Raw genomic sequence first — 55,725 nt, forward strand, 5'->3', positions numbered from 1 at the left:
GGTCCGGAAGCGCCACAGGACGGGGGCGACGGCCCGGGCGGTGGAGGGCGCGGAGGTGACCTCGCGGCGCGTCACGGCGCGCGCGGCGCGCTGCCCCCGGATCGCCGGGGCGTATCCCTTGCGGACCTTCTCCCCTATCTTCTTCGCCGCGGCGGCCTGCGCCTTGGCCGCGGTCGGGAAGGTGGAGCGCTGGGTCTGTCCGTCCGCGCCGATGCGTCCGTAGCGGACCGACACCGTCGTGTCGTCGACGGTCACTTCGTAGAACTTGTGGGCACCGCCGCCGTCCTGGGACAGCTCCAGATAGGTCGTCGTCATGGGGAAGACGTTAGGGGCACCCACTGACAACGGCCCCCGGAGGCCGGCCTTGCCGGCGTGCGCCACCGGGCCCGCGGTCGGGCCCGGCGGCTTCGCCGCCACCGTCGTCACGTTCGGCAGGGCCGAACACGGTCGGCGCGCGGTGACCCGCGCGTCACCCGGCGGGCTGCCCCGTCACGGTGGCGGGCCGGTTCTCCTTGATCGTGATCCTGCCCTTGCGGAGCGTGGCCAGGCGGGGCGCGCGGCGGGCGACGGCACTGTCGTGGGTGACCATCACGAACGTCAGCCCGTGCTCCTTCCACAGCCCTTCGAGCAGGTCGACTATCTCGTCGCGCATGGACTCGTCGAGGTTGCCGGTGGGTTCGTCGGCGAGCAGGACCTTGGGCCGCTTCACGAGCGCGCGGGCGATCGCGACGCGCTGCTGCTGCCCGCCCGAGAGCTCGGAGGGCAGGTGTCCGAGCCGCTCGCCGAGCCCCACCGACTCCAGGGCCTCGGCGGCCCGGGCGCGCCGCTCGGCGGTCCTGACGCCCAGCGGGACGAGCGCGGTCTCCACGTTTTCCTGGGCGGTGAGGGTGGGGATGAGGTTGAAGCTCTGGAAGACGAAGCCGATGTTCGCCCCGCGCACGGCCGTCAGGCGGCGTTCGGAGAGCCCGGCCAGGTCGGTGCCGTCGAGCAGCACCCGGCCGGCGGTGGGGCGGTCCAGGCCGCCGAGCATCTGGAGGAGCGTCGACTTGCCGCCTCCGGTGGGGCCCTGGATGACCAGGCGGTCCCCCTGCTCCAGGGTGAGGTCGATCCCGGCGAGGGCGTCGACTCTCGCCTGTCCCCGCCGGTACTGCTTGGTGACGCCGATGAGTTCGTACATGGTGCGACTCCTGTGGTGCGTGAGGGGTGGGGGCGATCCGGCGGTTCGGGGCGGCCGGACTCGCCCCGGGGCGGTCGGCTACTCGACGCGGCGCAGCGCGTCGGCGGGGCGCAGCCGGGAGGCGCGCCAGGCGCCGAACGCGCCCGCGACGAGGCCGCCGCCGAGGGCGAGGACGACGGCGAGGCCCACGGTGGTGACGCTCACCGGGGCGGTGAGGGCGATGTCCACGGTCTTCCCGACGGCGGTACGGGCTCCGCCGCCCGGTCCGCCGAAGCCCATGCCGCCGCCCCGCCCGCCGAACCCGCCGGTGCTCGCGCCGAGTTCGGCAGTGAGGGTGGGGCTGACGGCGGTGACGGCGTACGCGCCGGCGAGGCCGATCGCGATGCCGAGGGCGCCGCCGATGACACCGTTGACGAGGGCCTCGCCGACGACCTGGCGGGTGACCCGGCCGCTCTTCCAGCCGAGCGCCTTGAGGGTGCCGAACTCGCGGACGCGGCGGCCGACGGCGGACGAGGTGAGCAGGCCGGCGACGAGGACGGCGGCGATCAGCACGGCGTACGAGAGCCAGGTGCCGACGTCGGAGGCGAGGCCGGCGGCCGTGTCGAGGGAGCCGGAGACGGTCTGGGCGAGGTCGGCCGAGGTGGTGACGGTGGTGCCGGAGACGTTCTTCTGGATGGCGGTCTTGACGGCGTCGATCCGCGTCGAGTCCTCGGCCTTCACGTAGATCGTGGTGATCTTGGCGGCGGACTCGGAGAGCGTCTGGGCCTGCTTGAGCGGCAGGTAGACCTGGGCCGCGGACTGGCCGCTGTCGGCGGTCGCGATGCCGATGACCGCGAACTTCACTCCCTTGACGGTGAGGGAGCCGCCGACGGCGAGGTTCTCCTGCTGGGCGTAGGCGCTGTCGAGGACGACGGACTTCGCGTCGGTCTCGGTGGTCGTGAAGGTACGTCCCTGGGAGATCGTGGACGTGGTGAGGGGGCCGAGGTCGGGGGCGGTGACGTCGGTGCCGTAGAGCGTGAAGGAGTCGACGTCGAAGGCCGCGCCGCCGCCGGTGACGGTGTCGCCGGGTCCGGAGCCGCCGGACCCTCCGCCGGGGCCGCCCGGCTGGGCCTGCTGTCCCTGGCCGCGCTGGATCTGGCCGCGCCTGAACTCGCCGTCGATCTTCAGGTTGACCAGGCTCAGGCCGCCGACGGCGCGGTCGACGCCGGGCTGCTGCGCGACGGTGGCGACGGTGGTGTCCGCGAGGGTCTGGAAGCCCTGCACCATGAGCCGGTCGCTGCTCTGCGCCGCCCCGTCCTCCTTGCCCTGGAACTCGAACCGGGGCCGCTGCGCCTGCCCGCCGCTCTCGGGCCGTTCCTGGGCCTTCGTCACCGTCAGGTCGGTGCCGAGGCCGTACAGCGACTCCAGGACCTTGCCCTGGGCCCGGCTCATGCCGGAGGAGACGGAGTTGACGACGATGACCAGCGCGATGCCGAGCGCGAGCCCGGAGGCGACGACGAGCGCCGCCTTTCTGCGGCGGCGCAGTTCGCGCCGGAGGTAGGTGAAGAACATGAGCGCGAAGCTAGGGGCGCCGGGTGATGACGGGATAAGGCCCGCGTGAGAGCCGGATGAGAGCGGAGCCCCGGATTCCCGCAACGGCCCCGTGGAGCCCGGTCCGTGGAGAGTGGGTGTCATGGACGGACGGGCGCATGCCGCCGCGTGGAGAGCCCGGTCCGTGGAGAGTGGGCGTCATGGACGGACGGGCGCATGCCGCCGCGTGGAGAGCCCGGTCCGTGGGAGGGTCGGCTTCATGGACGGACGGACGCATGTCGCGCGGAGGGGTCACGTCACCGCGCTGCTCGACGCCACGGGGACGTTCTTCGCACCGGCCCGGACGGCGTTCCCCGGTGCGGTCGCGGCGGACTGGGAACGGGCCGCGGCGCTGGACCCCGGGGCGTTCGGGCCGGAGGGGAGCTGGCGCCTGGACTTCCGGTGCTTCGCCGTCGCCGACCCCGACGGCGGGGGCTGGACCCTCGTCGACGCCGGCGTCGGCCCCGCCGAGGGTCCCGGGGCGCCCTGGTGTCCCGTACCCGGCCGGCTGCCCGAACTCCTGGCGGAAGCCGGGATCGACCGGGAGGACGTGCACACCGTGGTGCTGACGCATCTGCACGAGGACCACACCGGCTGGGCGACCGGAGCGGACCGGCAGCCGTTCTTCCCGCGTGCGCGGTACGTCGTGCAGCGGGCCGAGACCGCCGCCCTGGACCGCGACGACCCGGTGTGGTCATGGGTGGTGGAGCCCCTGCGGGCCGCCGGGCGGCTGGACGAGGTCGACGGGGAGCGGCGCCTGCGGCGCGGGCTGACCCTGGTGCCCACGCCCGGACACACGCCGGGCCATCAGTCCGTCCTGGTCGAGGGGCCGGACGGCGGGGAGGTGCTGGTCACGGGCGATCTGCTCGTCCACGCCGTGCAGCTCGCGAACCGGGCCGTGGCGTACTCCCACGAGCGGGATCCCGCCGCCGCCCGTCTCTCCCGCGAGGAGTGGCTCGACCGTGCCGCGGTCCGCGGAGCGGTGCTGGCGACGGCCCACCTGACCGCCCCCTTCGTACGGGTGCCGGCGGCGGGTGGGGATCAGGCGTCCGTCGGCGGGGCGTAGGCCAGCGGGTCGGCGAGGACGTCGTGGAGGACGAGGGCGGCCGCGCCGCGTGACGCGTCGGTGGCGGCGGAGGCCGGGCGCAGCCTGCCGGACTCCGGGGTCCAGAGGCCGGAGACGACCCGTGCCGAGAGCTCCTGCGCGAGGGCGGGGGCGAGCCAGGGCAGCAGACGGGTGAAGATGCCGCCGAGGACGACCGCCTCGGGGTCGAGGAGGTTCACCGCGCCCGAGAGGGCCCGTCCGAGCATGCGGCCCGCGTCGCCGAGGGCCGCGAGGGCGCGCGGCTCGTCGGCCCGGGCGCGCCGGACGAGGTCGGGGACGCCGCTCGCCCCGGCCGCGGCGAGCAGCGCCGCCTGTCCCGCGTACTGCTCCAGGCAGCCCCGGGAGCCGCAGCGGCAGCGGGGGCCGTCGGCGTCGACGACGAGGTGCCCGATCTCGCCCGCGAACCCGTGCGCGCCGCGCAGGAGTTCGCCGTGGACGACGATGGCGCCGCCGACGCCGATCTCCCCCGTCAGGTGCAGGAAGGTGCGGACGTCGCCGAGGGTGCCGGACCACAGCTCGGCGAGGGCCGCCATGTTGGCCTCGTTGTCGGAGGTGAGGGGCAGGCCCGCGGCGTCGGGGCGCAGGGCGGTGAGGGCCTCGCCGAAGAGGCGTTCCGCCTCGACCTCGTTCCAGCCGAGGTTGGGCGCCTGCCGGACCGTGCCGCCGGAGACGAGCCCGGGCAGTGCGAGGCCGGCCCCCGCCGGGGCGAGTCCCAGCCCGTCGGCCGTGCCGAGGGCCTCGGCGGCGATCGCGGCGGCGCGGGAGAGGACCACGGGGGCGGCGGCGCGGTTGTCGAGGCGCTCGGTGCGCCGGACGCGGTCGGTACCGGTGAGGTCGACCAGGCAGACGGTGACGTAGTCGACGTTGATCTCGACGCCGAGTCCGGCCGCCCCGGTGCCGGCCGGTTTGAGCACCGTTCCGGGCCGGCCCGCCTGGCCGCTGAACGTCTTGCCCGACTCGACGAGGAACCCGAGGTCGAGGAGCTGCTCGACGAGGGAGGAGACGGCCGGCCGGGTGAGCCCGACGCGGGCCGCGACGGCCGCGCGGGTCGTCTCGCCGGCCTCGTGGACGGTCCGCAGGACGAGGCTCAGGTTGTGCCGGCGCACTCCCGACTTGTCGGCCTTGGGTTCCGTGGGCTGGTTCATGGTGAGCGAGAGCCTAGTCGCCCCTTTCGCCCTCGTGAAAACAGTTCGGTCACCGAACTCTCGTGGGATACGCTCCGGCCATGACGCTTCCGCGTGACTACCGCGGCCAGACCTGTGCCCTCGCCCGCTCGATGGAGGTCGTCGGCGAGCGCTGGACGCTGCTGATCCTGCGCGACGCCTTCTACGGCGTCCGCCGGTTCGGCGAGTTCGCCGCCCATCTCGGCGTCCCCAGGGCCGTCCTCACCGACCGGCTCACCACCCTCACCGAGGCCGGCGTCCTGGAGCGCCGCCCCGAGCAGGGCACCGGCCGCCGCGAGGTGTACGCGCTCACGCCCAAGGGCGTCGCCCTCTGGCCGGCCGTCCGGGCCCTGAGCCTCTGGGGCGAGGAGTTCCACCCCGCCGACGGCGGCCCGCGCCGCGTCTTCCGGCACAGCGACGACGAGGCGCCGCTCTCCCCCGACGGCCGCTGCACCGGCTGCGGCGACGCCGTCCCCGTCACGGACGTCCTGGTAACCCCCGGCCCCGGACTCGACCCGCCCGGGCCCGGCGCGGACCCCGTCACGACGGCGCTCGCCCGTCCCCACCGCCTGCTCCGTCCCCTGATCACGCCCACCGCGCCCTCGCGGCGCCCCACGAGAGGTCCACAGTCATGAAGATCCTGGTCGTCGGCGCCGGTGCCACCGGTGGATACTTCGGCGCCCTGCTCGCCCGCGCCGGAGAGGACGTCACCTTCCTCGTCCGCCCGGCCCGCGCCGCCGCCCTCCGCGCCCGCGGGCTCCGGGTCGTGGGGCGTGACGAGGAATGGGTCCTGACCCCCCGTCTGGTCACCGCCGACGCGCTGGACGGCCCCTACGACCTGGTCCTCCTCTCGGTGAAGTCCACCGGGCTCGACCGCGCGATCGAGGACGTGGCCCCGGCAGTGGGACCGGACACCGCCGTCCTGCCCCTCCTCAACGGCCTCGCGCACCTCGCCCCGCTCAACGCCCGTTTCGGCGAGACCGCCGTCCTCGGCGGCGTCGCCAAGGTCGTCACCACCCTCGACGACGCCGGCGACATCCGCCGCCTGGCACCCCTGGCCCACCTCGCCCTCGGCGAGCAGGACGGCACCCTCTCCCCGCGCGTCGAGAAGATCCGCGCCGTCCTCGAAGGCGCCGGCATCGACGCGCCGGTGCCCGAGCGGATCGTCACGGCCATGTGGCACAAGTGGGTCTTCATCACCACCTTCGGCGCTCTGACCGGCCTCATGCGCGGCACGGTCGGCGACGTGTACGACACACCCGGCGGCCCCTCCCTGGGCCCCGCGCTCCTCGACGAGGCGGCCGCGGTCGCCGGGGCGGCCGGCCACCCCGTACCGGACTCCGAGCGGGCCGCCACCCTCGCCGTCGTCTCGGCCTCCGGCTCGCCCATGGTCCCCTCGCTCTACCGCGATCTGGTCGCCGGCCGCCCCACCGAGGTGGAGCACCTCTTCGGCGACCTGACGGAGCGCGCACGCGCCCTCGGCGTGGCGACCCCGCTCCTCGACCTGGCGACGCTGCACCTGCGCGTGCACCAGAGGCGGGTGGCGGCCGGGGAGTGAGGAGGGGCGGGGGCGCCCGGGGCGAAGGCGGTGCGGGGTGTCCGGGCCATGCCCCGGCCTCTGCCCTCCGCTCCCGTCAGTCGATGGACAGCGGTGCCTCCGGGGCGAGTTCGGCCGCGATGCGCCGGGCTACGACCTCGGCCGTGTTCCCGTCGGGTGTCGTCGCCGTCTTCGTGGTGGAGACGGCGAGGGCGAGGCGCCTCGACGGCAGGTACGCCTGGATCGCCGCGTACCCGGAGAACGAGGGGTTCTGGAGCACCCAGCCGTTCACGACGATGACGCCGAGACCGAAGTGCTTGGCCTCGGTCTGCTTCAGGCAGATCGCGGCGGGACAGGTGGCGGTGGCGCCCCCGAGGCCGACGGTGCCCGGGTCGAGCAGGGTCTCGTAGGAGCGCCGCGAGAGGAGTTCGCCGCTCCCGACGGCCTCCGCGGAACGGGCGAGGTCACAGATGTGCGTGGTGATCACGGCACCCGGCGCGGTGGTCCACGACGGGTTCCAGAACGTCGACTCCTCGTAGAGGCCGCGGTCGGAGGTGAAGGCGTGCAGGACCGGGCGCGGGATGTCCGGCGTGAAGTTGTTCCGCGTGTCGCGCATCCCGAGCGGACCGGTGACGCGTTCCTTGACGAACCGGTCGATGGGCATGCCCGTGATCTTCTCCAGGGCCTGGACCAGGAGCAGGTAGTTCGCGTGCGAGTAGCTCCAGTTGCTGCCCGGCTCGTACCAGAACGAGTGGCTGAGCGGGAAGGCCAGCAGCTCCTCCGGCGTCCACGCGCGGAAGGGGTGCGGGCCCAGCTCGGCCCCGAACGCCGGGTCGGTGACGTAGTCGTGGAGGCCGCTGGTGTTGCTCGCCAGCATGCGCAGGGTGATCCGGTCGGCCTTCGGCAGATCGGGCAGCCAGCGCTCCACGGTGTCGTCGAGCCGGACCCTGCGCTCCTCGACCAGCTGGAGCAGGGCCGTGCCGATGTGCGCGAACGCCACGGAGCCCGCCCGGAAGTGCATGTCCGGCTCCGCCGGGACCCCCGTCATCGACTCGCCGAGCGCGTCCGTCACGACCTCCCGGCCGTCCAGGGTCACCCGGAGCTCCACGGCGTTCAGCCGCAGGTCCTTCTTCGCCTTGCGCGTGATCTCCAGGATCCGCCGCGCCTGCCGGTCCAGGGGACGCTCGGTCCGGACGCAGTCGCGTCCGCCCCGGCCCCCCGGCCCCTCGGCGACCGCCGGTCCGACGACCGCGGCCTGAACCGTCACGGCGAGCAGCGCGGCGCACAGGAGCGCCCTGCGGGTACCCGTACCGGCACGTGCTCGTGCGCGGAAGGAAGTGTGTGTCATGGCCGCACTATCCCCGCGACCCCGCCCCTTCCCCGCCGAACACTCCGCCGCCCCTCCCGGACCCGCCCGTGTGGGGCAGGCGGAGAGTGGCGTTCGGGCTATCGCGGGCCCTCGTCGGGGGCCGGGACGCCCGCGGGTGTCACCCTCCCTCAGGCCCGGTCCGTCAGCTCCTCCGCGAACACCTGCGACAACGGCTGCGGCCCCACGTACTGCTGGCAGTTGCACTGGCCGGCCTCGAAGCGGAGCGGCTTCTTGTTCTCGTCCCAGGCGGTCGGCAGCTCGACACGCTCGTGGCACCGGCCCTGCTTGTCGTGCTTCGCGAGGTGGTGCGTGCACCCGCACACCGGCTCCGGCGTCCGGTGCACGGCCTCTAGGGCAAGACGCTCCTGCTTCGCCGCCTCCAGCAGCTCCATCCTGCGCTCGTGCCGATGACGCAGCGCGGTCCGGCCGGTGTCGACCGCCCACGCGAATCCGCCCGTCCAGAAAAGGATGAGGACCAACCAGAACCAGTTCACGATTCCCCCTGAATTCCCGTCAACTCGTCCCAGCATAGGGCTGAGCCGGCCGCACCGACCGGCCGTGGGAGCAGCCCTTGCGGGGGCCGGCGGGAAGCCCCCACGGCGCGGTGCCCCCGCCGGCGCCGAGCGGATCGCCCCGGGTCGTCAGGAGGGCTCTCGTGGACCGTCGCCCAGGAGGGTCACGAGGTCGTCGAGGATGCCGGTGAACTCCGGGCCGGGCATCTTCGCCAGGAAGACCTCCCCGTCGTGCTCGGGGCGCGTGCGCAGGTGGTCGGGCCGCCAGAACTGCAGCGTGACCGCCAGGTACCCGCCCTCGCGGAACAGGTGGACGATCGCGTTGTCGGTCGTGGGCCCCCAGTCCAGGTCCCGGTGGCGGCGGCGCACCTCGTAGGAGGCCGTGGACGCGTCGTCGTCCTGCGCCGCGAGCACGAACCGCCGGTGCGCGGCCTGCGGCGACGGCTCGGCGACGGCGGGACGGAACTCCGTGGCGGAGCGCAACCGGTCGACGGTGTTCCGCACGGCGAGACGGAACTGCGGGACGTAGGCCATGTTGTCGTCGCAGGTCAGATGCTCGTTCGCGATCCACAGATCCACGCGCCGGAGGGCCTGGCCCCCTTCGCCGACCTCGGCGGCGAACCGCCGCCTCTCTCCGAGAACGACCGTCATACGGGGAACCTCACGACTGCCCTAGGGCCTGTCGTCACAGTCCCCTCGTTGCCCGCGGGGCAGAGGGGAATGTGACGACAGGCCCTAGGACCGGCCCTGGCGGCGGCTGTACGTGTCGCTCGCGGTGGGGACGGAGTTGTGGACCGCGGCGGCACCGAAGGACACCCGGTCGTGCTGGGCCTGACGGCGGGCCAGTTCCTCGTGTCGGAGTCCCTCGGCCGTCTCGGTGCGGCTGCTGCCGCGGCGCAGGAGGGTGAGCAGGAGCAGGGCGCCGGAGCCGGCGAGTATCGCGAAAAGGATCAGCAGAGCGGTCATGTGTGTCTCCCCCGTCGTTTTCGTCAGGGTAGGTCGCCGGGTGGGGCGGTGTCAGGGGGACGGACCACGTCGTGTGTGCCGCCGCTGCGGTGGACGGGGGTGGGTCAGGGCTCGCGGAGGCGCCGGGATCGCGGCGCCTGTCGGGGCGACAGCGGGGGCGGGCGGGCGGACGGCACGCCGGTGCGGGGGGATGCCGATCCGGCGCCGGCTCGGGAGCGGGGGCCGATCGGGGATCCGGCACCGGGGACCGTGGGGCCGACCGGGCGCCGCTTCCTGGAGCGGGGCGCGACCGGGACGTGGCTCGCCTCGCGTCGCTGCCGGGTCGTGCGGACCGGCGGCGACGCGGGGTGGTGGGCGGAATCAGGTCGTGGGCGGGCCGGCGAGGAGGGTCGGGGTCGCGGCGGTGAGGACGTCGGTGATGCGGGACCAGGTGGCGTCGTCGCGGGTGAGGGGTGGGAGGAGGGTGCCGGTGCCGGTGCCCCAGGCGGTGGCGAGGGCGACGGGGTCGGCGCCGGAGACGGCGCCGGCGGCGAGGGCGGCGGCGCCGAGGGCGACGAGTTCGGTGGCGGCGGGGACGACGAGGGGGCGGCCGGAGAGGCGGCGGACGGTGTCGGTCCAGACGCGGCCGCGGGCGCCGCCGCCGATGAGGCGCAGGGGGCGGTCGCGTACGGCGGGGTCGGCGGGGTCGAGACCGCAGGCGGCGAGGAGGCGGTCGAGGGCGTGGAGCACGGTGAAGGCCGCGCCCTCGTAGGCGGCTCCGAGGATCGACCGGGGGTCGGTGCCGTGCCGGAGGCCGGTGACGAGACCGGCGGCGTGCGGCAGGTCGGGGGTGCGTTCGCCGTCGAGGTAGGGCAGGACGACGACGCCCTCGCCGGGGCGCGCGTCCTCCCGTTCGAGGCCGAGGAGCGTGGCGAACCGGTCGACGGCGAGGGTGCAGTTGAGGGTGCAGCCGAGCGGGAGATGGGTGCCGTCGGTGGCGGCGAAGCCGGCGAGTCCGGCGTCGGCGGGACGGGTGCGGGTGGCGGCGAAGACCGTGCCGGAGGTGCCGAGGCTGACGACCGGGTGGTCGAGCAGTCCGGTGCCGCCGAGGCCGAGGCCGACGGCCGCGGCCATGTTGTCGCCGGTTCCGGCGGCGACGACGACGGTGCGCGGCAGGCCGAGCGCCTCGGCGGCGGCTTCGGTGAGGGTGCCGACGCGGGTGGCGCCGGTGGGGGCGACGGCCGGCAGCAGGGCCGGGTCGAGGCCGATGAGGTCGAGGACCTCCGGGTCGTACGCGCCGGCCGGAGCCGGGCCGTCGGGACGGCCGCCGTTCGGGCCGTGGGCGGTCACGCCCGCCTCGTCGCGGCCTCCCCGGTCTCCTGCCGGGGCGGGGCCCTCGCCCGTTCGGTACCAGCACGTCCCCGACGCGTCGCCGGGGTCGGTGACCGCGATGCCGGTGAGGCGTTCGGTGAGGTGGTCGTGGGGGAGGCGGACGGCGGTGGTGGCGGCGGCGTGGTGGGGCTCGTGCTCGCGGAGCCACTGCCATTTGGCGGCGGTCATGGAGGCGACGGGGAGCGAACCGGTGCGGGCCGGCCAGGAGTCGGGGCCGCCGAGGCGGGTGGCGAGGGCGGCGGCCTGGGGGGCGGAGCGGGTGTCGTTCCAGAGGAGGGCGGGGCGTACGGGGCGGGCGTCGGCGCCGAGGGTGACGAGGCCGTGCTGCTGGCCGGCGACGGCGATGCCGGTGACGGCGGCGGGCGGCGCGCCGGAGTCGCCGACGGCCGCGCGGACGGCGGCGCACAGGGCGGTCCACCATGCGTCGGGGTCGGACTCGCGGGCACCGCCGGTGCCGGTGACGGTGTGCGGGGCGCGTCCGACGGCGAGGACCTCGCCGGTGTCCGCGTCGACCGCGAGGGCCTTGCAGGACTGCGTGGAGCTGTCCACGCCGATCACGACGGAGCGGCTGGTGGGCACACCGTCACCTCTTCTCTTCACTCGTCGGGTCTGGCGCCGAGCGCCCCCGTCCCGTATTAGTTATCTCAGAAAACAAATCCGGTGGCCAGTAGCAAGGAGACACCATGACGGAGCGCTTCTCCCCCACGCCCGAGGACCGTTTCACCTTCGGCCTGTGGACCGTCGGCTGGCAGGGCCGCGACCCCTTCGGCGACGCGACCCGGCCCGCCCTCGACCCCGTCGAGGCGGTGGAGCGGCTCGCCGGTCTCGGCGCGTACGGCATCACCTTCCACGACGACGACCTGATTCCCTTCGGCGCTTCGGAGGCCGAGCGCGAGACGGCGGTGAAGCGCTTCCGGGGCGCCCTGGAGCGCACCGGCCTCGCGGTGCCGATGGCCACGACGAACCTGTTCGGCCACCCCGTCTTCAAGGACGGCGCCTTCACGGCCAACGACCGGGACGTGCGGCGGTTCGCGCTGCGCAAGACCCTCCGCAACATCGACCTGGCCGTCGAGCTCGGCGCCACGGTCTACGTCGCGTGGGGCGGCCGCGAGGGTGCCGAGTCCGGCGCCGCGAAGGACGTCGGGGTCGCGCTCGACCGGATGAAGGAAGCCTTCGACCTGCTCGGCCAGTACGTCACCGAACAGGGCTACGACCTGCGGTTCGCGATCGAGCCCAAGCCGAACGAGCCGCGCGGCGACATCCTGCTGCCGACCATCGGCCACGCGCTCGCCTTCATCGAGCGGCTGGAGCGGCCCGAGCTCGTGGGGGTGAACCCGGAGACCGGGCACGAGCAGATGGCCGGCCTGAACTTCCCGCACGGCATCGCGCAGGCGCTGTGGGCGGGCAAGCTGTTCCACATCGACCTGAACGGCCAGTCCGGGATCAAGTACGACCAGGACTTCCGCTTCGGGGCGGGCGACCTGCGGCAGGCGTTCTGGCTGGTGGACCTGCTGGAGACGGCCGGGTACGCGGGGCCGCGCCACTTCGACTTCAAGCCGGTGCGCACCGACGGCTTCGACGGGGTGTGGGAGTCGGCGAAGAACTGCATGCGCAACTACCTCATCCTGAAGGAGCGCACGGCCGCCTTCCGCGCCGACTCCGACGTACGGGACGCGCTGGCCGCCTCCCGGCTGCCGGAGCTCGCCGTGCCGACGGCCGCCGACGGCCTGGCCGGGCTGCTCGCCGACCCGACGGCGTACGAGACGTTCGACCCGGAGGCCGCGGCGGCGCGCTCGATGGCCTTCGAGCACCTCGACCAGCTCGCCCTGGAGCACCTGCTCGGCGTCCGCTGAGAGCTGCGGCGACGCACTCGGCGCCCCGCGAGCGTCGAACGGCGGACGGCCGGTTCCGGCCGGAGCACCACGTGTTCGTGCCGATGGCCGGCCGGCCGCTCGCCGGTCTCCTCCAGGAGCGGGGCGGCGGCCTTGGCTCCCAGGAGCGGGGCGGCGGCCCTGGCCTCCGGGGTCAGGGCGCCGGCCGCCGTACGGAGGTCAGGGGGACGGTCGCGGCGGCCGCGAACTCGATGGCGTCGTAGCCGACGAGGGCCATGCCCTCCGGGACGGCCCCGATGCGGGCGCCGGTGGCGCGGGCGCGGCCCCCGGGACACCGGTGCCCGGCAGAATGGCCGTGTCGGCCGTGCCTCCCGGGCGCGGCCGGGGCCCGGCTCGAACCGTCCTCGAGGAACCCGTGATGCGCGTCGCCCTGTTCGTCACCTGCGTCAACGACGCCGTCTTCCCTGCGACGGGGGTGGCCGTGGTCCGGCTGCTCGAACGACTGGGCGTGGAGGTCGACTTCCCCGCCGCGCAGACCTGCTGCGGGCAGCCGCAGTACAACACCGGCTACCGCGACCTGGCCGCCCCGCTGGTCCGACGCACGGTCAGCGCCTTCGAGGGGTACGACCACGTGGTGACCCCGTCCGGGTCGTGCGCGGCGATGGTCCGCTCGCACTACGCGGGGTTCGGCGCGCAGGCGGCGGGGCTGGCTCCGCGGACGTACGAGCTGACGGAGTTCCTCGTGGACGTGCTGGGGGTGACGGACGTCGGCGCATACTTCCCGCACCGGGTGACCTACCACCCGTCCTGTCACGGGCTGCGGATGCTGGGGCTCGGCGAGCGTCCCCGGCGCCTTCTGGAGGCGGTGAGGGGACTGGAGCTCGTGGAGCTGCCGGGCGCGGAGGAGTGCTGCGGCTTCGGCGGTACCTTCGCGGTGAAGAACCCGGACGTGTCGGCGGCGATGGGCGCCGACAAGATCGCGAACGCGCTGTCCACCGGAGCCGAGGTGCTCTGCGGCGCGGACAACTCCTGTCTGCTGCACGTGGGCGGGATGCTGAGGCGGCGGGACGCGCCGCTGAGGGCGCTGCACCTGGCGGAGATCCTGGCGAGCACGGAAGAGGAGCCCTGGCGATGAGCGGTGGGACGACCCGCACGGGCGGACCGGGTGACGGGCGGGCCTTCCTCGGCATGCCGTCGTTCCCGGAGGCGGCGCACGACGCCGTCGGCGACGAACGGCTGCGGGCCAACCTCCGGCACGCCACGCACACCATCCGGGACAAGCGGGCCCGGGCGGTGGCGGAGCTGGACGACTGGGCCGAGCTGCGCGAGGCGGGCAAGCGGATCAAGGACGACGTCCTGCGGAACCTCGACACCCATCTGCTCCGGCTGGAGGAGGCGGTGACGGCCGCCGGCGGCACCGTGCACTGGGCCGCCGACGCGGACGAGGCCAACCGGATCGTCACCGAGCTGGTGAGGGCGACGGGCGAGACGGAGGTCGTCAAGGTCAAGTCGATGGCCACCCAGGAGATCGGGCTCAACGAGCACCTGGAGGCCGAGGGCATCGCCGCCTACGAGACGGACCTCGCGGAGCTGATCGTCCAACTCGGTGACGACCGCCCCTCGCACATCCTGGTGCCGGCGATCCACCGCAACCGCGGCGAGATCCGGGACGTCTTCCGCGAGCGGATGGGGCGTTGGGGGCGCCCGGCGCCCAAGGGGCTCGGGGACGAGCCGGCCGAACTGGCCGAGGCCGCGCGGCTGCACCTGCGGGAGAAGTTCCTGCGGGCCCGGGTCGGCGTCTCCGGGGCGAACTTCATGGTCGCCGAGACCGGCACCCTCGTCGTCGTCGAGTCCGAGGGCAACGGCCGGATGTGCCTGACGCTGCCCGAGACCCTCATCTCGGTCGTCGGCATCGAGAAGGTGGTGCCCACCTGGCGCGACCTGGAGGTGTTCCTCCAGACGCTCCCCCGCTCCTCGACGGCCGAGCGGATGAACCCGTACACCTCGATGTGGACCGGGACGACCGACGGCGACGGGCCGCGCGCCTTCCACCTGGTCCTCCTGGACAACGGCCGCACCGACGTGCTCGCCGACGAGGTGGGACGCCAGGCGCTGCGGTGCATCCGCTGCTCGGCCTGTCTCAACGTCTGCCCGGTGTACGAGCGGGCGGGCGGCCACGCGTACGGCTCCGTCTACCCCGGCCCGATCGGCGCGATCCTCACCCCGCAGCTGCGGGGCACGACGAGCGCGATCGACGCCTCGCTGCCGTACGCCTCCTCGCTCTGCGGGGCCTGCTACGAGGTGTGTCCCGTCGCGATCGACATCCCCGAAGTGCTGGTCCACCTGCGGGAGCGGGTCGCCGGACAGGGCGGGCACCGCCTGGAACGGGCCGCCGTCACGGCCGCCACCTGGCTGCTCGACCGTCCGCGCGCGCTGGCGGCCGGCGAGCGGCTCGCCTCCGCGACCCGCGCGCTGCACCCGCGACGGCTGCCGGGGCCGGGCGCCCGGCAGTGGTCGGACCACCGCGACCTGCCCGAGGCGCCCGCCGAACCGTTCCGCGACTGGTGGAGGAAGAACCGGACATGACACCCGACACCACGGCCTCCCGCGCGCGGGTCCTCGCACACATCCGCGCCGCCGTCGCCGACGCCCCGGAGGCGCCAGGCGTGACCCGCGAGTACCGCGTGAGCCACGTCCCGGACGACCCGGACGCCGTCCTCGACCTGCTCCACGAGAACCTCGCCGACTACCGCGCCCACGTCCGCCGCACGACGCCTGACGGACTCGGCGAGGTGATCGCCCGGCTGCTCGCGGAGCGCGGCGCGCGCAGCGTCGTCGTCCCGCCCGGGCTGCCCGCCGGCTGGCTCGGCGCCACCGACGCCGAGCTGCGGACCGACGACCCTCCGATGACGCCGGACGAACTCGACGCCACCGACGCCGTGGTGACGGGCTGTGCGCTGGCCGTCGCCGAGACCGGCACGATCGTCCTCGACGGCGGCCCCGGCCAGGGCCGGCGGGCCCTCACCCTCGTCCCCGATCTGCACGTGTGCGTGGTGCGGGCCCCCGGCCAGGTGGTGGCGTCGGTGCCGCAGGCGCTCCCCCGGCTCGATCCGACGCGCCCGCTCACCTGGATCTCCGGCCCCTCCGCCACGAGCGACATCGAACTCGACCGGGTGGAGGGCGTCCACGGGCCGCGCACCCTGGAGGTCGTCCTGGTGACCGACGGCGGCTGACGCCGTGGCGCGCCGGCCGGAGTTCGGCGGGCGGTGGGGGCGGAGAGCGTCAGGTCGCCCTGGAGGAAGAGCTCCAGCAGGTCGAAGGCCCTGGCCACCGCCGCTACGAGTCGCCCCCTGCACACACCCCGTCCTCGCGCCGTCCGGCCTGGCGCACCACGACCGAGATCGCGGACGGAGACCACCGCGGGCGGCCTGTCGCCGGCACCCGGTCCGCGTCAGGACCGCTGCCCGGTGGACACGGACCGGGCATCCGTCGCGGACGCCGGCGGCCGGGGCCGTCAGCGGGCCGCCGGTTCGGCGAGCAGGTCGTCGACGACGGAGAGACGCGTCTCGGGGTAGTACTCGGCGATCGCCTCGCGCATCATCGCCTCGCCCTCGGGGTCGGGCGTCCCGCACCGCTCGCGCGTCTGCCGGTCGGGCCAGCGGGCGTACGCCACCCAGGTGCCGTCGTCCGCCCGGTGGAGCCGGGAGCCGTAGCTGCCGCACTCCCGGCGGATGGCCTCGGTCACCCGGTGCCAACCGTCGACGAGCGCCTGCTCGTGCCCCGGACGCGCACGCCACCGGTACATCACCGCGAACATCTCCCGGCCTCCCTCGCCTCGGGGCGACCGGCGCCGCCCTCACCCCAGACCGAACTACACCGACCAGTTCACTGTCAAGACTGAACAGTTCTGTTCATGACCTCCATGGGACGGGCGATCCGCTCCGCGCGCGTGCCGTCCCCGCCTGTCGGCCACCGAGTTCAGCCGCCGATCACGCACTGCTCGCCCCGGCGGAGCACGAGCCGGGACGTCCCCGCGGGGGTCCGCACCTCGACGTCGGCGTCGCGGTCGGCGTGGAGGAGCGCGCGGTACGACCCCGGCGACCAGGTCAGGTCCAGGCGGGCGCCGAACCGGGTCCGTACACCGTCGACACGGCCGCGCGGGCACAGGGACGGCGGCGCGGGCAGGAGGACGAGTCGGCCGGACGCGGACTGGACGAGACACTCGATCAGGAGGGCCGGCAGGGCGTGCGCGGCGTCGTGGACGTCGCGGGCCGGATAGCGCGAGCTCATCAGGGAGTCGTGGAAGTAGTCCCCGGCGAGGATCTGCCGGAGGGCGTCACCGGTGCGGGCCGAATCCCCCAACCTGGCGGCGACCAGGCCATGGTGGAGATGGCCGTAGCCCGAATCGTCCTCGCTGCCGCACAGTTCGAGGCCGCGGCGCGCGGCGCGGGCCGGGTCCGGGGTGTCGTACGGATCGATCTCGTCCAGTGGCCGGACGGGGTGGAGGTGGCTGAGGTGGAGGTGGCTGAGGCGCCGGTGCCGGTAGTGGTCGCCGAGGCCGGGCAAGGCCCGATCGGCGAGCGCCCCGTCGTCGTTGACCCGGTACGGCGGGAGGCGGTCGGTGAGCGCACGCCAGCGCGCCGCGTCCGCGGCGGGCGCGCGGTCCGCGGCGGCGCGCAGGGCGTGGCGTGCGGCGGCGATGTCCACAGTGACGTCGACCGCGCCCCGGGTTCCGAAGATCGCCCGGGCGTTCTCCCGCCATCCGTCCACGTGTCTGTTCACCAGCGTCGCCTGTGCCCGCGTCGCCTCGGGCAGGTCGACACCGCCGGCGGAGGCGGTCTGGAGGTTCGGGTCGGCGTGGGTGGTGAGCGCCCCGGACCAGGCGGCGTCCCAGTCCCCCGTCCAGAGACCGGGCAGCCGGGGCGGCATCCCGGAGGAGGAGAGCAGGTGGTAGCGGCCCGCGGCGAAGAGGCGTTCGAGCAGGGCGGGGCTCTCGGGGCGCTGGAGGGGCGCCGAACCGGGGAGGGCCCCCTCGGCCCGGTCGGCCCCGAGGTCGAGCGTGACGCGCCGCTAGGCGGGTGCGTGCAGGGCGGTGTGGCGGGCGAGCAGCCGGGCGCGGACGGCGGCGGGATCAGTGGTTCCGGCTCCGGAACCGATTCCGTCGCGGACTCCGACTCCGACTCCGGGTCCGGCTCCAGCCCCGGCTCCGGCTCCCGCTCCGACTCCCGTTCCGGTGACCAGCGATCGCAGCGCCGCCGTCTCCCCGTCCAGATCGAAGCCCTCCGCGTGGCGGCGGACGCGAGTGAGGAGGAGCAGCCGGCCGGCGCCCTCGATCCGTACGCCGGAGGCGGTGAGGGAGGTGCGGCCGGTGTCGGTGACCAGGAGGGTGAGGCCGGTGTAGCCGAGAGGACCGTCCGGGTAGCGGGCGCAGAGGGAGAGGACGCACTCGCGCCGTGCGGTGGCGACGCCCCGGCCGATCGCGAGGCCCGCGGGGACCCCGGGCAGCCGGTGGTCGAGGTCGATCTCGACCGAGGGGCCGGGCGCGGTCACGTACTGCACGACGACGTCGTCGGCGCGGGAGACGAAGACCTCGCTCCGCCGCTCCCCACAGGCGCCCGTGACGACCCCGGTGGTGACGTCCACGGACCGGCGCACCGGGAGGGCCCCGGGCGCGGGCGCGCGGCGGACGCGGGTGCGGAATCCGGGATGGATGGGCTGGACCCGACGCAGTGGGTGGCCGTCGGTGAACGTCTCGGCCGCGGCGGGGTCCCCTCCGAGCAGGGCGTCCCGGAGTGCGGGGTGGTACCGGGCATCCTGGCGGGGCGGTGCGGTGGCGGCGGGCGGGTCGCTCGGCCGGACGAGGGTGCGGTGGGTGACCGTGACGGGGTCGTCGTCGGGGTCGCCGTGGACCAGGGCGCCGTGGCACCCGTTCCCGGCGAGGAAGGCGTCCTCCCAGCGGGCGGCAGGAGCGGGTTCCCAGGTGCCGTGGATCATCCGCGTCCCTCCGTGCCAGGGACCGGAGCGCCGTCTCCCCCGGTGCCGGTGGCGATGAGTCGGTCCCGGGCGGCGACCTCGTGCCGCTCCAGGACGGCGGCGACGGTCACCGCGCCGTCGGCGGGGGTGATCTCCTCGGACCACAGGGTGCCGGCCCCTCGACGCGGACGGGCGCACCGACTGCGGCACCTTCCGCGTACCGCTACCTGTCGGTCGCCGAGGACGGCCTCGTCCGCGCGTCGGCGAAGGAGCCGGGCGGCTGGGTCGTACGGGAGACGTTCCGGGTCGAAGCCCATGGGACGGGCACCTCCTTGTGCACCTCGGGACGGGGGCTACCCCTTTGTCGCCGCCGGAGCCGTGAAGGTTGCCGCCGATCGCGCCTCCGCCGAGACGTTCACCGTGGAGGACGGCCCGCGTCCTCGTCTCCCCCCGGCGAGGACGCGGGCGGGCGCCGTGCACCGACGGCCCGGCCCGTACAGCTACCGGACGCTGACCGCCCCCGTGGACATCCGGGCCGTCACGGACCTGCGTGTCAGCCTGCGGGGGGCGGTACGGCCGGCGCGGCTGGAGTTCTCGGGGCGAGCCGGCGTGGGGACCTGAAGCGGCATTCGTCCGGTGCCGGGCCCTTGGCGTGCGAGCGGCTTACCTCCTCAGTTGCCGGCCCGGCACGCCTTGAGCGAGTCGATGAAGGCGGTGAAGGCGGCGGCGGAGAGCACGAGGGGCTGACCGGCCGGGCGCTTGGAGTCGCGGACGGGGACGGCGTCGAGGGAGGGCACGAGGTCGAGGGCGACTTCCACGCAGTTGCCGCCGTCGTCACTGTAGGTGGACTTGAACCAACGGGGGGAATCGGTCGTCACAGCATGCCCTTTCGCGCTCCCTCGATCATGGCCACGGTGTCCGCCTGTGAGAGCGATTCCGCCGCGAGTTGATGGTAGAGCGTGAGCATGGCCGACACAGCTCCGCTTTCCTTCTCCAAGTGGCCCTGGGATTGGGACTCGGCGTAGGACAGCACGGATCGATCGGGCAGCGTCGCGAGGTTCACCGGGCGGTTGATCGCACGCCGCTCCCCTATGTCGAACGGAGCCAGTTGAACGACGGTGTACGGGCGCGCCGCCAGCCTCACGAGCTGGTCAAGCTGCGCGGCCATGACCGCACGGCCGCCGACAAGGCGACGGATGCAGCTCTCGTCCATCACGACGAACAGCATCGGAGGCCGCTCACGCTCCAGAATCCGCTGACGCTCGCTCAGGAACGTGACACGTTCTTCGGCCTGCTCGCTCGTGATGGATCCCCGCGCCACCGCAGCGTGCGCCAGAGCCCGTGCGTACTCGGGCGTCTGAAGGAGGCCCGGGACGACCCCGATCTCGAACAACCGGATCTCCACAGCCCTACGCTCCCGATGGGCGTATTCCGGGAAGCCCTCCATGAGCGCACCGAGCCGCAGCCGCTGGCGCTCGCGATCGAAGGACTGATCCGTTCCCGTCAGCCCGAAGGCCGCATCGAGTACTCCCGAGAATTTGGGAGTTGAGGGTCGACTGCCGGTTTCGACCGCGGAGATGTGTTTACTGGAGTACCTCGTCCGCTCCGCCAGATCCTCCTGCGTCCAGCCGCGCTCCTCGCGCAACCTGCGCACACGCGCCCCGTAAGCGGCCAGGGGCCCACTGTCGGGCTCCAGCACCTTGCGATTGACCACAACTCTCCCTCCGTCGCCCGCACGTTGAAGGAATATCGACTGTAGGTCACGCTGATGGCTCCTGGTAGTGAAACCGCTACGGAGAGGAGCACCCATGCCCGAACCCGACCGCCCCGCCCCCGTCCCCGACCTCGGGGCGTTCATGGCGGCAGACACACCCGAGGGAAGGCCACGCCTCGGGAAGGTGACCGCCTGGGACGGAGAGTTCGTCCATCTGCAACGGCCGGGCGGAGGAGGCGGATGGACGGCGGTGCCGGGCGAGTTGCGACGGCCGACCGGGGAGGAGCAGGCGTTGATCCGCGTGCTCACCACGCCGGTCACGAGGGCGGCCCGCCTGGGGCAGACGGGCCCGGAGCGGCCGGTGGTCCTGTCGGTGGACCCCGTACCGCCGGCCGTGGCGGTTCCGGGTTGCGCCACCTGTGACGCCGCCGCGGAGCGGGAGCGGTACAGCCTTCGGACGCACGACCATTCGGCGGCTGCGGACTTCCGGGTGGAGATCCGCGGCCACCCGCACGAGGAGCCGAGGACGACGCCCCGGGAGGGGGCGTGACGGTCGCGCGGGTCTACCGCATGGTGAGGCACCCCGGGCCGGAGTCGGAGCTCACCGTGACCTCGCGATGCCTGGACGGCGGGTGGGCGTGGGAGGCGGAGCCGGCGCCGCTGCCCGGAGCGGGGGTGGCCGGGTGCGAGGCGCACACCGCGGCCACCGGGCACACCACGTTCGCGGTTCGTCTGGAGTTCGTCGCGCTGGTGACCGCCGAGACCGCGGGCGAGGCGGGCGGCGGGTGACGCGGCGGCGGCTCGTGTCCCGGGGTCAGCCGCGGAGGGTGTCGATGGCCTTCTCGATGCGTCGGCGGCGCGTGTCGGCCCCCTTCGCGCTCTCGATGGCGAGCACGTGCCGGCGCTTGTGGGTGTGGGAGAGGCTGTCGTACGCAGCGCGAATGAAGGGGTCCTCGTCCAGGGCGGCGGCGAAGTCCGGGGGCTCGACGACGACGCGGGGCTCGGTGTCGAGCTCCAGCTCGACCTCGACCTCCTCGCCGGTCTCGACGCCGGCGGCCTCCCGGTTGGCCTTGCTGAGGCCGAGCAGGTGGCGGCCTCGCATGATGGCGACCCGACTCTTCCAGGAATGCCCGTTGACGGTGATCGTCACCGGAGGTCGCGCGCCTCCCCCGAGAGCCTCCACCACCTCGGGCGGAACCTCCAGACCGCGCATGCGCTCGGGCGGCTCGACCTCGGACCGAAACTTCATGCTCTTCCTCCAGTTGTCCTGCCGGCATACGACGCATCGGCCCCGCCCGGGTTCGGGAGCCGCTCCGGACGGCCGGCCCCGCTGGGCGACGACGGGCCTGAGGATCGTAGCCCCGGCCTTCCGCGCCTCGGCGCCGCATCTCGGCCATGTCGCGGACCAGTTCCCGATACGAGCGCATCCGGCCCCGGGGCGCGACCGAGCACGGGAGTCGGGCACCCACCGCCCTCAGGCGCGGACCCTCCGGACCGTGCGGACGAAGCCTCCGGCCAGACTCCTCCTGACCGCTCGGGAACGGCCGGACGGAGGGACCGGTTCCGCTAAACAGGCCAGCTCAAAAGGCATCTGACGGATCGTCGCCGACGCGCCTCAAGATCATCTACTGCCGCAACCTATGCGATCATGAACGGCGCTTCCGGCCGCTCGCCGGAAAACCCTCGTCCGATTGCAGAGGATCATGAAGCTCTTCTCGTTCACCCGTGCCCGGCACGGCCTGCTCGTTCTCGCCGCATCCCTCGGTCTCGTCTTCGGCGTCTCGGCCGCTCCGGCCCAGGCGGCCGGCCCGGACTACTGGCTGGCCACCGTCGAGATCCGCGCAGAGCACTCCGGCCAGTGCCTTGAGGTTGCCGACTGGAGCAAGGCGAACGGCGCGGCCGTCCGCCAGTGGCCCTGCACCGGTGGAGCCAACCAGAAGTGGAACCGCTACTCCCCCAAGGACAACCACGGGGCGTACTACTACGTGAACGTCAACAGCGGCAAGTGCCTGGAGATCGGTGGCTGGGGGCGCAACAACGGTGCGACCGCCAACCAGTGGGACTGCCACTGGGGTCTCAACCAGACCTTCCGCGGTCAGTTCGGTCTCGTCATGGAGTACTCGTACGCCGCGAACAAGTGCCTGGAGATAGCCGACTGGAGCACGCAGGCGGGTGCCCCCGCGCGTCTGTGGTCGTGCACCACGGGTGCCAACCAGACGTTCGACATCAGGTCCGTGGCCTAGGACCTGTCCGGGCGACCAAGCCGGGCTCAGTCTTCGGGAATCCGCACCGACACGGCGCCGCGGAGCTACCTCTGCCGGATCAGACGGAGATCGGCTTGCGGTAGCGGACGTACTCGTTCTGGCGCCGGAACCCTACGCCCTCGTAGAGGTCGTAGGATCGGTGCGGATTCGCGGTCCCGGTGTACAACCGGACAGTCTCCGCACCGTGCCCGCGAAGGCATCGCAGCCCGTCCAGTAGCAGGGCCCGCCCGAGTCCCAGACGCCGTGACTCCTTCCGGACGCTCAATTCCTCGACTTCGCCCATGGTGGCGTCACGCCGATGGATGGAGCACAGGGCGACACCGGCCATATCCTCCCGATCCCAAGCAGCCCGCCAGCAGGTCGGGTCGGCCGTGGCGAGGAAGCTCTCGAACGTCCACCTCTCGGTGAAGGCGGCCTCCGCATAGGAATCGACGACCGTCTTCCAGGCCGCGCGGTAGCTGCTTGGATCGACGGCTCCGACGCGGATGCCGGCCGGCAACGGCTTGCCGTCGGGGAGCTGTCGGAGATCGGCCAGCTCCAGCTCCACCAGGCTGAAGACACGCCGGTATCCCGCGTCGAGCAGGAGCGCCGTCGCATCCTGTTGAGAGGCCATGGCGTTCGCGCCGATCACGGCCGTCCGTGCGGTTCCATGCTGGTGCACGAGCCGGCGGATACGGCTTTCCGCCCAGCTCAGCAAGGCTGAGCCGATGCCCTGGCCGCGGTGCTCGGGCAGCAGGTAGCCGCGGTGCAGGTACAACCGCGTCCCGTCCCGCTCCTGCCACCACCTGATCGTCGCGTAGCCGACGACACCACCGTCGTGCTCCACCAATGCCTGGTTCTCGGACGGGTCGTCGAGCCGGGCGGAGGCTTCGGCGATCTCGGCTGCCGTCGGGAGACCTTCCACGACCGAGCGGGCGTCGATCCGGTCCCACTCCGCACAGCCGAGCCGCACAGCGGCCATGGCGCCGTGGTCTTCGTGGCCGCGATACGGCCGGAGGACGTAGCCAGGCAACTGTCCCGGCGATGCGCGCCCGTTGCCGCCGTTCCCGCTCACACCAAGACCCCCGTTACGTTGGATGTGCGGTGTCATCGATCTCGGAAGCGTAGGCCGTGCCGATCAGGACTCTGGAGAAGACCAGCGTCCCACGGTGCCGGCCCGGCAGGCCGCGCAAGAAGCCTCAGAGCGTCGCGGCGTCCGGCCTTCCGGCTTCGACGAAGAGCGGTACAAGAATCGCAACACCGTCGAGCGAGCGATCAAGACGGTGGCGAGCACGGCGGCAGCGAGCCAGCCCAGGGCGCGGCCCGCCGGCGTCGGCGAGGGGCGGGCCGTCGGCGTCCGTGACGCTCAGCGCCCGGGGCGCAGGACGCGCGGACTTCGGTGCCGTACGAGGCGTGGACGCCCTCGCGCGTGAGCCAGGCGCCCCGCTGGTCGGGCGCGATAGAAAACGCTTTCACGAAGCCTGTGCGAAGCATTGACGAAACGTGAACGCCCCCCTAGTTTCATGCCCGTTGCACTTCGTACGTCATATATGAGACGCGATACACGAGATCTGAGAGTGCTCCATGGCCTTCGCCCCGAGTCCCATCCCATCCCGCACCCAGTACGTCCTGGAGGCGATCAAGCACGACATCCTCACCGGGGGTCTCAGACCGGGCCAGGCGCTCGTGGAGACCGAACTCGCCACGCGTTTCGGGGTGTCGAAGACGCCGGTGCGCGAGGCGCTCAAGACCCTCGCGGGCAGCGGGCTCGTGGTGATGAACCAGTACAAGGGCGTCACGGTCCGGATGGTCGACGCGGACATGGCCCGCGCCGTGTACGACGTGCGGCTGCTCCTGGAGCCCGAGGCGGTCCGCCGCGCCGTCGCCTCCGGCGCCCCGCTCGACGCGGCCCACGAGGCGCTGCGGCGCGCCGCGGGCGCCGAGGACCCGGCGGAACGGTCGCTGGCCAACCGGGAGTTCCACCGTGCGCTCTACCTGCCCTGCGGGAATCCGCTGCTCGGCCGGATGCTCGACGAGGTCCGGGACCAGGCCGCCCTGGTCTCGACGGTCGCCTGGGCCGCCGTCCCCTCCTGGGAGCGCGAGGCCGCGGAGCACGAGGAGATCCTGCGGCTGGCCGTCGCGGGGGACGTCGCCGGGGCCGGGCGGGCGGTGCACGAGCACATCGCCTCGTTCGTCGAGCGCGCCTTCCCAGCTTCGCCCGTGAACAGCGAGTGAGCGTCCACCCCGTGGGCGCACAGCCCGTGAGCGAACTGCGAGGCACCATGGAATTCGAGACGCTGAGGACCGCCCTCGCCGACGTCGTGGCGATCCCGGTCACCCCCTTCGCCGAGGACGGCTCGGTCGACACCGCCGCCCACCGCGCGCTGCTGCGGCGGCTGCTCGACGGCGGGGTGCGGACCCTCACCCCCAACGGCAACACCGGCGAGTTCTACGCGCTCGCCCCCGAGGAGCGCCGGGCCGTCACCGAGGCGACCGTCGAGGAGGCCGGCGGCCGCGCAGTGATCCTGGTCGGCGTCGGCCACGACGTGCCGACCGCCGTCGAGGCCGCCCGGCACGCCCATGCCACCGGCGCCGACATGGTGATGGTCCACCAGCCCGTCCACCCGTACGTCTCCGAGAGCGGCTGGGTCGACTACCATCGCGCGATCGCCGAGGCCGTCCCGGAGCTCGGCGTCGTCCCCTACATCCGCAACCCGCTCCTGAGCGGGGCCCGGCTCGCCGAGCTCGGCGGCGCCTGCCCCAACGTCGTGGGCGTGAAGTACGCGGTCCCGGACGCGGCCCGGTTCGCCGGCTTCGCCCGGGACGCGGGCCTCGACCGCTTCGTGTGGGTGGCGGGCCTCGCCGAGCCGTACGCCCCCGCGTACTTCGCGAGCGGGGCGACCGGCTTCACCTCCGGCCTGGTCAACGTCTCCCCCGCGCTCTCCCTGGAGATGCTGCACGCGCTGCGGGCGGGCGACTATCCGACGGCCATGAAGGTGTGGGAGCGGATCCGGCGCTTCGAGGAGCTGCGGGCGGCGAACGGCAGCGCCGACAACGTCACCGTCGTCAAGGAGGCGCTCGCCTCGCTCGGCCTGTGCCGCCGGGCGGTCCGCCCGCCGAGCCGGGAGCTCCCGGAGCCGGAGCGGGCCGAGGTCGCGGCGATCGCCGGCGGGTGGCCGATATGAGCGCCGGCGAGGGCCGCCGGCCCGAGGAGCTGCGCAGCCACCAGTGGTACGGCACGGACGGGCTGCGCTCGTTCAGCCACCGGGCCCGCACCCGGCAGCTCGGCTACCTTCCCGAGGAGCACCTCGGGAAGCCGGTGATCGCGATCCTCAACACCTGGTCCGACATCAACCCCTGCCACGTCCACCTGCGCGACCGCGCGCAGGCGGTGAAGCGGGGCGTGTGGCAGGCGGGCGGCTTCCCCCTCGAGTTCCCGGTCTCCACCCTGTCGGAGACCTTCCAGAAGCCGACCCCGATGCTCTACCGCAACCTGCTGGCCCTGGAGACCGAGGAGCTGCTCCGCTCCTACCCGGTGGACGGGGCGGTGCTGATGGGCGGCTGCGACAAGACCACACCGGCGCTGCTGATGGGCGCCGCCTCGGTCGACCTGCCGACGGTCTTCGTGCCGGCCGGCCCGATGCTGCCCGGCCACTGGCGCGGCGAGACCCTCGGCTCCGGCACCGACATGTGGAAGTACTGGGACGAGAAGCGGGCCGGGACGATCGGCGACTGCGAGATGGCGGAGCTGGAGAGCGGGCTGGCCCGCTCCCCCGGCCACTGCATGACCATGGGGACGGCGTCCACGCTCACCGCCGCGGCCGAGACGCTGGGCGTGACGGTGCCGGGCGCCTCCTCGGTGCCGGCGGTGGACTCGGGCCACGACCGGATGGCCGCGGCCTCGGGCCTGCGGATCGTCGAGCTGGTGCGGCAGGACCTGCGGCTCTCCCGGCTGCTCACCCGGGAGGCGTACGAGGACGCGGTGGCGGCGGTCCTGGCGCTGGGCGGCTCGACGAACGCGGTGATCCACCTGATCGCGATGGCCGGACGGTCCGGGGTGACGCTCACGCTCGACGACTTCGACCGGATCGCCCGGACCGTGCCGGTGCTCGCGAACCTGCGGCCCGGGGGGCGGTTCCTCATGGAGGACTTCCACTTCGCGGGCGGGATGCCGGGGTTCCTGTCCCGGCTCACCGACGTCCTGCACCTGGACCGGCCGACGGTGTCGCACCCGACCCTGCGCGAGCAGCTCGCGGGGGCGCTGGTCCACGACGACGAGGTGATCCGCGAGCGGTCGAGGCCGCTGGCGGAGGAGGGCGGGGTCGCCGTGCTGCGGGGCAACCTCTGCCCGGACGGCGCCGTCGTCAAGCACATCGCGGCCGAGCCGCGGCTGCTGAAGCACACCGGTCCGGCGGTCGTCTTCGACGACTACCGGACGATGCAGCGGACCATCGACGACCCGGCGCTCGGCATCACCGCCGACCACGTGCTCGTGCTGCGCGGCGCGGGCCCGAAGGGCGGGCCGGGGATGCCGGAGTACGGCATGCTGCCGATCCCCCGGTACCTCCTGGAGCAGGGGGTGCGGGACATGGTCCGGATCTCCGACGCCCGGATGAGCGGGACGAGCTACGGGGCCTGCGTGCTGCACGTGGCGCCCGAGTCGCACGTCGGCGGGCCCCTGGCCCTGGTCCGCACGGGCGACACGATCACCCTCGACGTCGCGGCCCGCTCCCTCCATCTGCACGTATCCGACGCGGAGTTGTCCGTCCGCCGGGCCGCCTGGACACCACCGCCCGCCCGGTACGAGCGCGGCTACGGCGCGCTGTACATGGAGCAGATCTCCCAGGCCGACACCGGCTGCGACTTCGCCTTCCTGTCCCGGCCGGGCTCCACCCCCGATCCGTACGCGGGCTGAGCCCCGCCCGGCCGCACCGGCCGCCCAGCCGCTCCGGCCGTCCGTCCGCCCCGCACCCCGTCCCGCCTGCCCGAGATCTCGAACGTCGTTCGCGAAGCGCTTCACCGAGAACGGAGCCGCCGTCATGGCCTCAGCTGTGACCCCACCGCCCCGAGCCGTCCCGGCCCGGGCGCGCCGTCGCACGGGAGCGACGCCCCGCCGACTGCCGTACCTGCTGATCGCTCCCGCCGGACTGCTGATGCTGGGCTTCATCGCCTACCCGGTGCTCAGCGTCTTCTACTACAGCCTCCAGCACTACAACCCCACGAAGCCCTGGCGGAACGGGTTCGCCGGCCTGGAGAACTTCACCCGCATCTTCACGGACGACCCGCACTTCTGGGGCACGCTGACCTTCAGCCTCAAGTGGGTCGCCGTCGAGGTGACGCTCCAGCTCCTCTTCGGGCTCGCGCTCGCCCTGATCGTCAACCAGACGTTCGTCGGCCGCGCCCTGGGACGGGCGCTGGTGTTCTCGCCGTGGGCGGTGTCGGGCGTGCTGACGTCCGCGATCTGGGTGTTGCTCTACAACTCCCAGACCGGGATCACCCGTTACCTGGCCGACCTGGGCCTGGGCACCTACGGCACGTCGTGGCTGTCCGACACGGCGACGGTGTTCCCGGCGGCGATCGTCGCCGACCTCTGGCGGGGCGTGCCCTTCTTCGCCATCCTCATCCTCGCCGACCTCCAGTCCGTGCCGAAGGACCTGTACGAGGCGGCCGAGGTCGACGGGGCGGGCCGCATCCGCCAGTTCGTCCACATCACGCTCCCGCACATCCGGGACGCGATCGTCCTCTCCACGCTGCTGCGCGCGGTCTGGGAGTTCAACAACGTCGATCTGCTGTACACGCTGACCGGGGGCGGTCCGGCGGGCGAGACGACCACCCTGCCGCTGTACATCGCCCACACCAGCGTCGACGCCCACAACTTCGGATACGCCTCCGCGCTCACCACGGTGGCGTTCGTGATCCTTCTCTTCTGCTCGATGGTCTACCTGCGCCTGAGCAAGTTCGGAGGCGACGTCGCATGACGGCCGAGTCCACCCTGAGCGCGGCCCCGGCCGCCCCCGCGGCCACCGCGCCGCACGCCCCGCCGCCGGGCCGGACGCCGCCCGCCGCCGCCCGCGGCAGGCGCCGGGCCTGGGACGAGGTGCCCCGCTGGCAGATCTACCTGCCGCTGGGGGTGTACCTCCTCTTCACCCTCGTCCCCTTCTACTGGATCCTGCTCTTCGCCGTGCGGCCCACCGGCTCCACCTCGCTCGTGCCCTGGCCGATGACCACCGCGCACTTCGAGAAGGTGTGGAACGAGCGCAGCTTCGGCGTCTTCTTCCAGAACAGCCTGCTCATCGGCGTCGCGGTGCTGGTGATGACGACGGTCGTCGCCCTGGCCGGCGGCTACGCGCTGGCCCGCTTCGACTTCCGGATCAAGAAGGGCTTCCTGCTGGCCCTGCTCTGCTCCCAGTTCGTGCCGGGCGCGCTGCTGCTCGTACCGCTCTTCCAGATCTTCGCCGAACTGCGGATGATCAACTCGCTGGGCAGCGTCATCATCGCCGAGACCGTCTTCCAGCTCCCGCTGTCGATGATCCTCATCAGCGGCTTCATCAGGAACGTGCCGTACTCCCTGGAGGAGGCGGCCTGGGTCGACGGCTGCAACCGGTTCCACGCCTTCCGGATCGTCGTCCTGCCGCTGCTGCGGCCCGGGCTGGTCGCCGTCGGCTCCTTCGCCTTCGTCCACGCCTGGAACCACTTCCTCTTCGCCCTGATGTTCCTCAGCAGCCAGGACAAGCAGACCATCCCGGTCGGTCTCAACACCCTCATGGGCGCCGACAGCGTCGACCTCGGCGCGCTCGCCGCGGGCGGCGTCATCGCCGCCGTCCCCGTCGTCGTCGTCTTCGCCTTCATCCAGAAGTGGCTGGTCACCGGGTTCAGCGCCGGGGCGGTGAAGGGATGAGCACCCCCCACACGAACAGGGAAGCCATGAACACCCCCCGCACACCGCTGCCGGTCGTCCTCGCCGGCGCCCGCGGCCACGGCCGCAGCCACCTCCTCAACATCCGCCGCCTCCAGGAGCGGGGGCTCGTCCGGCTCGCCGGGGTGTGCGAGCTGCGCCCCCTGGACGCGGCCGAACTGGACGGCTTCGGGGAACCGGAGCAGTCCGCCGACCTCGAAGCGCTCCTCGCCTCCACCGGCGCCCGGATCGCCGTGCTCTCCACTCCGATCCCCACCCACGCCGACCTGGCCCTCGCCGCCGCCCGCCAGGGGGCGCACCTCCTCCTGGAGAAGCCGCCGGCCCCGTCGTACGCGGAGTTCCGCAGGATGGCCGACGGGATCGCGGCGGCCGGCGTCGCCTGCCAGATCGGCTTCCAGTCGCTCGGCTCGCACGCGGTGCCCGCGATCCGCCGGATGGTCGAGGAGGGCGCCGTCGGCGAGTTCCTCGGGGTCGGCGCGGCCGGCGCCTGGGTCCGGGACGAGGCGTACTTCCGGCGCGTGCCCTGGGCCGGACGCCGGCGGCTCGACGGCGCCGACGTCGTCGACGGGGTGCTGACCAACCCGCTCGCGCACGCCGTCGCCACCGCGCTGGCGCTCTGCGGCGCCACCCGCGCCGAGGACGTCGAGCACGTCGAGACCGAGCTGCTCCGGGCGTACGCCGTCGAGTCCGACGACACCTCCGCGGTACGGGTCGTGACGTCGGCCGGCACCCGGGTCACGGTCGCCGCGACGCTCTGCGCCGAGAAGTCCTCGGAGCCGTACGTGATCGTCCACGGCAGCCAGGGGCGGATCACCTTCTGGTACCGCCAGGACCGGGTCCTGGTGCAGCGGGCCGGGCACGGGCCCGAGGAGATCGAGTACGGCCGCACCGACCTCCTGGAGAACCTCGTGTCCCATGTGACGGACGGCGAGCCGCTGTGGGTGCCGCCGGCGGCGACCGGGGCGTTCATGCGGGTGGTCGAGGCGGTGCGGACGGCGCCGGAGCCGCGGGCGATCCCCGCCGCGCACTGGCACACCGAGGAGCCCGACGGGAGCGCGCCGCGCCGGGTCGTCGACGGCGTGGACGCGCTGGTCGACGCCGCCGCCGACGGGCTGCGCCTCTTCTCCGAACTCGGCGTCGCCTGGGCGCCGTCGAGCCGGGCGGAGCTCCGGTGAACGCCGGGACGCCGACCCCGCTGCGCTGCGCGGGCCGCACCGTCGCGCACTACACCACGCGGCCCGGGCTCTCCCCCGGCCACGCCCCGCGGCCCTTCCTCCACCCCGTGACCACGCTGGCCGGGCGGGTGGTGACCGAGACCCTGCCGGAGGACCACCCGCACCACCTGGGGGCGGGCGTCGCCGTGGCCGACGTCGACGGCCGCAACTTCTGGGGCGGGCGCACCTTCGTCCGCGGGCGCGGCCCCGTCGCGCTCGACGACCACGGCGTCCAGCGGCACGACGGCTTCAAGCTGTGCGACCCGGACGGCTTCGTCGAGGAGCTGAGCTGGACGGCCGGCGGCGAGCTGCTGTTCCGCGAGCACCGGACCGTGGCGGCCGCCCCGCTCACCGACTCCGCCTGGGCCCTGGACCTCACCTTCTCGCTCGCCAACGCCTCCGGACGGGAGCTGTCGATCGGCAGCCCCGCGACGAACGGACGGCCCGGCGCCGCCTACGGCGGTTTCTTCTGGCGTGCGCCCAAGGAGGCGGCGGCGCCGGTGGTGTTCAGCGCGGAGGCGGACGGCGAGGAGGCGGTGCACGGGTCCGCGGCCGACTGGGCGGCGCTCGCGGGCGACGGCTGGACGCTGGTGTTCGCCGGGGCGACGGCGGCGACCCGCGCCGACCCGTGGTTCGTGCGCGCAGCCGAGTACCCCGGCGTCGGCTCCTCGCTGGCCTCGGCCGAACGGCTCGTGGTGCCGGCCGGGGAGACCCTGGTACGCCGGGTGGTCACCGTCGTCGCCGACGGCCGCCTCGACCGGGCCGGGGCGGCGGCGCTGGTCCGCAGGGCGGTGGCGTCGTGACCGCGGCGGCGTCACAGGGCCGGGGCGGTCACGGGGTCACCGGCGATCTGGGGGACGGGACGTACCGCAACCCGGTCCTGGCGGCCGACTGGTCCGACCCGGACGTGCTGCGGGTGGGCGAGGACTACTACCTCACCGCGTCCAGCTTCGGCCGCGCCCCCGGTCTGCCGCTGCTGCACTCCCGGGACCTGGTGAACTGGAGCCTCGTCGGCCATGCGCTCGCACGGCTGGAGCCCGCGGCCGCGTTCGCCTCGCCCCGCCACGACCGGGGCGTGTGGGCGCCGTCGCTGCGCCACCACGACGGACGGTTCTGGATCTTCTGGGGCGACCCCGACCACGGCGTCCAGCAGGTCAACGCCGCCTCGATCCGCGGTCCGTGGACGGCGCCGCACCTGGTGAAGGCGGGCCGGGGCCTCATCGACGCCTGCCCGCTGTGGGACGAGGAGTCGGGCGAGGCGTACCTGGTGCATGCCCTGGCCAAGTCCCGTGCCGGGGTGAACAACCGGCTCGTCGGGCACCGGATGAGCCCGGACGGCACGAAGGTCCTCGACGAGGGCCGGGTCCTCGTGGACGGCGACCAGATCCCGGGCTGGTTCACGCTGGAGGGCCCCAAGGCGTACCTCCACGACGGCCGGTTCTGGATCCTGGCCCCGGCCGGGGGCGTGGCCACCGGCTGGCAGGGCGCGTTCCGGTCGCGGTCGTTCTTCGGCCCGTACGAGGAACGGATCGTCCTGGCCCAGGGCGACACCGACGTCAACGGCCCCCATCAGGGCGGCTGGGTCCGCACCCCGGGCGGCGAGGACTGGTTCCTGCACTTCCAGCAGACGGGTGCGCACGGCAGGGTCGTCCACCTCCAGCCGATGCGCTGGGGCGCCGACGGCTGGCCGGTGCTCGGCGACGACGGCGCCCCCGTGCGCGTGCACCGCAAGCCGGACCTGCCGGAGCAGCCGGCCGCGCGCCCCGCCGTGGACGACACCTTCCCCGGCGGGCGGTTCGGCCGCCAGTGGCAGTGGACCGCCAATCCGGACGAGGGCTGGGCCAGCCACCACGCGGGGGACGGGCTGCGCCTCGGCTGCGTGCGCGGCGAGCGCCTGGACGACCTGCGGAGCGTTCCGCACGTCCTCACCCAGCGGCTGCCCGCCGGGGCGCGCGCGGTCGAGGTGGAGCTGCGGCTCGACGCGGCGGCGCCCGGCGCCCGTGCCGGGCTGGTCGTCCTCGGCGACGCCTACGCCTGGATCGGTCTGGAGCGCGCCCCCGACGGCACGAGCCGTCTCGTGCACCGCTTCGCCCCCGCCGGCGCGGACGCCGAACGGGACGCGGCGCCGTCCGTCGCGCTCGTCGGGGACCGGGCCCTGCTGCGGATCGAGGTCACGGCGGACGCGCGCTGCCGGTTCTCGTACACCGCGGACGGCGCGGCCGGTCCCGTCCGGCTCGGGCCGGAGTTCGCGGCCACGCCCTGGCGCTGGGTCGGCGCCCTGCTCGGTCTGTTCGCGGGTGCGCCGACGGGCGCGGGGCACGCCGGGACGGCCGTGTTCTCCGCCTTCCGCGTCACCTCCGCCTGACCGTCCCCCCGCGCGGTCACCGGGGCGCCCCGGCGCCCCCTCAGGACTCCCCCACACCCCTTCCCGCACGTTCCCGCACCACCCGCAGAGAAGAGAGCCGACGATGACCATCCTCCCCGGCGGACGGCGCAGAGCCGCCCTCGCCCTCGCCCTGTCCGGTGTCCTCGCCCTGACCGCCACCGCCTGCGGTGACGACGGCAGCGGCGCGGGCGGTGACAAGGGCACCGAGGGTTCGGGCAAGGGAAAGATCACCTTCTGGGACAACAACGGCGGTGTCCGCACCGAGGTCTGGAAGGAGATCATCGCGGACTTCGAGAAGGCGAACCCCGACATCGACGTCGAGTACGTCGGGATCGCCTCCAAGGAGGTCCAGTCGAAGTACGACACCGCCATCCAGGGCGGCGGCCTGCCGGACGTCGGCGGCGTGGGCGCGGCGATGCTCGCCGGGATCGCCGCGCAGAACGCCCTGGAGCCGCTGGACGCCCGGATCGAGGCGAGCGCGCTCAAGGGCAGGCTGAACGCGGGCATGCTCGCGAGCGTGAAGTCGGCCGGCGGCCGGGACAAGCTCTTCACGGTCCCCACCTCCGCCAGCAACGGCGTCCTGTACTACCGGACCGACCTGTTCCGGGCGGCCGGTCTGGAGGAGCCGTCCACCTGGTCGAAGTTCTACGCGGCCGCCGACAAGCTCACCGCCGTGGACCGGAACCGCTTCGGCTACACGATCCGCGGCGGCGCCGGCTCCATCGCCCAGGCCCTGGACGCCATGTACGGCCAGAGCGGCATCACGTCCTTCTGGAACGGCGACCGGACGACCGTCAACGACCCGAGGAACGTCGCGGCCCTGGAGAAGTACGCCGGGCTGTTCAAGCGGACCACGCCGGCCGCCGACGTCAACAACGACTTCACCAAGATGGTCGCGCAGTGGGACAGCGGCCAGATCGGCATGCTCAACCACAACCTGGGCTCCTACCAGGACCACGTGAAGGCGCTCGGCACGGAGAAGTTCCGGGGCATCCCCAACCCGACCCTGGACGACGGCACCCGGGTGCAGGTCTCCAACCCCGTCGACGGGCTCGGCCTCTTCTCCTCCGGGAAGAACAAGGCCGCGGCCTGGAAGTTCATCGAGTTCGCCGCCTCGCACGCCTCCAACAGCAAGTGGAACGAGTCGGCCGGCGCCATCCCCGCCAACACGGAGGCCGCCGGGGACGCCTGGCTGCAGAAGTCCGAGCCGACCAAGCTCGGCGCCGAGGTCCTCTTCAGCGGCAAGGCCGCCATCGTGGAGCTGCCGTACTACCTGCCGGACTGGAACACCCTCTCCAAGGCCGACAACGAGCCGGCCTTCCAGAAGGTCCTCCTCGGCAAGGCCACGGCCAAGGAGTTCCTCGACCACTTCGCCGAGCAGCTGAACGCGGCCCAGGCCGAGTGGAAGCAGCAGAACACGTGAGCGTCGCGCGCCGCGCGGTCGTCACGGCCGGGGCGGGCCTCGCGCTCGCCCTGGCCGGGGCCCCCGCCGCCGCGGCCGCGGGCCGTCCCCGGGCGCGGACCCTCTTCCTCGCGGGCGACTCGACGGCCGCGCAGAAGTACGCCGACGCCGCGCCCGAGACCGGCTGGGGCATGGCCCTGCCGTTCTTCCTGCACCGGGAGACCGCGGTCGCCAACCACGCGGTCAACGGACGCTCCACCAGGAGCTTCCTCGACGAGGGCCGTCTCGACCCGGTCCTCGCGGCCATCCGCCCCGGCGACGTGCTCCTCGTCCAGTTCGGGCACAACGACGCGAAGGCCGCCGACCCCACCCGGTTCACCGACCCGTGGACCACCTACCAGGACAACCTGCGCGTCTTCGTCGACGGCGCCCGGGACCGGGGCGCCCTCCCGGTGCTCGCCACCCCCGTGGAACGGCGCAGGTTCGACGCGGCCGGAACCGCGCTGCGCACCCACGGCGCGTACCCGGCGGCGATGCGGGAGACCGCCGCCGAGGCCGACGTCCCGCTGCTCGACGTCGAGGCGCTGTCCCTCGCGCTGTGGCAGGAGCTCGGCCCCGAGGCCACGAAGACGTACTTCAACTGGACCGCGACCGAGCGGGACGACACCCACTTCAACCCGCCGGGGGCGATAGAGGTCGCCCGGCTGGTCGCCCGTGAGCTGCTGCGCACCCACGTCCTGGCGCCGCGCGAGACCTGCCGCCTGGACGACCCGATACCCACCGGCCGGATCACCTGGCCCGTATCCGAGGAGAGCCGCACGTGAACCGACGCACGAGACTGGGAATGGTCGCCGCGACCGCCCTCGCCCTGACCGTCACCGCGCCCGCGGCGGGCGCCCACAGCGGACACCGGCCCGGCTCCGACCCGGCCCGCGCCGCCCTCCCGGCCGGCGACGGCTGGGCCTCCGACGGCACCGGCACCACCGGCGGATCCGCCGCCGTCGCCTCCCGGGTCGTCACCGTCACCACCTGGGAGGAGTTCCGGGCCGCGCTCGCGCTGCCCGGCACCGAGCCCCGCATCGTCAAGGTGGCGGGCACGCTGGACGCGACCGCCGCGGGCTGCGCCGCCTTCGAGGCCCCCGGCTACGACTTCGCCCGCTATCTCGCCGACTACGACCCCGCGGTCTGGGGATACGAGACCGAGGTCAGCGGCCCCCAGGAGACGCTGCGGGCCGCCTCCGCCGCCGCGCAGGGCCTGGCCGTCACGGTGAAGGTGCCCGCCAACACCACGATCGTGGGCGTCGGACGGCACGCGGGCATCACCGGCGGCAGCCTCCAGGTGCAGGGCGTGGACAACGTCGTCGTCCGCAACCTCACGCTGGAGAGCCCCCTCGACTGCTTCCCCCAGTGGGACCCGACGGACGGGGCCACCGGGGCCTGGAACTCCGAGTACGACAGCCTCGTCGTCTTCGGCTCCACACACGTCTGGATCGACCACAACACCTTCACCGACGGCGCCCACCCCGACAGTTCGCTCCCCTCGTACTACGGGGAGGTCTACCAGCAGCACGACGGCGAGCTGGACGTCGTGCGGGGCGCGGACCTGGTGACCGTCTCCTGGAACGTCTTCACCGACCACGACAAGACGCTGATGATCGGCAACAGCGACAGCGCCGGCGCCACCGACCGGGGCAGGCTGCGCGTCACCCTCCACCACAACCTCTTCGAGAACGTCGTGGAGCGCGCGCCGCGGGTCCGGTTCGGTCAGGTCGACGCGTACAACAACCACTTCGTGGTGCCGAGCGGGCCGTACGTGTACAGCTTCGGCATCGGCCAGGAGTCGCAGCTGTACGCCGAGAAGAACGCGTTCACCCTCGCCGCCGACGTGCCCGCCGGGAAGATCCTCAAGAAGTGGAAGGACGCGCCGGTCACGGTCGCGGGCAACCTCGTCAACGGCCGCCCGGTCGACCTCCTCGCCGTCCACAACGAGCAGTACCCCGCCGAGGCCCTGCGCCCCGACGCGGGCTGGACCCCCGTCCTGCGCACCCGCGTCGACCACCCCCGCGCCGTCCCCGCCCTCGTCGACCGTCTCGCGGGCGCCGGCCGCCTGCGCTGAGCCCCGGCATCCCAGGAGGATCCGCATGCCCGCACACCCCACCGGAGCGGGGGCCGCCGGCCGCCGCTCCCTCCTCGCCGCCGGTGTCGGCGCCGCCCTCGCCCTGGCCCTGCCGGGCGGGGCGGCGGCCGCCAACCCGCCCCGCGCCCGGCGCCCCTTCGGACGGTACGGCTCGCCCGCGGACCGGCTCGACGAACGGACGCTGTACGTGCACCCCGGCGGCCTCGGCGACCACACCTCGGTCCAGGAGGCGGTCTCCGCGGCGGCCGGCCCCGGCCGCACTCTGGTGCTCGCCCCCGGCACCTACCGCGAGACGGTCGCGGTCGGCGCCGCCCACGCCGAGATGACCTGGCTCGGGGCGACCGGGGACCCCCGGGACGTCGTCGTCGTGTACGCCAACGCCGCCGGCACGCCCCGGCCCGAGGGCGGCACGTACGGGACGACCGGCTCCGCGACCACCACGGTCCAGGCGGAGGGGTTCACCGCCCAGGGGGTCACGTTCGCCAACGACTTCCTCCGCACCGACCTGCCCGGAAACCCCGGTACGCAGGCCGTGGCGCTCAAGGTCCAGGGCGACCGTTCCGCCTTCTTCCACTGCCGGTTCCTCGGCCACCAGGACACCCTGTACGCCGACTCCCTCTCCCTGGCCGCCGTCGCCCGCCAGTACTTCGCCCACTGCCACGCGGAGGGGGACGTCGACTTCGTCTTCGGGCGGGCGCGGGCGGTCTTCGAGCACTGCCACTTCCGCACCCTGCCCCGCACCGACCTGGCGGCGGCCCCGTACGGGTTCGTCTTCGCCCCCTCCACGGCCCGGGACAACGCCCACGGATTCCTCGCCGCGCGCTGCCGGGTGACCAGCGGGGCCCCGGACGGCTTCTTCAAGCTGGCCCGGCCGTGGGTGCCCGGCTCGGACCCCACCGCCCGGCCCTCGCTCGTGGTCCGGGAGAGCTTCCTCGGCCCCGGGATCGACGCCGTCGCCCCGTACGCGAACATGCGCGACGCCTACCCGTGGCAGGAGCAGCGGTTCGCCGAGTACCGCAACACCGGTCCGGGCGCCGCCGTCACCGTCCCGGAGAACCGTCCCCAACTCCGGGCCGACGAGGCCGCGGCGGCGACCCGGGCGGCGTATCTGGGCGACTGGGTCCCCCGGCGGCCCCGCGTCTGACGGCGGGCCCGTTCACGGGCGCAGCAGGGGGAACTCCGCCTCCGCCCACAGCGCCCGCAGGGTGTCGGGTCCCGGTCCGGCCGGCCCGCCGCCCGGCTCCTCGCCGGTGCTCCACCGGTGGGCGCGGGCGGGCGTGCCCCGCACCGGGGACCAGCCGGGGGTCCCGTGGGCGGCGAAGTCGGCCCAGGCCCGCACCATGCGGTGGGAGAGGTCGTGGTCCTCGGGGGTGGGGGCGCCCCCGACGAGGAAGGCGGTGCAGTCCAGGTCGAGGGTGCCGAAGGCGAAGGGGACGTCCGCGCAGTGCCAGGCGCGGACGCCCCCGTCCGGACCGGGCCGTCGGCGGTCGAAGCGTGCGAGGAAGGCCCGGCCGCCGGCGAGGGCGTGCCGTTCGGCGAGCCGGGAGGCGTACTCCGTGAAGAGGAGGTCCCCGAAGACCGCGACGTACACGTCGAGGACCGGGGCTCCCGGGAGGGCGGCCCGGTAGCCCGCGACCAGGCCGTCGGGAAGCCCGAAGTCCCGCGCGAACGAGGCGAGCCCCTTCTCGGTGGTGACCTTGGCGCTGCTCCCGACGGCGTCGAGCAGCCGGTACTCCTCCGTGGTGTGGCAGACCAGCAGGTCGACGTCCCGGGCCGCGCCGGCGACGATCCCGGCGAGGGGGTCGACGGGCAGGACGCGGCCGTCGAGGACGGGGGCGTAGAGCGAGGGGTCGTAGTGGCGGGAGCCCGACGCCGGATCGCGCCGGTAGGCGTCGACGACCCGGTCGGAGGCGGCGACGAGCGCCTCCGGGCTCGCCGAGGCCAGTCCTTCGGCAGTGGCCGGGCAGCCCGCGGCGGCGGCGACCTCGCGGGTGGTCGCGGCGGCGACCTCCAGGGGGTGGTGGGGGCTGGCGGGGCTGTGGAGGACGGCCCTGCGGAACAGCCCGCGGGCGCCCTCCATCACCATCAGGCAGGCGACCGAGGCGGCCCCGGAGGACTGTCCGGCGACGGTGACGCGGTCCGGGTCGCCGCCGAACGCGGCGATGTTGTCGCGCACCCAGCGCAGGGCCGCGACCTGGTCCAGCAGCCCCCGGTTGTCCGGGTGTTCGCCGTGTCCGCCGCCTTCGCCGACCGGCACGTGGCCGAACCCCTCGAAGCCGAGACGGTAGTTGAGGGTGACCACGACCAGGCCGGCGCCGGCCAGTGCGCGGCCGTCGAAGTCGGGCTGTGCGGACGAGCCGAAGGCGTACGCGCCGCCGCGGATCCAGACCAGGACGGGCAGCGCCCCGCCGTCCGGGGCCGGCGTCCACACGTTGAGGGTGAGGACGTCCTCGTCGCCCGGGCGCCACACGGGCGCGCCGGGCAGCTCGGCCGACTGCGGGGCGACGGGGCCGAAGGCGATGGCGTCGCGCACCCCGCTCCAAGCCTCCGCCGGGCGGGGTTCGCGGAACCGGTGGGGCCCGAACGGCGGTGCGGCGTACGGGATTCCGAGCACGGCGACGACGCCGGTGGAGACGCGTACACCCCGTACCGCGCCGTGCGTGGTCGTGAAGACGTCCATGTCCTCAGCCTGTCATCGCGCCTCTCGCGCGCGCCAACACCGAGTCGGTCGCGATTCACACTGCGGGGCGGTGAATGAGTCGGCGCCTGCCGTAGGCGACGGTCAGCAGGGCGAGCGACGGGCCCCACAGGACGAGCGGGGCGTAGCAGACATAGTACGAAACGGCCTCCCAGCCGCCCGCCCGGCCGGGGAAGTCGGGGGGCAGGGCGTCGCCGCGGATCGTGGTGCCCCTGAGCTCGGTGGCCAGGGCCAGTACGGTCCACAGCAGTGTGAGGGCCGTCGCACCGAGGGCCGCGGGGACCAGGACGGCGGCCGGGGGGATGCGCCGGCCGCGCAGGACCGGGATCCAGTCGGGGACCACCTCCCCCCACCGGGCGACGAGCCCGATCGCGGTGAAGGCGACGGCCTCGGAGAAGAGCGACAGGAAGGCGATGTACAGCCGCTCGCCGAGGCCGATCCCGGTGTCGAAGGCCGCCGGCAGCCGCCACAGGCCGGCCGGCAGGACGGTGAACGGCACGGCGTACGCGAGGAGTCGGGTGTGCCGGGAGACGCCGGCCACGGGTGCGTGGGCCGCTCGCCAGGCGGCGCGGAGGCGGCCCGTGGGGGCGGGCCGGGGTGACCGTGTGTCGGGGAGGCGGAGCTGGTGCGGCATGCGCGGTCCTCGGTCCGGTGGGCCGCCGGGCGGCCCGCTCGGTGTCCACCATCGCGGGCGCGGGGCGCCACGGGATCGGGCCGTGGGCGGAACCCTCTCCCCCGTACGGGCGAGGCGGCCGTACGGCCCGGAGCTCCTTCGTCCGCGGGTCAGCGGCCGAAGGCGCCCCGGAGGGTGGTGACACCGCCGTCGGCGCCGGTCAGGACGGCGGTGTAGGTGTCGGCGGAGGGATCGCGCGTCCCCTCCGCGTGGTTGTACTGGGCGGCGAAGACGTGCGGGCCGGGCGGCACGTCGCGGCCGGGCCTGAGCGTCCAGCGGTAGACGAGGGCGTCGGGACGCTCGGTCACCGTGACGGTGAAGTCGCCGGTGGGACGGGTCTGCCAGTGGCCGGTGCTCACGACGCCGGGGGTGCGGGCGACGCGCACCTCGACGGTGAGGCCGGAGACGGGACTCTCCGTGGTCAGGGCGAGGTCGCCCTGCGCCCACCAGCGGTTGCTGCCGGGGTCGACGGTGCCGGCAGCCCGGGCGGCCGGGCCGGGCGCGGGGAGCGCGGTGGCGGTCGCTGCGGGCCGGTCGCCGAGGGTCGTCGCGGCCAGGCCGGCGATGCCCACGACACCGGCGACGGCGGCGGTGACCGCGACGGCCACCGTCCAGCGGCGGCGGGTCCCCGCCGGTGTCCGGCGGCGGGGGGCCGGGGCGGGGTCGGCCATGCCGCGTTCCACCCGGGCGAGGATGCGGGCGTGGTCGGGCCGGTGCGCGAGCGCCGCGTCCCTCAGCTCGCGGCGGAGCCGTGTCTCGTCCATCAGCGCCTCCCCGTGGCGAGTTCGGCGGCCGCCCGGGGGCCCAGGAGCCGCTGGAGTTCGGCCATGCCCTTGGCGGTCTGGCTCTTGACCGTACCGACCGAGACGCCGAGGGCCAGCGCGGTGTCGCGTTCGGACAGGTCGAAGGCGTGGCGGAGCACGACGCAGGCGCGCTTGCGGAAGGGCAGGGCGCGCAGGGCCGTCCGGACGTCGAGGACGGCCGGCACGTCCGGGTCCTCGGTGTGCTCCGGCCGCCGGTCCCAGAACGCGGCGATGCGGCGGCGTTCGCGGACGGTGCCCCGGATGCGGGTGCGGACGAGGTTGGCGACGACGCCCCGCGCGTAGGCGGCGGGGTGGTCGGCGGCGCGGACCCGGTCCCAGCGGTGCCACAGGGCGAGCATGGCGTCGGCGGCGACGTCGTCGGCGGCGTCCGTCTCGCCGGTCAGCAGATGGGCGAGGCGGGCGAGTTCGGCGTAGTGGCGCTCGAAGAAGGCCCGGAACTCCGCCGCGCTGTCCCCGGTGTCAGCGTCGGTCGCGACCACGACGATCCTCCGTCGAGACCCCGGCGTGGCGGGCGGCATCGGCGAGGGTGACCACGTGCGCTCTCCTGGGCGATTCCCGGTGTCGCGGGCGACCGCCCGACGACTCGGCTCCCGACCCTAGGCGGCGGCTCGACGAGCTGTCCAGGCGGGCCGGGCAACTCCGGGCCGAGGTCCGGCTCGCCCGGGGCGGCCGAGGGCCGGGCGGGCCCCTGGGGGTCCGCCCGGCCTCGTCGTACGCGGAGCCCGCTCTCGCGGGGCGGGCCGTTATTCGAGCAGCTCCGCGTACGAGCCCATGGCCAGGGCGATGTCCGCCTGGGCCCAGAACCGGTGGTAGGTGAAGACGGGGGCGGCGCCGCCCGCCAGGTACGCCTCGATCTTCGGCCAGGCCGGGTCGTTCTCGTAGAAGGTGCGGATCGAGGCGAAGGTGGAGGAGGTGTTCACCGCGTCGCCGTTCGGCATGGTGCCGGTCCAGCCGTTCGGGACGTGGACGGGGTCGTCGAAGCGGTTGTAGTCGGCGCGGGTCTCCGGGACGGCGATGCCCAGCGGGTCCTGGTGGTGGTTCCACATGCCGTCGAGCAGGGCCTTGGCGACGCGCTTGGCCTCGGCGTGGCCGGACTTGGCCGCGTAGTACGTCAGCGTCTTGGCGTAGGCGGCGGCCACGCCGACGTCGTCGGTGTAGTCGGCGACGGTGACGTGCAGCCCGGCGTTGGCGCCGGGGCTCGCGGCGTTCCAGGTGTCGGGCGCTCCGGACCACTGGAGGGTGGAGGGGATGCGGTAGGTGCCGTCCGGGTTGATCGTGGTCTTGGACAGCGCCCAGGAGACCCACTTGTCGAGGACGGTCTTCGCCTCGGCGTCACCGGTCTGCTGGTAGAACTCGGCGACCCGCTCCATGGACCACGCCTGGAAGCCGAACCACTGGTTGGACGCGGGGTCGTGGTAGACCGGCTTCTCGTCGTAGAAGAGGCCGTGGAAGGTGGGCGTGCCGGCCGGCGGTGTGGCGTACCGGCCCTGCCAGCTGTTGGTGGCGCCGCCCGCGATGGCGCCCTCGTCGGACTGGAGCCAGCGGTAGAACTCCAGCTGGCGGTCGAGGCTGGTCGCCCAGTCCGCCGCGCCCGTCGTCGACTTGGGCTTCAGCGGGGCGTAGGAGCTGAGGGCGTAGGCGGCGAGCGGGTTCTGGTAGCCGCCGTGGGCGTGGCTGGACCCGATCCGCCAGGACCAGCCGGCGGAGGTGTCGGTGGCGCCGCCCCAGGCGTAGTACCAGGACATCAGGTAGTGGGCGCTGTCCTTGCCGGTGCCGGCCGGGCAGGTGGTCGGGCCGACGCAGTTCCCGGCCTTCTTGAAGTACTTGTCGAACATCGAGTACCGCAGGTAGTCGCCCATCCTGGCGGCCTTGCCGACGGTCGCGGAGACCTGGGTGCCCTTCCCCTGCTGCTTGGCCCAGAGGTCGGCCCAGTAGGCGGCCTGGACGGCTCGGGCGTCGGCGTCGGGGGCATTGGTGTACTTCCACTGCTTGGCGTAGGAAGAGTCCCCGGTGAAGAGGTCCAGGTAGCCGTTCTTCCCGCCGTAGGAGAAGTTGTCGCAGGTGGGATGGGTGACGGTCTCCCAGACGGATTCCTGCGGGCCGCGCTGGAAGGTGTTGATGTACGAGGGGCCGGTCGCGGCCGGACCGGCGGAGCACTTGCCGGGCTCGTTCCCGAATCCATAGACGTTGTCGACGTCCTGGAGCCAGTGCATGCCGTAGACGTCGTCGGTGCCGTAGGCGCTCTTGAGCTCGGCGGCGATCGGGTCGGAACCGGAGGTGACGCCGGAGTCGAGCCTCGCCGGGTACTGCGAGGGGAGGTCCCACTCGGGGGCGTAGGTGGCCGGCTTGGAGGCGTTGTAGGAGGACGAGGTGGGCTGGTCGGCGTGGGTGGGGATCATGAATTTCTCCATGGTGTCCCAGGCGCCGTTGAACTTGGTCCAGTCGCCGGTGATCTTCCCGTACATGGCCTGGAGCCAGATGAGGTAGCTGTACGCCTCCGAGGTCGTCTCGTGCCCGTGGTCGGGGGCCTCGACGATCAGGGTCTCCACGGAGTGGTACGGGATGCCCTCGGGCGAGAAGTAGCCGTTGGCCGGGTTGGTGATCTTCCCGTGCAGGTCGAGGAAGCGGGCGTCGTAGGTGGAGTTCGCGGCCAGCTGGGCGACCGTGACCTCGGCCTTGGTGTGGCCCGGGGCGGTCGCGGTGAAGACGGCGGAGCCGGTGCCGGTGGCGGCCGCGGCGACGGTCACCTTCTGGGCGGTGTTCCAGTTCGCCGGGGTGAAGGTGAGGGTCGCGGGGGTCGCGGTGAGGTTGGTGTTGCCCGAGGTGCGGGCGACGCCGACCGTGACGTTCGCGGTGGGGGCGGTGGAGAGCTTCAGGTCGAAGGTGCCGGTCGCTCCCTGGCGGACGCCGAGCTGGCCGGGGGAGGCGACGAGCGCGGGGCCCGCGGCGACGGTGATCCCGACCGGAGCCGATTCGGCGGAGGCTCCGAGGCTGTCGTACGCCTTGGCGTAGAGGGAGTGGGCGCCGGTGGCGAGGCCGGCGGCGCTGTAGGCGAAGGGCGCGGTGGTGTCCGTGCCGAGGAGCGTGGTGTCGCTGTAGAACTCCACCTTGCCGACCGTGGCGCCGTCGGCCGCGGCGGCCGTGGCGGCCATGGGCACCGCGTCGCCCGCGGTGAAGACCGCGCCCGCCGCGGGGCTGGTCAGGACGGCGACCGGGGCCTGGTGGGCGCCGGTGCAGGGGGTTCCGTTGACGGCGAAGGAGGTCGGGGCGGCGTTGGTCCCGCTGTAGGTGAACTGGGCGCCGGTGGTGGTGGCGGCGCCCGCGGCGAGGGTGCCGTTCCAGGCGGCGTTGGTCACCGTGACGTTCCTGCCGGACTGGGACCAGACGCCGCTCCACCCGTTGGTGAGCTTCTGGTCGCCGGCGTAGGAGTACGTGAGCGTCCAGCCGTCGAGCGTGGTCGTCGCCCGGTTGGTGAGCGTGAGTTCGGCCGTGAAGCCCGAACCCCAGTCGTTCGTCCTGTAGTCGACGCTGCACTGCACGGCTGCGGCCTGCGCGGTGGTGGCGCCGACGGCCGTGAGGCCGAGGGGGAGGGAGAGCGCTGCGGCCAGCGCGGTCAGCTGCCGGCGCGGTGGTCTTACGCGTGGTCGTGACATGCGGGTGGTTCTCCTCGCGGCTCGGGAGGTCGGGGGTGCGAAGAGCGGGATGGGCCTGCGGGGGACAAGCCCTGAACCAGTGGGAGCGCTCCCACTGTGCAGTTGGGGCGCAACGGCGTCAAGGTGTGTGAAGAGTCGAAGGCGGATGACGGGGAAATTTACCCAACACCTCTTTTGCTTGGCGGCTGTTGACGCTACGGTCTGCCCGACCAGTGGGAGCGGTTCCATCCAGTCGGCACGCCATCAGGGGCGTGCCCTCGCTGTGAGGACTCGCTCATGCGACATCCCCCACGTCTGTCCGCGCTGCTCGCAGGAGCGGCGCTCACGATGGCGAGCACCGCCTTCGCCGTCGTGGGTACGGCCTCAGGAGCAGCGGCCGCACCGGTCTGCACCGTGGAGTACTCGGTCGTCGGCCAGTGGGCCGGCGGCTACCAGGGCGCCGTCACCGTCACCAACGACAGTGCCGCGCTGAACGGCTGGAGCCTCGGCTTCGCCTTCCCGGCCGGCCAGGTCGTCAGTCAGGGCTGGGGCGGGAAGTGGTCCCAGTCGGGAAGCTCCGTCACGGTCGTGAACGAGAGCTGGAACGCGGCGCTCCCCACGGGGGCGAAGGTCACCGGCGGCTTCATCGCCTCCTGGACGGGCGCCAACACGGCGCCCACCGCCTTCACGCTCAACGGCACACCGTGCAACACCGACGGCCCCCCGCCCACCCCGACACCGACGCCGTCGACCACCACCCCGACGCCGACCCCCACCGACCCGACGACACCCCCGACCACCCCTCCCCCGACCCTCCCACCGCCGACCCCCGTTCCCGGCGCGCCCGAACTCGGCGTCACCGGAAACAAGTTCACGGACCAGAACGGTGCGGTGCGACGCCTCCTCGGCGTCAACCGCTCCGGCGGCGAGTTCATGTGCGTCCAGGGCCACGGCTTCTTCGACGGTCCCGTCGACGACGCCTCGGTCAGGGCCATCGCCGACTGGAAGGCCAACACGGTCCGCATTCCCCTCAACGAGGAGTGCTGGCTCGGCCTGGACAACGTCAAGCCCGAGTACCGCGGCGCGAACTACATCGGCGCGGTCAAGGACCTGGTGACCAAGGTCCTCGCCCACGGCATGACCCCCGTGGTCGAACTGCACTGGACGTACGGCCAGTACACGGGCAACTCGTCCGGCTGCGCCGACGTGCACGCCACCTGCCAGAAGCCGATGCCCGACGCCCAGTACACGCCGGCGTTCTGGACATCGGTGGCGAACACCTTCAAGAACGACCGGCGGGTCGTCTTCGACCTCTTCAACGAGCCCTATCCGGACCGGGCGACCTCCACCGCGGCCCAGGCGTGGTCCTGCTGGCGCGACGGAGGCAGCTGCCCCGGCATCGGCTACGAAGTCGCCGGCATGCAGGACCTGGTGGACGCGGTCCGCGCCACGGGATCGAGGAACCTCGTCCTCGTCCCGGGCATCGCCTACTCCAACGACCTCAGCCAGTGGCTCACGTACGCCCCCACCGACCCGGCGGGCAGTCTCGCCGCCGCCTGGCACGTCTACAACTTCAACACCTGCTCCGACGAGACGTGCTGGAACACCACCCTCGCCCCGGTCGCCGCCAAGGTTCCCCTCCTCGCGGGCGAGATCGGTGAGAACACCTGCGGACACGCGTTCATCGACCGCGCCATGAAGTGGTTCGACGACCGCGGCCTCTCGTACCTGGGCTGGACCTGGAACACCTGGAACTGCAACTCCGGTCCCGCACTGATCAGTTCGTACGACGGCACCCCCACCGCATTCGGCATCGGGCTGCGCGACCACCTGCGCAGCCTCACCCCCTGAAAGGAATCCCCACCCGCATGAGCCGCACCAGAAGCACCAGTCGCACCGCCCTCCTGGCGGCACTCGGTCTGATCACGGCCACCGGCGCCACGGCCACCGTCTTCGGCACCACCGCCGGCGCGGCCACCCCCGGCTGCAAGGTCGACTACCAGATCACCAACCAGTGGAACACCGGCTTCGGCGCCAACGTGACCCTCACCAACACCGGCGACCCGGTCGCCGCGTGGACCGTCGAGTGGACCTACGGCGGCAACCAGCAGGTCACCCAGGGCTGGAACGCCACCATCACCCAGTCCGGCGCGAACGTCACCGCCAAGAACCTCTCGTACAACGGGACGCTGACCACCGGCGGATCCACCTCCTTCGGCTTCAACGGCTCGTACAGCGGCACCAACGCCGTGCCCGCCACCTTCAAGCTGAACGGGGTCGTCTGCAACGGCGCCACCGAGCCGACGACGCCCCCGACCACCCCGCCGACCACACCTCCCACCACGCCCCCGACCACGCCTCCCACCACGCCGCCGGCCGGGACCAAGGCCGACAACCCGTACGCCGGTGCCAAGGTGTACGTGAACCCCGAGTGGTCCGCGAAGGCCGCGGCCGAGCCGGGCGGCACCAAGGTCTCCAACCAGCCCACCGGCGTCTGGCTGGACCGGATCGCCGCCATCAACGGTTCGAGCACCTCGATGGGCCTGCGCGCCCACCTCGACAAGGCCCTGGAGCAGAAGGGCTCCGGCGAGCTCGTCGTCCAGCTGGTCATCTACAACCTGCCCGGCCGCGACTGCGCCGCGCTCGCCTCCAACGGCGAGCTGGGCCCGACCGAGATCAACCGCTACAAGACCGAGTACATCGACCCGATCGCCGCGATCCTCGCCGACTCCAAGTACGCGGGCCTGCGGATCGTCACCACGGTCGAGATCGACTCGCTGCCCAACCTGGTCACCAACGTCTCCGGGCGTCCGACGGCCACCCCCAACTGCGACGTCATGAAGGCGAACGGCAACTACATCACCGGTGTCGGCTACGCGCTCAAGAAGCTCGGCGCGATCGGCAACGTCTACAACTACATCGACGCCGGTCACCACGGCTGGCTGGGCTGGGACGACAACTTCGGCCCGTCCGCCGAGCTGTTCAAGCAGGCCGCCACGGCCGAGGGTTCCACGCTCTCCAACGTGACCGGCTTCATCGTCAACACCGCCAACTACAGCGCCCTGAAGGAGAACAACTTCACGATCAACGACTCCGTGAACGGCACCTCCGTGCGCCAGTCGAAGTGGGTCGACTGGAACCGCTACACCGACGAGCTCTCGTACGCCCAGGCCATGCGCGCCAAGCTGGTCTCCCTCGGCTTCGACAGCAACCTCGGCATGCTGATCGACACCTCCCGCAACGGCTGGGGCGGCACCGCCCGGCCCACCGGCCCGGGCGCCCTGACCAGCGTGGACACCTACGTCAACGGCGGACGCTACGACCGTCGCATCCACCTCGGCAACTGGTGCAACCAGTCCGGGGCGGGCCTCGGCGAACGCCCCCAGGCGGCTCCCGCCGCGGGCATCGACGCGTACGTCTGGATGAAGCCCCCGGGCGAGTCCGACGGCGCCTCCAAGGAGATCCCGAACAACGAGGGCAAGGGCTTCGACCGGATGTGCGACCCGACCTACACGGGCAACGCCCGTAACGGGAACAGCATGTCGGGCGCACTGCCGGACGCCCCGATCTCGGGCCAGTGGTTCTCGGCCCAGTTCCAGGAGCTCCTGAAGAACGCCTACCCGGCGCTGTAACACCCACGGCACCGGCCCCGCGGCCGGCCGGACCCCCACGGTCCCGGCCGGCCGCGGGAGCGCGCCCCGCACGGTCCCGCCGCGCGGGGCGCGCGAGAGCCCCGCGGGAGGAGAACCCCCGCGGGGCGTCCGCGTACCCGCGTGCGCCCGGGCACGGCCGCACGACGCCCGCCCGAGCACGACCCGGGCAGGACGCCCGCCCCACACCACACTGCCGAACCGGACCGCCCCGTGGAGCCGGTCCCGGTCAGCCGGAGTCGCGCACGATCAGCTCCGTCGGCAGGACGTGCCTGCGGGGCTCCGACGGCGCCTGCGCGCCCTCGTGGATCTCCCGGATCAGCATCCGCGCCATCGTGCGGCCCATCTCCTCGATGGGCTGCCGCACGCTCGTCAGCGGCGGGTCCATCAGCCGCGCCACCGGGGAGTCGTCGACGCCGACGAGCGCCACGTCCTCGGGCACCCGGCGGCCCGCCTCGCGCAGCACGCCGCGCGCCCCGGCCGCCATGACGTCGGAGGCGGCGAAGACGGCGTCCAGGTCGGGCCGCCGGTCGAGCAGCAGCCGCATGGCCCGGCGGCCGCCCTCCTCGGTGAAGTCGCCCGCCGACACCAGCTCCTCGTCGGGCGCGAGGCCGGCCTCGGTGAGGCCGGCCCGGTAGCCGCCGAGCCGGGCGCGGGCCACGTACATGTCGAGCGGCCCGGTGACGGTCGCGATCCTGCCGCGCCCCCGCGCCACGAGGTGGGCGACGGCGGCCCGGCCCGCCCCGATGTTGTCGGAGTCGACGTACGGCACGGGCTCTGCCTCGGAGCGGCGGCCGTTCATGACGACCGGGAGGCCCAGCTCGCGGATGCGCTCGGGCAGCGGGTCGTCGCCGTGCACGGAGGCCAGCAGGACCCCGTCGACGCGCTGGGCGGCCAGGTACTGCTCGAACCGCTGCCGCTCCTGCTCGCTGCGGACCAGGGTGAGCAGGAGCTGTTTGTCGGCCTCGGCGAGTTCGGCGCTGACGCCCCGGATGAGGTCGAGGAAGTAGGGCTCGGCGAAGAGCCGTGCCTCCGCCTCGGGGATGACGAGCGCGATCGCGTCGGTGCGGCTGCCGGCCAGGGCGCGGGCGGCCTGGTTGGGCACGTAGCCGAGTTCGGCGACGGCGCGGGCGACGGCCGTTCTGGTCTGCTCGCTCACCCGGGGGGAGCCGTTGATGACCCGGGAGACCGTGCCCCGGCCGACCCCGGCCCGGGCCGCTACCTGCTCCAGGGTGGGTCTGCCGCTCTGCCGTCCGTTCACTGCTCCCGAACTCCCCTCGTGGGACAACGTGCTGCTCACCGTGGCCACGGAGGCATGGGAGCGCTCCCACACTAGTCCACGGCCGACCCGGCGCGCCACGCGTCCGCCTTCAGGAGATGACGGCCCCGTCTCGCCAGGGCGGCGCGAAACCCCCGGAAAACCTTCCGGTAACGAATCCGCGTTCATGTCTTGACACCCGCACCCGCCAGGCAGCAACCTTCCGGCAACGACGTGGGAGCGCTCCCATCCGGGACGCACACAGCCTGCATCAGGTCCTGCCAGGCAGCCGCCGAGCCGCGATCAGCCGGCCGGGCCTCATGGCGCACAACGAGCACCACCTTGGACGAGGAGAGTGGAATGCGCACTTCCAGCAGCAGACGCGGACGCCGTGCGGCGATCGCGGCGGTCGCCGTCGTCGTGACCGGCACGACCCTGCTCACCGGTTGCGGCAGCGACGACGACAGCGGCAAGGGCGGCACCGGCAGCCAGGGCTCCGAGAAGATCACGCTGCGGATCGGGACCTTCGGTTCCTTCGGCTACGACAACAAGACCGGCGCCAAGCTCTACGCCGAGTACGAGCGACTCCACCCGAACATCAAGATCGAGGAGTCGAACGTCTCCGACGGCCAGAAGTACTGGGACACCCTGAAGCTGCGCCTGGCCCAGAACAGCGGCGTCGCCGACATCCAGGCCGTCGAGGTCGGCTACATCGCCGAGGCGACCGGCACCGCCATGGCCTCCAAGTGGGTCGACCTGGGCAAGGAGGGCGGCGCCGACACCTCCGCCTTCCTGGACTGGAAGGTCAAGCAGGCGACGACCGCGGACAACAAGGTGATCGCGCTCGGCACGGACATCGGCCCGATGGCCATCTGCTACAACAAGGACCTCTTCGCCAAGGCCAAGCTGCCCACCGCCCGCGAGGACGTCGCCAAGCTGTGGGCCGGCGACTGGGCCAAGTTCATCGAGACCGGCGAGAAGTACAAGGCCGCCGCGCCCGCCGGCACCTCCTTCCACGACTCCGCGAGCGGCCTGTTCAACGCCGTCGTCTCCAGCGACCCGGTGCAGTACGCCAACACCAGCGGCGAACTCGACTGGGAGAACAGCCCCGGCGTGAAGAAGGCATGGGAGACCGCCGTCAAGGCGGCCCAGGGCGGCCTCACCGCAAAGCTCCGCCAGTTCGACGAGAAGGGCACCTGGAACGCGGCCTTCAAGAACTCGAAGTTCGCCACCGTCGCCTGCCCGAGCTGGATGACCGGCATCATCAAGGACCAGGCCGGCCCCGCCAACCAGGGCAAGTGGGACATCGCCGCACCGCCGGTCGCCGGCAACTGGGGCGGCTCGTTCCTCGCGGTGCCCAAGGCCGGCAAGCACACCAAGGAGGCCGCCGAGCTGGCCGCCTGGCTGACCGCCCCGGCGCAGCACGCCAAGGTCTTCGCGGTCAACGGCAACATCCCCTCGTCCAAGGACACGCTCGCCTCCTCGGCGGTCCAGGACGCCAAGCTGCCGTACTTCGGCGACACCCCGGTCGGCAAGATCTTCTCCAGCGCGGCGGCCGGCATCACCCCCGCCGTCATCAGCCGCTACGACGGCCAGGTGAAGACCTTCCTCACCGACAACGGCATCCTCGACATCGAGCAGCGCGGCACCGACCCGGCCAAGGCATGGGAGAACGTCAAGAAGCTGGTCGACGACAAGATCGACCAGTAGCGGGGGACCGTGTGCCGGCCCGCCGCCCGCGGGCGGCGGGCCGGCACCCGTCCGCACCACCGCACGCATCGACCTGGAAGGACGCCCCCGTGGCCACCTCCGTTCGGGCGAGGACCGACGGCTCCCCGCCGCCCGCCGCACCGCCCTCCTCCTCCGGTCCCCGCAGCCACCGCTCCTCCTCCGGAGGCTGGCGGAGCACGCTCTACCGCTGGGACCTCAAGGCGATCCCGTACGTCTTCATCGCCCCCTTCTTCGTCACCTTCGCGGCCTTCGGCCTCTTCCCGCTGCTCTACACCGGCTGGCTCTCGCTCAACCGGGTCGAGCTCGGCGGCGACCCGACGTGGAAGGGCCTGGAGAACTACACCGACCTCGCCACCAGCGAGTTCTTCTGGAACGCGCTCGTCAACACCTTCACCATCGGGGTCATCTCCACCGTCCCGCAGCTGCTCATGGCGCTGGGCCTGGCCCACCTGCTCAACTACAAGCTCCGGGGCCGCGGCTTCTTCCGCGTCGCGATCCTCGCCCCGTACGCCACCTCGATCGCGGCGGCGACCCTGGTCTTCGCCCAGCTGTTCAACACCGACTACGGCATGATCAACGGCCTTCTGGGCTGGATCGGCATCGACCCGGTGAACTGGGAGTCGTCCAAGTGGCCGGCGCAGATCGCGATCTCGGTGATCGTCACCTGGCGCTGGACCGGCTACAACGCGCTGATCTACCTCGCCGCCATGCAGGCCGTCCCGCAGGACCTCTACGAGGCCGCCTCCCTCGACGGCGCCTCGCGCTGGCGCCAGTTCGTCAGCGTCACCATCCCGTCGATCCGCCCGACGATCCTCTTCACGATCATCGTCTCCACCATCGGCGCCACCCAGCTCTTCGGCGAGCCGATGCTCTTCGGCGGCAGCGTCGGCATCAGCGGCGGCAGCGGCAACCAGTTCCAGACGCTGAGCCTGCTGATGTACGAGAAGGGGTGGGTGACCGGCGCGCTGGGACAGGCATCCGCGATCGCCTGGGTCATGCTGCTGCTCCTGCTCCTGATCGGCGGCGTCCAGGCGCTCGTCTCCCGCTACAACCGCAAGAAGCTGGGGGGCTGACGCATGGCCCGCACACTCGACACGACGCCCCTCGACGCCACTGCTCCGGCGGCGCGGCCGGGGCGCCGCTTCCGCCAGACCGCCGGCCGCCAGCACCACGCGGGCCCGCTCACCTACGTGCTGCTCGTCGTCGCCGCGTTCGTCTCGCTCTTCCCGCTGTACTGGAACGTGGTCGCCGCCTCGCACACTGGCGAGCGGGTCGTCGAGGCACCCGCCCCGCTGCTGCCCGGCAACCGGCTCCTGGACAACCTGAGCTTCGCCTGGAACCAGGTCGACATGGGCGCGGCACTGATCAACACCACGATCGTGGCGAGCCTGGTAGCCGTGTCCACCGTGCTGTTCTCCACCCTCGCCGGCTTCGCCTTCGCCAAGCTGCCCTTCCGGGGCCGCAGCATGCTGCTCTCGCTCGTGGTCGCCACCATGACGATCCCGCCGCAGCTCAGCGTCATCCCGCTGTACCAGATCATCACCGACCTCGGCTGGTTCGACCAGCTCCAGTCGGTGGTCCTGCCCTCGCTGGTCGCCGCCTTCGGCGTCTTCTTCATGCGTCAGTTCCTCGTCGAGGCGCTGCCGATGGAGCTGGTGGAGGCGGCCCGGATGGACGGGGCGCACAGCCTGCGGGTCATCTGGCACGTGGTGTTCCCCATCGCCCGCCCGGCCATGGCCGTCCTCGGCATGCTGGTGTTCGTGCAGGCGTGGAACGACTTCTTCTGGCCGTTCATCGCCCTCACCCCGGACGGCAACCCCACCCTCCAGGTGGCGCTCGCCGGACTCGGCGCGGGAAACCACACCGTGGACCACGCCGTCGTGCTGACCGGAGCGCTGATATCGACCGTGCCGCTGCTGCTGGTCTTCGCCTTCCTGGGCAAGCACATCGTGGGCGGCATCACGGCCGGCGCCGTCAAGAGCTGACCGGCCGCCTCGCCGCACCGGCGCCTCGCCTCCGCACGGCGTCTCCTCCCCGTGGAGCCCGTCTCCGCGCGCCACACCTCTCCGTGGGGCATGCCCACCCCGTGCCGCATGCCCTCTCCGCACCGCACGTACCGAACGTACCTGCCCCGTACCCGCGTTGGGAGCGCTCTCCTATGACCGCGTCCGAAACCCGGCCGCTCACCGCCACCCGTTCGTTCCCGCCCGACTTCCTCTGGGGCGCGGCGACCGCCGCGTACCAGATCGAGGGCGCGGCGGCGGAGGACGGCCGTACCCCGTCCATCTGGGACACCTTCTCGCACACGCCCGGCAAGGTCTTCGAGGGCCACACCGGTGACGTGGCCGTGGACCACTACCACCGGTTCCGCGAGGACGTCGGCATCATGTCCGAACTCGGCCTGAACGCCTACCGGTTCTCCGTCTCCTGGTCCCGGGTGCAGCCCACCGGGCGCGGGCCGGCCGTCCAGAAGGGCCTGGACTTCTACCGGGCGCTCGTCGACGAGCTGCTCGCCGCGGGGATCGAGCCCGCCCTGACGCTCTACCACTGGGACCTGCCCCAGGAGCTGGAGGACGCGGGAGGCTGGCCCGAGCGGCAGACCGCCGAGCGGTTCGCCGAGTACGCGGGGATCGTCGCCGACGCCCTCGGCGACCGGGTGAAGCGGTGGACCACGCTCAACGAGCCGTGGTGCAGCGCCTTCCTGGGGTACGGCTCCGGGGTCCACGCCCCCGGCCGGACCGACCCGGTGGCGAGCCTGCGCGCCGCCCACCACCTCAACCTCGGGCACGGTCTCGCGGTGCAGGCCCTGCGGGCGGCGCTGCCGGCCGACCGGCAGCTGTCGGTGTCGCTGAACCTGCACGAGGTGCGCCCGCTGACGGGTTCCGCCGAGGACGTCGAGGCGGCCCGCCGGATCGACGCGGTCGGCAACCGGGTGTGGCTGGGCCCGATGCTGGAGGGCGCCTACCCCGAGGACCTGCTCGCCGACACGGCGCGGCTCACGGACTGGTCCTTCGTCAAGGACGGCGACACCGCGGCGGCGAACCAGCCGCTGGACCTGCTGGCGATCAACTACTACACGCCGACGGTGGTCTCACACGTGCCGGAGGGCGCGGAGAAGCCCCAGGACGACGGCCACGGCAACAGCGCGTACTCGCCGTGGCCGGGCGCGGACTCGGTGGCCTTCCACCGGGCGCCGGGCGAGCCGACGGCGATGGGGTGGGCGGTCGACCCGAGCGCGCTGTACGACCTGCTGACCCGGGTCTCGGCCGAGCATCCCGGACTCCCGCTGGTGATCAGCGAGAACGGGGCGGCGTACGAGGACGTGGTCGGCGAGGACGGCACGGTCCACGACCCGGAGCGGGCCGCCTATGTGCACGCACACCTGGAGGCGGTGCACCGCGCGATCACCGACGGGGTGGACGTGCGCGGCTACTTCCTCTGGTCGCTGCTGGACAACTTCGAGTGGTCGTACGGCTATCAGAAGCGGTTCGGCGCGGTCCGGGTCGACTACGACACGCTGGAGCGCACGCCGAAGTCGAGCGCGCGGTGGTACGCGCGGGTGGCGCGGTCGGGCGAGCTGCACGCGCCCGACGCGGGCTGATCCCACGGACGAGGGGAAGGGCCGTGCCGGTCGTCCGGCACGGCCCTTCCCCTCGTTCCGCCGTCGGCCCTCGGTCGATGCCGGCCCTCGGTCAGATGTCGATGACGCGGTAGCCGATGACGTAGACGCCGCCGGAGCCCTCGACGGTCCGCCACTGGGTCTCGGCGCCGACCTCGCTGCCGGTGACGAGCGTGGCGCCGAGCTTGTCGTCGCCGCTGGTGGTGTCGTAGTCCCAGAGGGTCAGGGTGCGGGCCTGCTCCTTGCCGAGGATGAGCGCGGCGTTGCCGTTGCCGTCCGCCATGGAGCGGACGTAACCGGTGCCCATCGTCTGGTACTTGATGCCGTTGCCGGGCCAGACCTTGACGGCGTTGCCGTTGGCGTCGGTGATCTTGAGGTACGCCTCGTCGTGGTCGCCCTCGCTGTTCTGCTGGCAGTGCAGCTCGAACAGCTCGATCCTGACGTAGTCGATCGGCTCGGCGTGCGCGGTGCCGGCGAAGGCACCGAGGCTGCCGAGTCCCAGCAGGGCGGTGGCGGCGAATCGGGCGGCTCGGTTCTTGCGCATGTGGTCCCCCCACACATCGGGTCACTCGTGTGACATGGGTTCCGGTCCGCCTCCCCGGCGGGCCGACGTGCCGTTTCCCCCCGGCACGACACTCACTGTGCCCGGCCGGACCGCTCCGGTTCTACGCGCGTTCCGCTGGACGGAACGGGGCCGCCGAAGACCGCGGCCGGGGTGGGTCAGAGTACGAGGGCGGCCGACGGGACCGGTCTTCGCTGTCCGCCCCGGGCGAGGGCGCGGGTGACGGCGGCACCGGCCTCGGCGACGGCGTGGGCGAGCACGTCGAGCCGCCGGCCGGCCGGGACCATGCCGGCGAGCGCGGCGACCGTCCGCCCGTCCGGGGCGCGGACCGGCAGCGCGGCGCAGCACACGCCCGCCATCACGTCCTCCTTGTCGAGGACCGCGCCGCCCCGGAGGGGACCGCGCAGCGCCTTCCCCGCGGCGGTGTCGAGCCGGAAGGCGATGCCGTCCCGCAGCGGGAGGAGCGGCTCCAGGTCGCCGGGGACGGAGCCC

50 protein-coding genes and 3 pseudogenes (2 of these 53 running past the window's edge) are annotated in these 55,725 nt (G+C 73.3%); 28 read left to right on the plus strand and 25 right to left on the minus strand.

Annotated features, from left to right (window positions below; translation table 11 throughout):
• The 3 genes from AB0424_RS18280 to AB0424_RS18290 all read right to left on the minus strand — a co-directional run.
• A protein-coding gene (locus tag AB0424_RS18280) for a WGR domain-containing protein (protein WP_366306547.1) crosses the window boundary here: on the minus strand, nt 1-315 show its beginning. The gene continues 1,119 nt to the left of window position 1, outside the view; only the first 315 of its 1,434 coding nucleotides appear in the window; the start codon lies at nt 313-315; its stop codon lies beyond the left edge, outside the window.
• 154 nt (nt 316-469) lie between these two features.
• A complete protein-coding gene (locus tag AB0424_RS18285) occupies nt 470-1,177 on the minus strand; it encodes an ABC transporter ATP-binding protein (protein WP_366306549.1) in 708 nt (235 codons plus the stop codon).
• 78 nt (nt 1,178-1,255) lie between these two features.
• A complete protein-coding gene (locus AB0424_RS18290; protein WP_366306551.1) occupies nt 1,256-2,728 on the minus strand; it encodes an ABC transporter permease in 1,473 nt (490 codons plus the stop codon).
• Nucleotides 2,729-2,966: 238 nt separating this feature from the next.
• Here AB0424_RS18290 and AB0424_RS18295 point away from each other — a divergent pair, with 238 nt between their 5' ends.
• A complete protein-coding gene (locus tag AB0424_RS18295; RefSeq protein WP_366306553.1) occupies nt 2,967-3,812 on the plus strand; it encodes an MBL fold metallo-hydrolase in 846 nt (281 codons plus the stop codon).
• Here AB0424_RS18295 and AB0424_RS18300 read toward each other — a convergent pair.
• The gene (locus AB0424_RS18300; RefSeq protein WP_366306555.1) at nt 3,788-4,996 is read right to left on the minus strand and encodes an ROK family transcriptional regulator; all 1,209 of its coding nucleotides are present in this window, start codon (nt 4,994-4,996) and stop codon (nt 3,788-3,790) included. The genes AB0424_RS18295 and AB0424_RS18300 overlap by 25 nt on opposite strands.
• 80 nt (nt 4,997-5,076) lie before the next feature.
• Between AB0424_RS18300 and AB0424_RS18305 the strand changes: the two genes are divergently transcribed.
• Nucleotides 5,077-5,649: a helix-turn-helix domain-containing protein gene (locus AB0424_RS18305; RefSeq protein WP_366306557.1), complete on the plus strand. Its 573-nt coding sequence runs from the start codon at nt 5,077-5,079 to the stop codon at nt 5,647-5,649.
• The gene (locus tag AB0424_RS18310) at nt 5,646-6,572 is read left to right on the plus strand and encodes a ketopantoate reductase family protein (protein WP_366306559.1); all 927 of its coding nucleotides are present in this window, start codon (nt 5,646-5,648) and stop codon (nt 6,570-6,572) included. The genes AB0424_RS18305 and AB0424_RS18310 overlap by 4 nt, the downstream gene beginning before the upstream one ends.
• 76 nt (nt 6,573-6,648) lie before the next feature.
• Here the strand turns inward: AB0424_RS18310 and AB0424_RS18315 are convergent, their stop codons facing one another.
• The 5 genes from AB0424_RS18315 to AB0424_RS18335 all read right to left on the minus strand — a co-directional run bounded on the left by AB0424_RS18315 (nt 6,649) and on the right by AB0424_RS18335 (nt 11,348).
• Nucleotides 6,649-7,899, minus strand: coding sequence for a serine hydrolase domain-containing protein (locus tag AB0424_RS18315; protein ID WP_366306561.1), 1,251 nt, complete (start codon nt 7,897-7,899; stop codon nt 6,649-6,651).
• 149 nt (nt 7,900-8,048) lie between these two features.
• A complete protein-coding gene (locus tag AB0424_RS18320; protein WP_366306563.1) occupies nt 8,049-8,414 on the minus strand; it encodes a hypothetical protein in 366 nt (121 codons plus the stop codon).
• A 147-nt stretch (nt 8,415-8,561) separates the two neighbouring features.
• Nucleotides 8,562-9,083 (minus strand): hypothetical protein, encoded by a 522-nt coding sequence (locus AB0424_RS18325; protein ID WP_366306565.1) that lies wholly within the window; start codon nt 9,081-9,083, stop codon nt 8,562-8,564.
• Between the two features lie 84 nt (nt 9,084-9,167).
• On the minus strand, nt 9,168-9,398 hold the full coding sequence (locus tag AB0424_RS18330) for a hypothetical protein (protein WP_366306567.1): 231 nt from the start codon (nt 9,396-9,398) through the stop codon (nt 9,168-9,170).
• A gap of 360 nt (nt 9,399-9,758) precedes the next feature.
• The gene (locus AB0424_RS18335) at nt 9,759-11,348 is read right to left on the minus strand and encodes an FGGY family carbohydrate kinase (RefSeq protein ID WP_366306569.1); all 1,590 of its coding nucleotides are present in this window, start codon (nt 11,346-11,348) and stop codon (nt 9,759-9,761) included.
• A gap of 104 nt (nt 11,349-11,452) precedes the next feature.
• Between AB0424_RS18335 and xylA the strand changes: the two genes are divergently transcribed.
• Nucleotides 11,453-12,622, plus strand: coding sequence for a xylose isomerase (gene xylA, locus AB0424_RS18340; protein WP_366306571.1), 1,170 nt, complete (start codon nt 11,453-11,455; stop codon nt 12,620-12,622).
• Nucleotides 12,623-12,642: 20 nt separating this feature from the next.
• Here xylA and AB0424_RS18345 read toward each other — a convergent pair.
• Nucleotides 12,643-12,890, minus strand: a pseudogene (locus AB0424_RS18345) (hypothetical protein); the annotation flags it as partial.
• A 129-nt stretch (nt 12,891-13,019) separates the two neighbouring features.
• Between AB0424_RS18345 and AB0424_RS18350 the strand changes: the two are divergent.
• The 3 genes from AB0424_RS18350 to AB0424_RS18360 are packed head-to-tail and all read left to right on the plus strand — an operon-like array spanning nt 13,020 to nt 15,834.
• Complete coding sequence (locus tag AB0424_RS18350; RefSeq protein ID WP_366306573.1) at nt 13,020-13,736, plus strand: (Fe-S)-binding protein; 717 nt, start codon at nt 13,020-13,022, stop codon at nt 13,734-13,736.
• Nucleotides 13,733-15,187 (plus strand): LutB/LldF family L-lactate oxidation iron-sulfur protein, encoded by a 1,455-nt coding sequence (locus tag AB0424_RS18355; protein ID WP_366306575.1) that lies wholly within the window; start codon nt 13,733-13,735, stop codon nt 15,185-15,187. The genes AB0424_RS18350 and AB0424_RS18355 overlap by 4 nt, the downstream gene beginning before the upstream one ends.
• Nucleotides 15,184-15,834, plus strand: coding sequence for a lactate utilization protein C (locus AB0424_RS18360; protein ID WP_366306577.1), 651 nt, complete (start codon nt 15,184-15,186; stop codon nt 15,832-15,834). Before AB0424_RS18355 ends, AB0424_RS18360 begins: the two co-directional genes overlap by 4 nt.
• 35 nt (nt 15,835-15,869) lie before the next feature.
• On the opposite strand, the pseudogene AB0424_RS18365 reads toward AB0424_RS18360, so the two are convergent.
• The 5 genes and pseudogenes from AB0424_RS18365 to AB0424_RS18385 all read right to left on the minus strand — a co-directional run.
• Nucleotides 15,870-15,959: pseudogene (locus AB0424_RS18365) on the minus strand (IclR family transcriptional regulator); the annotation flags it as partial.
• 156 nt (nt 15,960-16,115) lie between these two features.
• A complete protein-coding gene (locus tag AB0424_RS18370) occupies nt 16,116-16,418 on the minus strand; it encodes an antibiotic biosynthesis monooxygenase (protein WP_366306579.1) in 303 nt (100 codons plus the stop codon).
• Nucleotides 16,419-16,579: 161 nt separating this feature from the next.
• Nucleotides 16,580-18,595: pseudogene (locus tag AB0424_RS18375) on the minus strand (glycoside hydrolase N-terminal domain-containing protein).
• Nucleotides 18,596-19,245: 650 nt separating this feature from the next.
• On the minus strand, nt 19,246-19,452 hold the full coding sequence (locus AB0424_RS18380) for a DUF397 domain-containing protein (protein WP_366306581.1): 207 nt from the start codon (nt 19,450-19,452) through the stop codon (nt 19,246-19,248).
• Nucleotides 19,449-20,288, minus strand: a complete 840-nt coding sequence (locus AB0424_RS18385; protein ID WP_366306583.1) for a helix-turn-helix transcriptional regulator — start codon at nt 20,286-20,288, stop codon at nt 19,449-19,451. The genes AB0424_RS18380 and AB0424_RS18385 overlap by 4 nt, the downstream gene beginning before the upstream one ends.
• A gap of 94 nt (nt 20,289-20,382) precedes the next feature.
• On the opposite strand from AB0424_RS18385, the gene AB0424_RS18390 reads away from it, so the two are divergent.
• Both AB0424_RS18390 and AB0424_RS18395 read left to right on the plus strand, forming a co-directional pair.
• Nucleotides 20,383-20,838 carry a hypothetical protein gene (locus AB0424_RS18390; RefSeq protein WP_366306585.1) on the plus strand — a complete coding sequence of 152 codons (456 nt, stop codon included), beginning with the start codon at nt 20,383-20,385 and terminating at the stop codon, nt 20,836-20,838.
• On the plus strand, nt 20,835-21,077 hold the full coding sequence (locus AB0424_RS18395) for a hypothetical protein (protein WP_366306587.1): 243 nt from the start codon (nt 20,835-20,837) through the stop codon (nt 21,075-21,077). Before AB0424_RS18390 ends, AB0424_RS18395 begins: the two co-directional genes overlap by 4 nt.
• A gap of 25 nt (nt 21,078-21,102) precedes the next feature.
• On the opposite strand, the gene AB0424_RS18400 is transcribed toward AB0424_RS18395, so the two are convergent.
• Nucleotides 21,103-21,537, minus strand: coding sequence for a YdeI/OmpD-associated family protein (locus AB0424_RS18400; RefSeq protein ID WP_366306589.1), 435 nt, complete (start codon nt 21,535-21,537; stop codon nt 21,103-21,105).
• 454 nt (nt 21,538-21,991) lie between these two features.
• On the opposite strand from AB0424_RS18400, the gene AB0424_RS18405 reads away from it, so the two are divergent.
• Nucleotides 21,992-22,531, plus strand: a complete 540-nt coding sequence (locus AB0424_RS18405) for an RICIN domain-containing protein (protein WP_366306591.1) — start codon at nt 21,992-21,994, stop codon at nt 22,529-22,531.
• A gap of 79 nt (nt 22,532-22,610) precedes the next feature.
• On the opposite strand, the gene AB0424_RS18410 is transcribed toward AB0424_RS18405, so the two are convergent.
• Nucleotides 22,611-23,642: a GNAT family N-acetyltransferase gene (locus tag AB0424_RS18410; RefSeq protein ID WP_366306593.1), complete on the minus strand. Its 1,032-nt coding sequence runs from the start codon at nt 23,640-23,642 to the stop codon at nt 22,611-22,613.
• A 473-nt stretch (nt 23,643-24,115) separates the two neighbouring features.
• Here AB0424_RS18410 and AB0424_RS18415 point away from each other — a divergent pair, with 473 nt between their 5' ends.
• The 12 genes from AB0424_RS18415 to AB0424_RS18470 all read left to right on the plus strand — a co-directional run bounded on the left by AB0424_RS18415 (nt 24,116) and on the right by AB0424_RS18470 (nt 37,730).
• Nucleotides 24,116-24,766 (plus strand): GntR family transcriptional regulator, encoded by a 651-nt coding sequence (locus tag AB0424_RS18415; protein ID WP_366306594.1) that lies wholly within the window; start codon nt 24,116-24,118, stop codon nt 24,764-24,766.
• 47 nt (nt 24,767-24,813) lie between these two features.
• Nucleotides 24,814-25,716 (plus strand): dihydrodipicolinate synthase family protein, encoded by a 903-nt coding sequence (locus AB0424_RS18420; protein ID WP_366306766.1) that lies wholly within the window; start codon nt 24,814-24,816, stop codon nt 25,714-25,716.
• Entirely contained in the window at nt 25,713-27,446 is a 1,734-nt protein-coding gene (gene araD, locus AB0424_RS18425) for an L-arabinonate dehydratase (protein WP_366306596.1), read from the plus strand. The genes AB0424_RS18420 and araD overlap by 4 nt, the downstream gene beginning before the upstream one ends.
• 124 nt (nt 27,447-27,570) lie before the next feature.
• Nucleotides 27,571-28,509 carry a sugar ABC transporter permease gene (locus tag AB0424_RS18430; RefSeq protein WP_366306598.1) on the plus strand — a complete coding sequence of 313 codons (939 nt, stop codon included), beginning with the start codon at nt 27,571-27,573 and terminating at the stop codon, nt 28,507-28,509.
• Entirely contained in the window at nt 28,506-29,429 is a 924-nt protein-coding gene (locus AB0424_RS18435; RefSeq protein WP_366306600.1) for a carbohydrate ABC transporter permease, read from the plus strand. Before AB0424_RS18430 ends, AB0424_RS18435 begins: the two co-directional genes overlap by 4 nt.
• Nucleotides 29,426-30,622 (plus strand): Gfo/Idh/MocA family oxidoreductase, encoded by a 1,197-nt coding sequence (locus tag AB0424_RS18440; RefSeq protein WP_366306602.1) that lies wholly within the window; start codon nt 29,426-29,428, stop codon nt 30,620-30,622. The genes AB0424_RS18435 and AB0424_RS18440 overlap by 4 nt, the downstream gene beginning before the upstream one ends.
• Nucleotides 30,619-31,464 (plus strand): PmoA family protein, encoded by an 846-nt coding sequence (locus AB0424_RS18445; RefSeq protein WP_366306604.1) that lies wholly within the window; start codon nt 30,619-30,621, stop codon nt 31,462-31,464. Before AB0424_RS18440 ends, AB0424_RS18445 begins: the two co-directional genes overlap by 4 nt.
• Nucleotides 31,465-31,511: 47 nt before the next feature.
• A complete protein-coding gene (locus tag AB0424_RS18450; RefSeq protein ID WP_366306768.1) occupies nt 31,512-33,026 on the plus strand; it encodes a family 43 glycosylhydrolase in 1,515 nt (504 codons plus the stop codon).
• Between the two features lie 103 nt (nt 33,027-33,129).
• Complete coding sequence (locus tag AB0424_RS18455; RefSeq protein ID WP_366306606.1) at nt 33,130-34,470, plus strand: sugar ABC transporter substrate-binding protein; 1,341 nt, start codon at nt 33,130-33,132, stop codon at nt 34,468-34,470.
• Nucleotides 34,467-35,273: a rhamnogalacturonan acetylesterase gene (locus AB0424_RS18460; RefSeq protein ID WP_366306608.1), complete on the plus strand. Its 807-nt coding sequence runs from the start codon at nt 34,467-34,469 to the stop codon at nt 35,271-35,273. The genes AB0424_RS18455 and AB0424_RS18460 overlap by 4 nt, the downstream gene beginning before the upstream one ends.
• Nucleotides 35,270-36,565, plus strand: coding sequence for a polysaccharide lyase family 1 protein (locus AB0424_RS18465; protein WP_366306610.1), 1,296 nt, complete (start codon nt 35,270-35,272; stop codon nt 36,563-36,565). Before AB0424_RS18460 ends, AB0424_RS18465 begins: the two co-directional genes overlap by 4 nt.
• A gap of 25 nt (nt 36,566-36,590) precedes the next feature.
• The gene (locus AB0424_RS18470) at nt 36,591-37,730 is read left to right on the plus strand and encodes a pectinesterase family protein (protein WP_366306612.1); all 1,140 of its coding nucleotides are present in this window, start codon (nt 36,591-36,593) and stop codon (nt 37,728-37,730) included.
• A 12-nt stretch (nt 37,731-37,742) separates the two neighbouring features.
• Here the strand turns inward: AB0424_RS18470 and AB0424_RS18475 are convergent, their stop codons facing one another.
• The 5 genes from AB0424_RS18475 to AB0424_RS18495 form a co-directional block, all read right to left on the minus strand.
• Nucleotides 37,743-39,266 carry a carboxylesterase family protein gene (locus tag AB0424_RS18475; RefSeq protein ID WP_366306613.1) on the minus strand — a complete coding sequence of 508 codons (1,524 nt, stop codon included), beginning with the start codon at nt 39,264-39,266 and terminating at the stop codon, nt 37,743-37,745.
• Between the two features lie 55 nt (nt 39,267-39,321).
• Nucleotides 39,322-39,918 (minus strand): hypothetical protein, encoded by a 597-nt coding sequence (locus tag AB0424_RS18480; protein WP_366306615.1) that lies wholly within the window; start codon nt 39,916-39,918, stop codon nt 39,322-39,324.
• Nucleotides 39,919-40,067: 149 nt separating this feature from the next.
• Nucleotides 40,068-40,721, minus strand: a complete 654-nt coding sequence (locus AB0424_RS18485; RefSeq protein ID WP_366306617.1) for a hypothetical protein — start codon at nt 40,719-40,721, stop codon at nt 40,068-40,070.
• Nucleotides 40,721-41,260 carry a SigE family RNA polymerase sigma factor gene (locus AB0424_RS18490; RefSeq protein WP_366306619.1) on the minus strand — a complete coding sequence of 180 codons (540 nt, stop codon included), beginning with the start codon at nt 41,258-41,260 and terminating at the stop codon, nt 40,721-40,723. Before AB0424_RS18490 ends, AB0424_RS18485 begins: the two co-directional genes overlap by 1 nt.
• A gap of 264 nt (nt 41,261-41,524) precedes the next feature.
• A complete protein-coding gene (locus AB0424_RS18495; RefSeq protein WP_366306621.1) occupies nt 41,525-44,434 on the minus strand; it encodes a glycoside hydrolase family 48 protein in 2,910 nt (969 codons plus the stop codon).
• A gap of 276 nt (nt 44,435-44,710) precedes the next feature.
• Between AB0424_RS18495 and AB0424_RS18500 the strand changes: the two genes are divergently transcribed.
• A complete protein-coding gene (locus AB0424_RS18500; protein WP_366306623.1) occupies nt 44,711-46,264 on the plus strand; it encodes a cellulase family glycosylhydrolase in 1,554 nt (517 codons plus the stop codon).
• 17 nt (nt 46,265-46,281) lie between these two features.
• Nucleotides 46,282-48,045: a glycoside hydrolase family 6 protein gene (locus tag AB0424_RS18505; protein WP_366306625.1), complete on the plus strand. Its 1,764-nt coding sequence runs from the start codon at nt 46,282-46,284 to the stop codon at nt 48,043-48,045.
• Nucleotides 48,046-48,292: 247 nt separating this feature from the next.
• Here the strand turns inward: AB0424_RS18505 and AB0424_RS18510 are convergent, their stop codons facing one another.
• Nucleotides 48,293-49,324, minus strand: coding sequence for a LacI family DNA-binding transcriptional regulator (locus AB0424_RS18510; RefSeq protein WP_366306627.1), 1,032 nt, complete (start codon nt 49,322-49,324; stop codon nt 48,293-48,295).
• A gap of 357 nt (nt 49,325-49,681) precedes the next feature.
• On the opposite strand from AB0424_RS18510, the gene AB0424_RS18515 reads away from it, so the two are divergent.
• The 4 genes from AB0424_RS18515 to AB0424_RS18530 all read left to right on the plus strand — a co-directional run bounded on the left by AB0424_RS18515 (nt 49,682) and on the right by AB0424_RS18530 (nt 54,653).
• Nucleotides 49,682-51,031, plus strand: coding sequence for an ABC transporter substrate-binding protein (locus AB0424_RS18515; protein WP_366306630.1), 1,350 nt, complete (start codon nt 49,682-49,684; stop codon nt 51,029-51,031).
• An 89-nt stretch (nt 51,032-51,120) separates the two neighbouring features.
• Nucleotides 51,121-52,125 carry a sugar ABC transporter permease gene (locus AB0424_RS18520; RefSeq protein WP_366306632.1) on the plus strand — a complete coding sequence of 335 codons (1,005 nt, stop codon included), beginning with the start codon at nt 51,121-51,123 and terminating at the stop codon, nt 52,123-52,125.
• Nucleotides 52,126-52,128: 3 nt separating this feature from the next.
• Complete coding sequence (locus tag AB0424_RS18525; RefSeq protein ID WP_366306634.1) at nt 52,129-53,037, plus strand: carbohydrate ABC transporter permease; 909 nt, start codon at nt 52,129-52,131, stop codon at nt 53,035-53,037.
• Between the two features lie 173 nt (nt 53,038-53,210).
• Nucleotides 53,211-54,653 carry a GH1 family beta-glucosidase gene (locus AB0424_RS18530; RefSeq protein ID WP_366306636.1) on the plus strand — a complete coding sequence of 481 codons (1,443 nt, stop codon included), beginning with the start codon at nt 53,211-53,213 and terminating at the stop codon, nt 54,651-54,653.
• A gap of 91 nt (nt 54,654-54,744) precedes the next feature.
• On the opposite strand, the gene AB0424_RS18535 is transcribed toward AB0424_RS18530, so the two are convergent.
• Both AB0424_RS18535 and AB0424_RS18540 read right to left on the minus strand, forming a co-directional pair.
• Nucleotides 54,745-55,215, minus strand: a complete 471-nt coding sequence (locus tag AB0424_RS18535) for a hypothetical protein (protein WP_366306638.1) — start codon at nt 55,213-55,215, stop codon at nt 54,745-54,747.
• Nucleotides 55,216-55,391: 176 nt separating this feature from the next.
• Nucleotides 55,392-55,725, minus strand: the end of a protein-coding gene (locus AB0424_RS18540) for a helix-turn-helix domain-containing protein (protein WP_366306639.1). It continues 404 nt past the right edge of the window; only the last 334 of its 738 coding nucleotides appear in the window; its start codon lies off the right edge, out of view — the gene reads right to left on this strand; it ends in the stop codon at nt 55,392-55,394.

It is taken from the genome of Streptomyces sp. NPDC051180, from assembly GCF_040689545.1.
Classification (GTDB): domain Bacteria; phylum Actinomycetota; class Actinomycetes; order Streptomycetales; family Streptomycetaceae; genus Streptomyces.

What these genes read in the sequence shown, in the direction of transcription:
- AB0424_RS18435 (WP_366306600.1), top strand. Translation starts at nt 28,506, where the DNA reads ATGACGGCCGAGTCCACCCTGAGCGCGGCCCCGGCCGCCCCCGCGGCC.
- AB0424_RS18525 (WP_366306634.1), top strand. Translation starts at nt 52,129, where the DNA reads ATGGCCCGCACACTCGACACGACGCCCCTCGACGCCACTGCTCCGGCG.
- AB0424_RS18300 (WP_366306555.1), bottom strand. Translation starts at nt 4,996, where the DNA reads ATGAACCAGCCCACGGAACCCAAGGCCGACAAGTCGGGAGTGCGCCGG.
- AB0424_RS18370 (WP_366306579.1), bottom strand. Translation starts at nt 16,418, where the DNA reads ATGTTCGCGGTGATGTACCGGTGGCGTGCGCGTCCGGGGCACGAGCAG.
- AB0424_RS18310 (WP_366306559.1), top strand. Translation starts at nt 5,646, where the DNA reads ATGAAGATCCTGGTCGTCGGCGCCGGTGCCACCGGTGGATACTTCGGC.
- AB0424_RS18330 (WP_366306567.1), bottom strand. Translation starts at nt 9,398, where the DNA reads ATGACCGCTCTGCTGATCCTTTTCGCGATACTCGCCGGCTCCGGCGCC.
- AB0424_RS18405 (WP_366306591.1), top strand. Translation starts at nt 21,992, where the DNA reads ATGAAGCTCTTCTCGTTCACCCGTGCCCGGCACGGCCTGCTCGTTCTC.
- AB0424_RS18430 (WP_366306598.1), top strand. Translation starts at nt 27,571, where the DNA reads ATGGCCTCAGCTGTGACCCCACCGCCCCGAGCCGTCCCGGCCCGGGCG.
- AB0424_RS18515 (WP_366306630.1), top strand. Translation starts at nt 49,682, where the DNA reads ATGCGCACTTCCAGCAGCAGACGCGGACGCCGTGCGGCGATCGCGGCG.
- araD (WP_366306596.1), top strand. Translation starts at nt 25,713, where the DNA reads ATGAGCGCCGGCGAGGGCCGCCGGCCCGAGGAGCTGCGCAGCCACCAG.
- AB0424_RS18390 (WP_366306585.1), top strand. Translation starts at nt 20,383, where the DNA reads ATGCCCGAACCCGACCGCCCCGCCCCCGTCCCCGACCTCGGGGCGTTC.
- AB0424_RS18305 (WP_366306557.1), top strand. Translation starts at nt 5,077, where the DNA reads ATGACGCTTCCGCGTGACTACCGCGGCCAGACCTGTGCCCTCGCCCGC.
- AB0424_RS18495 (WP_366306621.1), bottom strand. Translation starts at nt 44,434, where the DNA reads ATGTCACGACCACGCGTAAGACCACCGCGCCGGCAGCTGACCGCGCTG.
- AB0424_RS18485 (WP_366306617.1), bottom strand. Translation starts at nt 40,721, where the DNA reads ATGGACGAGACACGGCTCCGCCGCGAGCTGAGGGACGCGGCGCTCGCG.
- AB0424_RS18355 (WP_366306575.1), top strand. Translation starts at nt 13,733, where the DNA reads ATGAGCGGTGGGACGACCCGCACGGGCGGACCGGGTGACGGGCGGGCC.
- AB0424_RS18420 (WP_366306766.1), top strand. Translation starts at nt 24,814, where the DNA reads ATGGAATTCGAGACGCTGAGGACCGCCCTCGCCGACGTCGTGGCGATC.
- AB0424_RS18400 (WP_366306589.1), bottom strand. Translation starts at nt 21,537, where the DNA reads ATGAAGTTTCGGTCCGAGGTCGAGCCGCCCGAGCGCATGCGCGGTCTG.
- xylA (WP_366306571.1), top strand. Translation starts at nt 11,453, where the DNA reads ATGACGGAGCGCTTCTCCCCCACGCCCGAGGACCGTTTCACCTTCGGC.
- AB0424_RS18475 (WP_366306613.1), bottom strand. Translation starts at nt 39,266, where the DNA reads ATGGACGTCTTCACGACCACGCACGGCGCGGTACGGGGTGTACGCGTC.
- AB0424_RS18505 (WP_366306625.1), top strand. Translation starts at nt 46,282, where the DNA reads ATGAGCCGCACCAGAAGCACCAGTCGCACCGCCCTCCTGGCGGCACTC.
- AB0424_RS18350 (WP_366306573.1), top strand. Translation starts at nt 13,020, where the DNA reads ATGCGCGTCGCCCTGTTCGTCACCTGCGTCAACGACGCCGTCTTCCCT.
- AB0424_RS18290 (WP_366306551.1), bottom strand. Translation starts at nt 2,728, where the DNA reads ATGTTCTTCACCTACCTCCGGCGCGAACTGCGCCGCCGCAGAAAGGCG.
- AB0424_RS18315 (WP_366306561.1), bottom strand. Translation starts at nt 7,899, where the DNA reads ATGACACACACTTCCTTCCGCGCACGAGCACGTGCCGGTACGGGTACC.
- AB0424_RS18410 (WP_366306593.1), bottom strand. Translation starts at nt 23,642, where the DNA reads ATGACACCGCACATCCAACGTAACGGGGGTCTTGGTGTGAGCGGGAAC.
- AB0424_RS18530 (WP_366306636.1), top strand. Translation starts at nt 53,211, where the DNA reads ATGACCGCGTCCGAAACCCGGCCGCTCACCGCCACCCGTTCGTTCCCG.
- AB0424_RS18500 (WP_366306623.1), top strand. Translation starts at nt 44,711, where the DNA reads ATGCGACATCCCCCACGTCTGTCCGCGCTGCTCGCAGGAGCGGCGCTC.
- AB0424_RS18470 (WP_366306612.1), top strand. Translation starts at nt 36,591, where the DNA reads ATGCCCGCACACCCCACCGGAGCGGGGGCCGCCGGCCGCCGCTCCCTC.
- AB0424_RS18415 (WP_366306594.1), top strand. Translation starts at nt 24,116, where the DNA reads ATGGCCTTCGCCCCGAGTCCCATCCCATCCCGCACCCAGTACGTCCTG.
- AB0424_RS18285 (WP_366306549.1), bottom strand. Translation starts at nt 1,177, where the DNA reads ATGTACGAACTCATCGGCGTCACCAAGCAGTACCGGCGGGGACAGGCG.
- AB0424_RS18480 (WP_366306615.1), bottom strand. Translation starts at nt 39,918, where the DNA reads ATGCCGCACCAGCTCCGCCTCCCCGACACACGGTCACCCCGGCCCGCC.
- AB0424_RS18455 (WP_366306606.1), top strand. Translation starts at nt 33,130, where the DNA reads ATGACCATCCTCCCCGGCGGACGGCGCAGAGCCGCCCTCGCCCTCGCC.
- AB0424_RS18295 (WP_366306553.1), top strand. Translation starts at nt 2,967, where the DNA reads ATGGACGGACGGACGCATGTCGCGCGGAGGGGTCACGTCACCGCGCTG.
- AB0424_RS18325 (WP_366306565.1), bottom strand. Translation starts at nt 9,083, where the DNA reads ATGACGGTCGTTCTCGGAGAGAGGCGGCGGTTCGCCGCCGAGGTCGGC.
- AB0424_RS18360 (WP_366306577.1), top strand. Translation starts at nt 15,184, where the DNA reads ATGACACCCGACACCACGGCCTCCCGCGCGCGGGTCCTCGCACACATC.
- AB0424_RS18535 (WP_366306638.1), bottom strand. Translation starts at nt 55,215, where the DNA reads ATGCGCAAGAACCGAGCCGCCCGATTCGCCGCCACCGCCCTGCTGGGA.
- AB0424_RS18440 (WP_366306602.1), top strand. Translation starts at nt 29,426, where the DNA reads ATGAGCACCCCCCACACGAACAGGGAAGCCATGAACACCCCCCGCACA.